Source organism: Spiroplasma endosymbiont of Phycita roborella (genome assembly GCF_964031195.1).
GTDB classification, from domain to species: domain Bacteria; phylum Bacillota_I; class Bacilli_A; order Mycoplasmatales; family VBWQ01; genus Spiroplasma_E; species Spiroplasma_E ixodetis_A.
Window position 1 is genome coordinate 173015 of record NZ_CAXIQJ010000005.1, and the last position, 57671, is coordinate 230685.

52 protein-coding genes, 3 rRNA genes and 4 pseudogenes (2 of these 59 running past the window's edge) are annotated in these 57671 nt (G+C 24.9%); 42 read left to right on the top strand and 17 right to left on the bottom strand.

Going from position 1 to position 57671, the window contains the following annotated elements; all coding sequences use genetic code 4:
• Window positions 1-130 carry the 3' portion of a riboflavin biosynthesis protein RibF gene (gene ribF, locus AAHM95_RS06840; protein WP_342274467.1) on the top strand. Its footprint begins 803 nt before the window's first position, so the window shows 130 of its 933 coding nt (coding positions 804-933); its start codon lies beyond the left edge, outside the window; the stop codon is at window positions 128-130.
• Window positions 131-267: 137 nt separating this feature from the next.
• Window positions 268-597: a hypothetical protein gene (locus AAHM95_RS06845; protein WP_342274468.1), complete on the top strand. Its 330-nt coding sequence runs from the start codon at window positions 268-270 to the stop codon at window positions 595-597.
• A 22-nt stretch (window positions 598-619) separates the two neighbouring features.
• Here the strand turns inward: AAHM95_RS06845 and AAHM95_RS06850 are convergent, their stop codons facing one another.
• Window positions 620-1423 carry a phosphotransferase gene (locus tag AAHM95_RS06850; protein ID WP_342274469.1) on the bottom strand — a complete coding sequence of 268 codons (804 nt, stop codon included), beginning with the start codon at window positions 1421-1423 and terminating at the stop codon, window positions 620-622.
• Between the two features lie 83 nt (window positions 1424-1506).
• Here AAHM95_RS06850 and AAHM95_RS06855 point away from each other — a divergent pair, with 83 nt between their 5' ends.
• Together AAHM95_RS06855 and rdgB are read left to right on the top strand one after the other, a co-directional pair.
• The gene (locus tag AAHM95_RS06855) at window positions 1507-2040 is read left to right on the top strand and encodes a cob(I)yrinic acid a,c-diamide adenosyltransferase (protein ID WP_338976195.1); all 534 of its coding nucleotides are present in this window, start codon (window positions 1507-1509) and stop codon (window positions 2038-2040) included.
• Window positions 2040-2633, top strand: coding sequence for an RdgB/HAM1 family non-canonical purine NTP pyrophosphatase (rdgB, locus tag AAHM95_RS06860; RefSeq protein WP_342274470.1), 594 nt, complete (start codon window positions 2040-2042; stop codon window positions 2631-2633). The genes AAHM95_RS06855 and rdgB overlap by 1 nt, the downstream gene beginning before the upstream one ends.
• 749 nt (window positions 2634-3382) lie before the next feature.
• Here rdgB and AAHM95_RS06865 read toward each other — a convergent pair.
• A complete protein-coding gene (locus AAHM95_RS06865; protein ID WP_342274471.1) occupies window positions 3383-4300 on the bottom strand; it encodes a hypothetical protein in 918 nt (305 codons plus the stop codon).
• 241 nt (window positions 4301-4541) lie between these two features.
• Window positions 4542-5189, bottom strand: a complete 648-nt coding sequence (locus AAHM95_RS06870) for a hypothetical protein (protein WP_342274472.1) — start codon at window positions 5187-5189, stop codon at window positions 4542-4544.
• 136 nt (window positions 5190-5325) lie between these two features.
• Between AAHM95_RS06870 and AAHM95_RS06875 the strand changes: the two genes are divergently transcribed.
• The 4 genes from AAHM95_RS06875 to AAHM95_RS06890 all read left to right on the top strand — a co-directional run bounded on the left by AAHM95_RS06875 (window position 5326) and on the right by AAHM95_RS06890 (window position 8101).
• Window positions 5326-6600, top strand: coding sequence for a hemolysin family protein (locus AAHM95_RS06875; RefSeq protein WP_342274473.1), 1275 nt, complete (start codon window positions 5326-5328; stop codon window positions 6598-6600).
• Between the two features lie 75 nt (window positions 6601-6675).
• Window positions 6676-6867, top strand: coding sequence for a hypothetical protein (locus AAHM95_RS06880; protein ID WP_342274474.1), 192 nt, complete (start codon window positions 6676-6678; stop codon window positions 6865-6867).
• The gene (locus tag AAHM95_RS06885; protein WP_342274475.1) at window positions 6845-7747 is read left to right on the top strand and encodes a hypothetical protein; all 903 of its coding nucleotides are present in this window, start codon (window positions 6845-6847) and stop codon (window positions 7745-7747) included. The genes AAHM95_RS06880 and AAHM95_RS06885 overlap by 23 nt, the downstream gene beginning before the upstream one ends.
• A gap of 93 nt (window positions 7748-7840) precedes the next feature.
• On the top strand, window positions 7841-8101 hold the full coding sequence (locus tag AAHM95_RS06890) for a hypothetical protein (RefSeq protein WP_342274476.1): 261 nt from the start codon (window positions 7841-7843) through the stop codon (window positions 8099-8101).
• A 238-nt stretch (window positions 8102-8339) separates the two neighbouring features.
• Here the strand turns inward: AAHM95_RS06890 and AAHM95_RS06895 are convergent, their stop codons facing one another.
• Together AAHM95_RS06895 and trpS are read right to left on the bottom strand one after the other, a co-directional pair.
• On the bottom strand, window positions 8340-9215 hold the full coding sequence (locus AAHM95_RS06895; RefSeq protein ID WP_338976204.1) for a Cof-type HAD-IIB family hydrolase: 876 nt from the start codon (window positions 9213-9215) through the stop codon (window positions 8340-8342).
• 12 nt (window positions 9216-9227) lie between these two features.
• Complete coding sequence (trpS, locus tag AAHM95_RS06900) at window positions 9228-10253, bottom strand: tryptophan--tRNA ligase (protein WP_342274477.1); 1026 nt, start codon at window positions 10251-10253, stop codon at window positions 9228-9230.
• Between the two features lie 190 nt (window positions 10254-10443).
• Here trpS and AAHM95_RS06905 point away from each other — a divergent pair, with 190 nt between their 5' ends.
• The 3 genes and pseudogenes from AAHM95_RS06905 to AAHM95_RS06915 all read left to right on the top strand — a co-directional run.
• Window positions 10444-10710 (top strand): hypothetical protein, encoded by a 267-nt coding sequence (locus AAHM95_RS06905; RefSeq protein ID WP_342274478.1) that lies wholly within the window; start codon window positions 10444-10446, stop codon window positions 10708-10710.
• Window positions 10711-10714: 4 nt separating this feature from the next.
• Window positions 10715-11737, top strand: coding sequence for a hypothetical protein (locus AAHM95_RS06910; RefSeq protein ID WP_342274479.1), 1023 nt, complete (start codon window positions 10715-10717; stop codon window positions 11735-11737).
• A gap of 248 nt (window positions 11738-11985) precedes the next feature.
• A pseudogene (locus AAHM95_RS06915) lies at window positions 11986-12297 on the top strand (transposase); the annotation flags it as partial.
• Window positions 12298-12340: 43 nt separating this feature from the next.
• Here the strand turns inward: AAHM95_RS06915 and AAHM95_RS06920 are convergent.
• The 3 genes and pseudogenes from AAHM95_RS06920 to AAHM95_RS06930 form a co-directional block, all read right to left on the bottom strand.
• Window positions 12341-13321, bottom strand: a pseudogene (locus AAHM95_RS06920) (IS256 family transposase); the annotation flags it as partial.
• A gap of 101 nt (window positions 13322-13422) precedes the next feature.
• Entirely contained in the window at window positions 13423-14664 is a 1242-nt protein-coding gene (locus AAHM95_RS06925; RefSeq protein ID WP_339041415.1) for a DEAD/DEAH box helicase, read from the bottom strand.
• 458 nt (window positions 14665-15122) lie between these two features.
• Window positions 15123-16730, bottom strand: coding sequence for a hypothetical protein (locus AAHM95_RS06930; RefSeq protein ID WP_342274481.1), 1608 nt, complete (start codon window positions 16728-16730; stop codon window positions 15123-15125).
• 356 nt (window positions 16731-17086) lie between these two features.
• Between AAHM95_RS06930 and AAHM95_RS06935 the strand changes: the two genes are divergently transcribed.
• The 4 genes from AAHM95_RS06935 (at window position 17087) to AAHM95_RS06950 (ending at window position 21389) form a co-directional block, all read left to right on the top strand.
• Window positions 17087-18808 carry an ABC transporter permease gene (locus tag AAHM95_RS06935; RefSeq protein ID WP_342274482.1) on the top strand — a complete coding sequence of 574 codons (1722 nt, stop codon included), beginning with the start codon at window positions 17087-17089 and terminating at the stop codon, window positions 18806-18808.
• A 13-nt stretch (window positions 18809-18821) separates the two neighbouring features.
• Window positions 18822-19730 carry an ATP-binding cassette domain-containing protein gene (locus AAHM95_RS06940; RefSeq protein ID WP_342274483.1) on the top strand — a complete coding sequence of 303 codons (909 nt, stop codon included), beginning with the start codon at window positions 18822-18824 and terminating at the stop codon, window positions 19728-19730.
• Window positions 19731-19858: 128 nt separating this feature from the next.
• Window positions 19859-20068, top strand: a complete 210-nt coding sequence (locus tag AAHM95_RS06945) for a hypothetical protein (protein ID WP_342274484.1) — start codon at window positions 19859-19861, stop codon at window positions 20066-20068.
• Between the two features lie 82 nt (window positions 20069-20150).
• On the top strand, window positions 20151-21389 hold the full coding sequence (locus tag AAHM95_RS06950; RefSeq protein WP_342273942.1) for an IS256 family transposase: 1239 nt from the start codon (window positions 20151-20153) through the stop codon (window positions 21387-21389).
• A gap of 43 nt (window positions 21390-21432) precedes the next feature.
• Here AAHM95_RS06950 and AAHM95_RS06955 read toward each other — a convergent pair.
• Window positions 21433-22365: pseudogene (locus AAHM95_RS06955) on the bottom strand (IS256 family transposase); the annotation flags it as partial.
• Between the two features lie 95 nt (window positions 22366-22460).
• Here AAHM95_RS06955 and AAHM95_RS06960 point away from each other — a divergent pair.
• Window positions 22461-22724 (top strand): annotated as a pseudogene (locus AAHM95_RS06960) (transposase); the annotation flags it as partial.
• Window positions 22725-22779: 55 nt separating this feature from the next.
• Here the strand turns inward: AAHM95_RS06960 and AAHM95_RS06965 are convergent.
• From AAHM95_RS06965 to AAHM95_RS06975, 3 genes are all read right to left on the bottom strand, one after another.
• Complete coding sequence (locus tag AAHM95_RS06965) at window positions 22780-22935, bottom strand: hypothetical protein (protein ID WP_174479916.1); 156 nt, start codon at window positions 22933-22935, stop codon at window positions 22780-22782.
• 159 nt (window positions 22936-23094) lie between these two features.
• On the bottom strand, window positions 23095-25266 hold the full coding sequence (locus AAHM95_RS06970; RefSeq protein WP_342274486.1) for a hypothetical protein: 2172 nt from the start codon (window positions 25264-25266) through the stop codon (window positions 23095-23097).
• A 168-nt stretch (window positions 25267-25434) separates the two neighbouring features.
• A complete protein-coding gene (locus tag AAHM95_RS06975; protein WP_281748449.1) occupies window positions 25435-26295 on the bottom strand; it encodes a ribonuclease HIII in 861 nt (286 codons plus the stop codon).
• Window positions 26296-26426: 131 nt separating this feature from the next.
• On the opposite strand from AAHM95_RS06975, the gene acpS reads away from it, so the two are divergent.
• From acpS to AAHM95_RS07005, 6 genes are all read left to right on the top strand, one after another.
• Window positions 26427-26747 carry a holo-ACP synthase gene (gene acpS, locus AAHM95_RS06980; RefSeq protein WP_338973757.1) on the top strand — a complete coding sequence of 107 codons (321 nt, stop codon included), beginning with the start codon at window positions 26427-26429 and terminating at the stop codon, window positions 26745-26747.
• Between the two features lie 28 nt (window positions 26748-26775).
• Window positions 26776-28083 (top strand): thymidine phosphorylase, encoded by a 1308-nt coding sequence (locus AAHM95_RS06985; RefSeq protein ID WP_342274487.1) that lies wholly within the window; start codon window positions 26776-26778, stop codon window positions 28081-28083.
• A 74-nt stretch (window positions 28084-28157) separates the two neighbouring features.
• On the top strand, window positions 28158-29486 hold the full coding sequence (locus AAHM95_RS06990; RefSeq protein WP_342274488.1) for a hypothetical protein: 1329 nt from the start codon (window positions 28158-28160) through the stop codon (window positions 29484-29486).
• 159 nt (window positions 29487-29645) lie between these two features.
• Entirely contained in the window at window positions 29646-30398 is a 753-nt protein-coding gene (locus tag AAHM95_RS06995; RefSeq protein WP_342274489.1) for a segregation/condensation protein A, read from the top strand.
• Window positions 30391-30972: an SMC-Scp complex subunit ScpB gene (gene scpB, locus AAHM95_RS07000; protein WP_286641535.1), complete on the top strand. Its 582-nt coding sequence runs from the start codon at window positions 30391-30393 to the stop codon at window positions 30970-30972. The genes AAHM95_RS06995 and scpB overlap by 8 nt, the downstream gene beginning before the upstream one ends.
• Complete coding sequence (locus AAHM95_RS07005; RefSeq protein WP_281748443.1) at window positions 30965-31702, top strand: pseudouridine synthase; 738 nt, start codon at window positions 30965-30967, stop codon at window positions 31700-31702. Before scpB ends, AAHM95_RS07005 begins: the two co-directional genes overlap by 8 nt.
• A 21-nt stretch (window positions 31703-31723) precedes the next feature.
• Here AAHM95_RS07005 and AAHM95_RS07010 read toward each other — a convergent pair whose 3' ends face one another.
• Both AAHM95_RS07010 and AAHM95_RS07015 read right to left on the bottom strand, forming a co-directional pair.
• The gene (locus tag AAHM95_RS07010; protein ID WP_342274490.1) at window positions 31724-32068 is read right to left on the bottom strand and encodes a hypothetical protein; all 345 of its coding nucleotides are present in this window, start codon (window positions 32066-32068) and stop codon (window positions 31724-31726) included.
• Window positions 32069-32150: 82 nt separating this feature from the next.
• Complete coding sequence (locus tag AAHM95_RS07015; RefSeq protein ID WP_342274491.1) at window positions 32151-32699, bottom strand: hypothetical protein; 549 nt, start codon at window positions 32697-32699, stop codon at window positions 32151-32153.
• A 280-nt stretch (window positions 32700-32979) separates the two neighbouring features.
• On the opposite strand from AAHM95_RS07015, the gene AAHM95_RS07020 reads away from it, so the two are divergent.
• From AAHM95_RS07020 to AAHM95_RS07035, 4 genes are all read left to right on the top strand, one after another.
• The gene (locus tag AAHM95_RS07020) at window positions 32980-33477 is read left to right on the top strand and encodes a hypothetical protein (RefSeq protein ID WP_281748442.1); all 498 of its coding nucleotides are present in this window, start codon (window positions 32980-32982) and stop codon (window positions 33475-33477) included.
• Window positions 33478-33602: 125 nt separating this feature from the next.
• A complete protein-coding gene (locus AAHM95_RS07025) occupies window positions 33603-35534 on the top strand; it encodes a hypothetical protein (protein ID WP_342274492.1) in 1932 nt (643 codons plus the stop codon).
• A 253-nt stretch (window positions 35535-35787) separates the two neighbouring features.
• Window positions 35788-35991 carry a hypothetical protein gene (locus AAHM95_RS07030; RefSeq protein ID WP_342274493.1) on the top strand — a complete coding sequence of 68 codons (204 nt, stop codon included), beginning with the start codon at window positions 35788-35790 and terminating at the stop codon, window positions 35989-35991.
• A 50-nt stretch (window positions 35992-36041) separates the two neighbouring features.
• Complete coding sequence (locus AAHM95_RS07035) at window positions 36042-36449, top strand: hypothetical protein (protein WP_342273977.1); 408 nt, start codon at window positions 36042-36044, stop codon at window positions 36447-36449.
• A gap of 156 nt (window positions 36450-36605) precedes the next feature.
• On the opposite strand, the gene AAHM95_RS07040 is transcribed toward AAHM95_RS07035, so the two are convergent.
• On the bottom strand, window positions 36606-37853 hold the full coding sequence (locus tag AAHM95_RS07040) for an ISNCY family transposase (RefSeq protein ID WP_342273976.1): 1248 nt from the start codon (window positions 37851-37853) through the stop codon (window positions 36606-36608).
• 1073 nt (window positions 37854-38926) lie between these two features.
• Between AAHM95_RS07040 and AAHM95_RS07045 the strand changes: the two genes are divergently transcribed.
• The 14 genes from AAHM95_RS07045 to AAHM95_RS07110 all read left to right on the top strand — a co-directional run bounded on the left by AAHM95_RS07045 (window position 38927) and on the right by AAHM95_RS07110 (window position 53038).
• Window positions 38927-39238: a hypothetical protein gene (locus tag AAHM95_RS07045; protein WP_342274494.1), complete on the top strand. Its 312-nt coding sequence runs from the start codon at window positions 38927-38929 to the stop codon at window positions 39236-39238.
• Between the two features lie 84 nt (window positions 39239-39322).
• Window positions 39323-39637 (top strand): hypothetical protein, encoded by a 315-nt coding sequence (locus tag AAHM95_RS07050; protein ID WP_342274495.1) that lies wholly within the window; start codon window positions 39323-39325, stop codon window positions 39635-39637.
• 150 nt (window positions 39638-39787) lie between these two features.
• Entirely contained in the window at window positions 39788-40015 is a 228-nt protein-coding gene (locus AAHM95_RS07055) for a hypothetical protein (RefSeq protein ID WP_338979035.1), read from the top strand.
• Between the two features lie 152 nt (window positions 40016-40167).
• Entirely contained in the window at window positions 40168-40890 is a 723-nt protein-coding gene (locus AAHM95_RS07060; RefSeq protein WP_281747884.1) for an RsmE family RNA methyltransferase, read from the top strand.
• Window positions 40891-40901: 11 nt separating this feature from the next.
• Window positions 40902-41885, top strand: a complete 984-nt coding sequence (locus tag AAHM95_RS07065) for a Gfo/Idh/MocA family protein (RefSeq protein WP_342274496.1) — start codon at window positions 40902-40904, stop codon at window positions 41883-41885.
• Window positions 41875-42552 carry a deoxyribose-phosphate aldolase gene (deoC, locus tag AAHM95_RS07070; protein WP_342274497.1) on the top strand — a complete coding sequence of 226 codons (678 nt, stop codon included), beginning with the start codon at window positions 41875-41877 and terminating at the stop codon, window positions 42550-42552. The genes AAHM95_RS07065 and deoC overlap by 11 nt, the downstream gene beginning before the upstream one ends.
• Before the next feature lie 272 nt (window positions 42553-42824).
• Entirely contained in the window at window positions 42825-43727 is a 903-nt protein-coding gene (locus AAHM95_RS07075) for a DUF3800 domain-containing protein (RefSeq protein WP_342274498.1), read from the top strand.
• A gap of 234 nt (window positions 43728-43961) precedes the next feature.
• Window positions 43962-44171 (top strand): 50S ribosomal protein L32, encoded by a 210-nt coding sequence (rpmF, locus tag AAHM95_RS07080; RefSeq protein ID WP_281747878.1) that lies wholly within the window; start codon window positions 43962-43964, stop codon window positions 44169-44171.
• 169 nt (window positions 44172-44340) lie between these two features.
• Window positions 44341-47361: a DEAD/DEAH box helicase family protein gene (locus AAHM95_RS07085; RefSeq protein WP_342274499.1), complete on the top strand. Its 3021-nt coding sequence runs from the start codon at window positions 44341-44343 to the stop codon at window positions 47359-47361.
• 245 nt (window positions 47362-47606) lie between these two features.
• Window positions 47607-49128 (top strand): 16S ribosomal RNA (locus AAHM95_RS07090).
• Window positions 49129-49319: 191 nt separating this feature from the next.
• Window positions 49320-52257 (top strand): 23S ribosomal RNA (locus AAHM95_RS07095).
• A gap of 82 nt (window positions 52258-52339) precedes the next feature.
• Window positions 52340-52446, top strand: a 5S ribosomal RNA gene (gene rrf, locus AAHM95_RS07100).
• The 16S, 23S and 5S rRNA genes sit together here, the layout of an rRNA operon.
• Window positions 52447-52549: 103 nt before the next feature.
• Window positions 52550-52723, top strand: coding sequence for a hypothetical protein (locus AAHM95_RS07105; RefSeq protein ID WP_342274500.1), 174 nt, complete (start codon window positions 52550-52552; stop codon window positions 52721-52723).
• A gap of 27 nt (window positions 52724-52750) precedes the next feature.
• Window positions 52751-53038, top strand: a complete 288-nt coding sequence (locus tag AAHM95_RS07110) for a hypothetical protein (protein WP_342274501.1) — start codon at window positions 52751-52753, stop codon at window positions 53036-53038.
• Window positions 53039-53100: 62 nt separating this feature from the next.
• Here AAHM95_RS07110 and AAHM95_RS07115 read toward each other — a convergent pair whose 3' ends face one another.
• Window positions 53101-53898 (bottom strand): Pr6Pr family membrane protein, encoded by a 798-nt coding sequence (locus tag AAHM95_RS07115; RefSeq protein ID WP_342274502.1) that lies wholly within the window; start codon window positions 53896-53898, stop codon window positions 53101-53103.
• A gap of 438 nt (window positions 53899-54336) precedes the next feature.
• Here AAHM95_RS07115 and AAHM95_RS07120 point away from each other — a divergent pair, with 438 nt between their 5' ends.
• A complete protein-coding gene (locus AAHM95_RS07120) occupies window positions 54337-55962 on the top strand; it encodes a hypothetical protein (protein WP_342274503.1) in 1626 nt (541 codons plus the stop codon).
• A 432-nt stretch (window positions 55963-56394) separates the two neighbouring features.
• Here the strand turns inward: AAHM95_RS07120 and AAHM95_RS07125 are convergent, their stop codons facing one another.
• On the bottom strand, window positions 56395-57108 hold the full coding sequence (locus tag AAHM95_RS07125) for a hypothetical protein (RefSeq protein ID WP_342274504.1): 714 nt from the start codon (window positions 57106-57108) through the stop codon (window positions 56395-56397).
• Window positions 57109-57320: 212 nt separating this feature from the next.
• Between AAHM95_RS07125 and tsaB the strand changes: the two genes are divergently transcribed.
• Window positions 57321-57671: the 5' portion of a tRNA (adenosine(37)-N6)-threonylcarbamoyltransferase complex dimerization subunit type 1 TsaB gene (gene tsaB / locus AAHM95_RS07130; protein WP_342274505.1), read on the top strand. 231 nt of this gene lie beyond the right edge of the window; the window shows 351 of its 582 coding nt (coding positions 1-351); its start codon is at window positions 57321-57323; the stop codon falls past the right edge of the window.

A 57671-nucleotide genomic window follows, 5' to 3' on the forward strand; every position in this document is an offset into this window, starting at 1 on the left:
ATTTTTAGATTTTCTTCGTGATAATTTAAAATTTACTAATTTAGATGATTTAAAAAAACAAGTGGATAAAGATTTAATAGAAACAATTAAATATTTTGCTAATTCTAGTAGTAAATTATTAAAGCCATAATAATTGTGATATTCTTTATATTTACAATAATTATTAAACATTATAAATACTATTTATTAAAAACTATTTCCAGTAAAATTAAATTTTATGGTATATGCTAATGAAAAATAAAAAAGAAAAAAGGGAGTAAATAAATAATGAAATATTGAGTAAAAGAATTTATAAATCAAATAAAAGATAATAATGAAATTTGTGCAAACTGTGATTATAAAGAAAATTTACATAAAAATATTACTTCAAATGATAATTGTCAAATTGTAAATGATGAAAGAATGCCATTGTTACAAGAACACACTTCAAATAATAAATGTATAGTTATTGAAATAGAATCAAACATTTCAGCTGTTAATAATATAGTAGAAATAAATTTACAAGGAAAACAAATTGAACAAAAAAACAGACTACTAATAAATTACCTAATTATGGTTCAATTTGTTAAGAAGTTAAAACTACATAATCAGACTTAAAATGATGAATTATTTAAATAACTTATTTTAATAGATTAGTTAATTTACTTTCACTAATTTCTTTATATATGTTTAAATTAGTTTGTTCGTATAAATAACAAGCTCAATAATATCAAATTAAATTTTGATAATTCATTCATTTTTTAGCAATAATTGTTTGTTCATTATTTAAATTAAAACAATTAAATCAAGTATTAATTTCGGTTTCAGAAGTTAAACTTTCAGAAGCAAAAGAGGCAATATCAAATAATTCATCATTTCAATAGGCAAAATCTCAATCAATTAAATATCAGCAATTATTTTTTTTAACAAAATTATTTAATGTTAAATCATTATGAGATAAAACAATTGTTGTTGGTTGATAAGTAGCAATTCATTTGATTACCTCACTGGTTATTTTTTCTAAGCAAGGATTACTAGTAGTTAAATTACAGTATAAATTAAGTTGTTCTAAGCCTTTTCAAGTTTTAATTAATGATTTATTATCAAATTTAATATTATGTAGTTGTTTTACCAATGATGAAATTTGTTCTAATATTTGTTTATTAATTATTTGTTCGCTTAAATTAATTAAATTATGATAATATGGCATTAAGGTTAATAGTTTATTATTATTAATATTGACTTCATTAATAGGTAATGTAAATTTTTTTGATTTAATTAATTTAATAACATTAATTTGATTTGTAAAATTCAAAAAAGGTTGCAAAATATCTTTAGATTGTTTTAAAAAAAAATGTTTATTTACTAAAAATAAGTCATTAGTTAAACCTTTTGTTTTTAATAGTTCTAATTGATATGGTGGTTTAATAGTTTTAAATTTCAAAATGACACCTCTATTTTGCTTGTATTGTCCGTAATAAAATTATACAATTTATTAAATAAAAATTATTGAAAGTAAGTGATAGTATGTTAAAAAAAGGTTATATTCATATTTATAAAGGTGAAGGAAGAGGTAAAACCTCAATTCTTAATGGTATGGTAATTAGAGCATTGGGTAATAATCTTAATGTTAGTTACTTACGTTTTTTAAAAAATCGTCCTTCTGGTGAAATTAATTTTTTAAAACAAAATACTAAACTTAAAATTGAAAGTTTTTATGAATCTTCGCAAAAATTTTTTTGAGAAATGGATGAAGAAGAAAAAAATAAATTAAAACAAGAAACTAATTATGGTCTTACTAGATTAAAACTGTTAAGTCAAAGTGATAATACTGATCTTATTGTTGTTGATGAAATTTTAGGGTGTATTCAAAATAATTTGATTAAAGAACAAGACTTAATTGAAATTTTAAAAAATAAAAAAAGACATATTGAAATTGCATTATCTGGTAGATATGCATCTTTTGCCTTAGAACAATGTGCTAATTTAATTAGTGAAGTTAAATCAATTAAACATTATTTTGAACAAGGTCAAATTGCTCGTGAAGGGATTGATTATTAATGATTGCTAAAACCTTATGGTTTGCATCTAATAATATCGGTAAAATTAATGAATTAAAGAGTATATTACAAACAAAGGGATATAATGTCAAATCAATGTTAGATCTTAATTCTCCTCTTGAAATTAATGAAACAGGTACATCATTTATTGAAAATACAATTTTAAAAGCAACAACACTTGCAAAATTAGTGAATGGTCCTGTTATTGCTGATGATTCAGGATTAGAAATATTGGCTTTAAATAATTTTCCTGGTATTAACTCAGCACGATGAAAGGGAGAAATGTCCTATCATGATGCAATGTTAGACATTTTAGAACAAATGGAAGGTGAAACTAATCGTGCAGCAGTATTTATTTCTGCTATTGCTTATGTTGATTTTGATCATAAGATTACTAAAGCATTTATTGGTAAACTTGAAGGTGAAATCACTACTGAGATAAAAGGTAATGATGGTTTTGGTTACGATCAAATATTTTATGTTCCAGTAGTACATGCTACTTTAGGTGAATTGTCATTAGCAGATAAAAATAAAATTTCTCATCATAATTCAGCAATTGAGCAATTATTAACATTTTTACAAGAACAAAATTAGATAGTTAAAATGAAAATAAAAAGGATGATTTAATTTTGTCATAATCATTAACAGATTCATAATTACCATTATTAACTGGTAATAACAATAATATTAAAACTACCACTACTCCTATTTGAAAATCAAGAATAAAACCATTTAGTTTAATTAGTTTATCATGAACAGTTTCAATAATTATGTCACCAATTGTGGCAATAACTAACTATTGAAAAAATACTACCAAATTTGAATTTGTAAATGGATGAAATGACTTTATTATGAGACCCACTACTTTTATTAGTAGTGAATTAATTAATTCTTTTTTATAGTTTTTCTTTTTTAAAGATTAATTTTTGTTTAGAAACTATTTTAAATAATAGTTTAAGTAAAATAGATAAATTAAAAAAATTTAGTAAAGATACTATGTTAGTTATATCATTTTAGTAATAGTTTACTTGCTTATTTTTTAGTGATATTTTTAAAAAATGAAAGAATGGTTTTATATAAAAAAATAACGCAAAATGAAGTTGATTCATTATAAGAAGTAGTTGTTATTGGATTTACTAGAACATATAATACTTTTGGTAGTGCTGAACTTTAATATTAAAACATAGTATTAGTTATGATAGTTTTTTTAATATTCAAGAAATAATAGAAAATGCTGAACGAGAGGCTACTATTAATAGTAGTCAAAAATTTAATTTTATTTCAATATAAGTTATTTTAAATTGATTTTAAAAAGATTGTAACTTTTAAGTTACAATCTTTTTTTACATTTTTGGTAAATTTGGCTTAAATTCAGTTGTTGTTGATTGATTTTGCGAATCCATGGTGTTAATTTTTGTGATTACTTGTTTTGGTCAAAATACTTCTTTTTGTTCTTTTGTAAAGAGTTCAATTTGTTTTATTGTGAATGCAGGTATTTGTTCACTTGTAAAACTTTGTATTTGTTTTGTTGTGAGTGCTTGTATTTGTTGAATTGTAAAACTTTGTATTTGTTCTGCTGTAAATGATTGTATTTGCGTTTGAATTTGATGTGGTATTAATGCTTGAATTTGTTCTATTGTGAATGCAGGTATTTGTTCACTTGTAAAACTTTGTATTTGTTTTGTTGTGAGTGCTTGTATTTGTTGAATTGTAAAACTTTGTATTTGTTCTGCTGTAAATGATTGTATTTGCTCAGGTAATAATGCTTGTATTTGTTTTTCTGTTAGTACTTGTATTTGTTCTGTTGTAAAAGCAGAGATTTGTCAAAATGTAAATTGTTCAATTTGATGTGGCATTAATGCGGGTATTTGTTCGCTTGTGAGTGCTTGTATTTGTTGAAGTGTAAAACTTTTTATTTGTTCTGCTGTAAATGTTTTAATTTGTCAATTTGTTAATCATTTTATTTGTTTTGTTGATAATCTTTGTATTTGTTCAGTTGTGAGTGTTGAAACCAATATATTTGTGCTTCTTTTTTTATGTCTATTTTTGTTTTTAGTTGTTGTTAATGGCGTTGTTATTTGTTGTCTTAACTTTTTTCCTCATTCTTGTGATTTTAAAAAATTTTGATATGTTTGTTCAACTTTATTTTTGTATTCTTGAATAGAATTTTTTCAAGTAATATTTTTTATATTAGTAGGATCTGTACTGTTAGTATTAAAAGTTACCAATTCACTGGTATTATTAATAAGTAAATCATTCATTTTAGATACCTCTTTTTAACTATAAAACTCATTACTTTTTTTAAAGTAATGAGTTAGAAATGTTTAGAATTATTGTTATTTTTACTAAATCTGCTTATCTACTAAAATTTTAGCACCTTATAAATAAAATACAATAAAAAATAAACACGTATTTTAGTTATATAAATTTATAAAAAATGGAATAAAAAATATTAAGAAATAAAAAAGTAAAAGAAGATATATAATTATCTTCTTTTAAAAATTATATAGTTTTTTTAGCAGCAGTTTTTAATAGATTACCTGTGATTAAAGCTGTTAGTTGATCAAAAAACTGATTTGGACCATCAATAGTTCCTCATTCTTGACCAACAGTTATTAGTTTACCTTTATTAACAATAAAAACAATTGGTAAAGCTTTAAATGCTCTTTCTTTATCAACAGGATTTTGAATTTCCTTGACACCTGAATCAGCAACAGGTGCTGAACTATTATCAGAAATTTTATGGTCAAGTAGTCAATGATAAATTTGTTGTTGTCAACTAATTTTTTTATCATTTCAAAATTGGTTAACAATATCACTACTAGGGTTGGCATAAGGAGATTTTTCATAAATTTTAATATCAATAGTTCCATTAGTAGTAACACTGTTTATTTCAGTTTTCTTTTCTGTTAATCAGTTATCTCATTTACTTGGTACATTATTATTTTTGATTTGCATTGTGTGTAAACCGTCAATAATTTGCTTAGAAAGTGGATTATCAGCAGCACCAAGTATACCAAAAAAAGCATGCCCACTATTAACATCACTAATAAATTCTTGATATTTTGAATCATCTGTACAAGCACTAACTTGTAAACTAGTTGTTGTGCCTATTATTAAGACTGCTATTAGTCCAAATTTTTTACGCATTTATTTTCATCACCTTCAATATAATATCATAAAGTTATATGAGTAATAAATTAATAATTAAATATAACGTACTAAGTATACTATGTTATAATCTTAATAACAATATAAAAATCAAAAGGAGTAGTTTTTTTTCTATATGGACAGTAATTGGTATATTTATTTAATAATATTGCTAGTTTTATTATTTTTAAGTGGTTTTTATTCATCTGCTGAAACATCATTAACTTCTTTAAATGTTATAAGAATTAAATCTATTGGTAAATTACGTAGTAAGAAAAGTCGTCGTGCTAATATTGTATTTAAGTTAGTTAAAAATTATAATGTAACTTTAACAACAATTTTACTTGGTAACACAGTAATTAATGTTGGAATTGGTACTTTAAGTACCATATTATTTATTGATTCTTTTCATGTTTCTCCTACTTATGGTCCTTTAATATCAACTTTAGTTTCGGCGATTGTTGTTTTAATTATTGGTGAAATTATACCTAAAAGTGTTGCAAAATTACATCCTGAGACAATAGCTTTAAATTATGCATATATTTTGTATATTCTTAATATTATTTTTTATCCAATAACTTTTATTGTTACTTTATTTCAATTTAAAAGTAAAAAATCAACAAGTTCTGAACAAGAACTTATTGAACTGATTTCAATAATTGAAAGAGAAGGAGTTCTTGAAAAAGCAGAACGTGATTTAATTGAATCTGCAATTAAATTTGATGAAAAATCAGTTTTTCAAGCTATGCATCCCAAAAGTAAAATTAAATATATTTATGATGATACGCCACCTAAAGTTATTAAACATCTATATTTAGAAGAAAAATATAGTAGAATTCCTGTTTTAGATCATGTTAATCAAAATGTAATTGGTATTTTAAATATTAAAGAATTTATTATTAATATGTTAGAAAATGAAAATCCAGATTTATTACAATTAATGTTACCAGCAATTTTTATTTCTAAGCGTACTAAGTTAAATGAAGCATTGGAAATTTTACAAACCGAAAGAATGCATATGGCTATTGTCTGCAATAATAAAGATAAAAAAGATTTTAATGGTATTATTACACTTGAAGATATTCTTGAAGAATTAGTTGGTAAAATTTATGATGAAACTGATGAAATTGGATTGATACAAGAAATAGGAACACATAAGTTTCGTGTTGATGGTTCTTCAAAACTTGAAGTATTATTTAAACGTTATTTAAAAAGAAAACCTCCAAATTATAATAAACAAACTGTCCAAGAATGATATATGTTTAAAACAAAAGTAAAGAAAGTAAGGAAAAATAGCCCACTTTTAAAATTTCGAAATTTTTCATTTAAAGTTATAAAGGTTCGCAAAGAATTTGCTGTTTTTGAAGTTGAAATTTTTACTAATAAAAAAATTAAAAATAAATGAGAATAGTTAGTGCAGTATTTTTATTTAAATGCTACAATGTAAAATCATAATTATAATTATGATATAAAGGGGAGGTTAATTATGAAAAAAGGTATTAAATTAGTAACTATGATTACAGCATTAAATCTTGTAACAGTTAATGGTTTAATGTTAACGTTTTCTCCAGACAGTGATCATTATGTCTATTTAAATAAGCATGATGCTAATGCTAGTTTATTAAAATGAAAACTTTCACCAGAAAGATGCAAAGATGGTAAAAAAATATGAATATAAAATACATCAAATGGTAAGTAAAGAAAGTATTGATGAATTTAATAACTTGTATGATAATAATAAAAGTGATGTAATTTGAAGTAATTATGATAGTTTACAATATGATTTAACTCATACTAAAATTGGTGGTAAAACCATTGATGTTAATTGAGTTGAAATGTATAAAAAAGCTGGTTTAAATAATGAACAATTACAATTAGCAGAGCAACAACAATTACGTTTTTATAATATTTTTGCTAAAGTTTTTCATAAAAACACTGTTATTAAACTAATTCAAAAAGTAGCACCAGTTGCTGTAAGTGATAGCACAGTAGCATGAACTGCTTTTAATTCAAAAGCTGATAATCAACGTATGGGTTATGGTCCTGAATTTGCAAATATTAATTTAATTGATCAACAATTTCAAGAGGGATTTTGATCTTCAGATCAAATAATTAGTGTTACAACTCACGAATATGGTCATGCTTTAAGTAATTTTATTGGTTTAAGTGCTGATGAAAGAAATTCATTTAATGCTAATTGAAAGTGACCAGATAGCAGTTATAGTGATATTAATACTAATATGACATCAGTTTCTCATAAACTAACCGTTAACAATGATAACAAACAAATTTATGATCGTACTTGATATTTAATTGATTATTTAGGTCAACAAGCAAAATTAACTAATATTAAGCAAAAATTATTATTTGGTTTAATAACAGTTAATAGTAATTATGGTCGTAGTGCCTGATTTAATGGTAAATATAATATAAATCTTGATGATGAATTTTTTGCCGAAAGTTTTGCTAGGTGAATTTTAACGCCCCAGAATCAGCGTGATTGAGGATGAGAATTAGAAAATAGTTTTTTCTTACATTATTTACCAACGGTTTTATAGCATTTTACTAGTTAAAAAGGAGAAATAATTCTCCTTTTTTATTATTTGGTATAATAAATTTAAATAAAAGAATTGAGGAAAGTAGGTAATTTTATGTTTGGCAAAAATATCCATGATCATGAATCACAGCAAAAAAGTTGTTTAAAATGTCAGTATGAAAAACTTTTTAAAACAGGTAAAATATTATTTGATGAATGAGATAAACAACCACCAGCATCTGCTCAATTACTTAAAATAAAAAAGCAATTAAATGAATTAAAAATTAAAATTGAAGAACAAAAAAATGATTCGGAATTAAAGTTTTGTGCCAATCACCGAGAAATTTTTGACTTCTTGCCTTTAGAAGTTTTATAGTTTTTTTGTATTAATAGTATTAAAATATTTATATTTAGTAGAAATTAATGCCCTATTGTTTTAAAAAATAAAACAATAGGTTTTTTTATTTTAGTATATTAAATTTATAAAAAACTTTTTTAAATAAAAACCTATTTACTTTAAAAATAAAGTAAATAGGTTAAAAACTTATATTAATTTTTAAAAACTATATCATATTACAAATATAGAAATAATAGTTAATATATTTTCATTCCTATTAAATATAAATTTCACTTTCTTCATAAAGATTTAATAATTTTGCTAAATGATCACCAACTCCACCCTCATCATTAGTTTTAGTAGTAATATCATTGGCAATACTTTTAATAACAATATTACCATTTTTCATTGCTACACCATAGCCAACTTCCATCAACATTTCTTTATCATTAATTTCATCACCATAAGCAATAACATCTCTAATATCAACATTATAATATTGAGCCAAAATGCGAGCTGTCATTCCTTTATCAATAAATTTACTTGAAATTTCAAAGATTAGTTTATTATTATCATAGCGATTTCAAGTATTTACCTTAATTGAGTTTGAATATTTTTCTAAGTCACGATATACTTGATCAAGATTAGTATTTTCTTTAAATTCAATTAAAATGGCATTAGCGCTCCCTTTTCAATCACGAATTAATTTACTAATTGTAAAAGTATCATTCTCAATAGTATCTAAATGAAAATAAGTTTCAAAGAAATCATCTTTTTTTCAACATACTGCTTTGTTGTAATATTCAATAACCGCGTTTTCAATTTGTTGAAAAATATAGTCTTCATTTAAAATATGTTTAACAATTGTTTCAGAAATTGGAAAAACTAATCGTTTGAATTTTTTGATTTTTGGATCATGAATATGGCCACCATTAAAATTGCATAGTAATGTATTAAGACCTAATTCACGATAAAATTTAATTGATCCACGATAAGGTCGACCAGTGACAATACAAACAATATGACCTTGTTTTTGAGCATCAATTAGTGCTTTTTTAGTATTAATATGAATTTCTCGACCACCACTTTTTAATAGAGTACCATCTAAATCAACTAGGATTAAATGTTTTTGTTTTTTATTGTATAAAGACATTATCTCTTCCTCCTATCTTTCTTTCTCGATAAAATTAATACCCATTGTGTCTTGAACAAAGTTTAATTTTTTAGTAGCAATATTATTAGCAAAATTTGCACCTTCTTCTAAATATTTTGCTAATTGTGATGATTTTTCGTTAATAAATTCTTGGTATTTTTTTTGCATTGGTTCTAATAAATCATTTATTACTTTAATTACTTCTTCTTTTAAAAAACCATAATTGTGATTGCTGAAGTATTGTTCACAAGTTTTGATATCTTTTTTAGTAATGCTAGCATAAATAGTTAATAAATTACTAACTCCAGGCTTATGTTCTGGATCAAATTTAATAATATTTTCTGAATCAGTAACTGCTTTTTTAATTTTATTGGCAACTTCTTGTTTGCTATCGCTTAAAAAAATAGTATTTTTTAGATTAGTATCAGATTTTGACATTTTTTTTTCAGGTTCTTGTAAACTCATAATTTTCTGTGCTTGTTTATCAATAATGATTTTAGGAATTTTGAATAAATCAGTTTTATAATTGTTATTCATTCTTGTTGCTAAAGTTTTTGTCAATTCTAAATGTTGAGTTTGATCAACACCAACTGGCACAAAATCAGCGTCATATAGTAAAATATCAGCAGCCATTAATGCTGGATATGTAAGAATACCTGTTGGAATACTAATCGTTTTATTTTGTTGATTTGTCATTTTTTGACTTTTATCTTTAAATTGTGTCATTCGTTCTAATTCACCGACATAACTATTACATAATAATATATATCCTAATTGACTATGGGCTAAAACATCAGATTGAATAAAAATATGAGATTTATTTGGTATAATACCAGCAGCAAAATATCAAGCGGCAATATCTTTAATATTATCTCTTAATTCTTGTGCTTTTATTGGTAGTGTTAATCCATGTAAATTTGCAACAAATATTAAGAGTTCATGTTCTTCTTGCAATTTTAAAAAATTATTAATTGCTCCCAAGTAGTTACCAAGAGTTAATTTTCCAGTGCTAGTTATTCCGGATATAATACGAGCCATATATTTTGCTTCCTCCAAATTATTTTTTTAATATAATTAATTATCAATGATAAAGTTAAATAATTCAATTAATTATATTAAAATTTGTTTGATTTTGATATAATAAAAACATAAATTAAAAATAGTTTTTGACCCATAGCTTTTATTTTTTAAGAGTAATGGGTTTTTTACTTTATAAAGGAGTTTTTTTATGTTATTTGGAGAAGAAAAATATAAGGATGATTTACAAAAATATTTAAAGAAAATAAAAGATCGAAACAATGTGAAAGAATATCTTCAAACTCTTGGGTTAAAACTCGAGGAATTAGAAATCAAGAAACAAAATATTGCTGAAAAACAAGCAAGTTTTGAATTTGAAAGAAAACAACTAGAAGATATATTGAAGAAAGCTGAAAGTCAATTAAGAAATATCAAAGATAGTGAAGATAAAAAAAACATTTATTGAACAATATGTTAATCAGATGACTGATAAATTAAAAGCAGTTAATGAATATATATATACTTTAGAAGTTGAAAGTAAAGAAACTAGTAAAGATATAAAAAACAGAAATCTAGACAGAGTAGATAACAGAAGAACCTTAGAAAGAATTAGAAATGAATTATTTAATTTAAAAAAAATAATTCAAGAATCATCTTTTTTTAATGGTAGTTTAAAAGCATTAAAAGAAAATATGACAAAATTACAAGAAGAAAAAACTAAAATATTAAATTTAAAAAAAGAAATTTTAAAAAAAGAAGAATTGAAAGTGGAATTACAAAGTTTAGAAAAGTTAATTGCATTAATAAAACAAAAATCAGAAATTGAATTAGAAATTGAAAGATTAGAAAAAAACAAGGAACAATTAACAACAGAGATTGATGTAAATAACGGTCAAATACAATCTATTTTTAATGATAATGAAACTTCTAAAGAACAATTAATCACAAAAATAGATGAAATAAATTTAAATATTAAAACATTAAATGACAAGATAGATGCAAAAACTAATTCAATTTCTCGTTTAGAAGAAGAAATTGAAAGTAATGATAAAGATATTAATTTAAAAGTAAAAGATTCAGAAAATATTTTTCAGAATCTTTTACTTTTACAAGATTGAAGAGATAGTAATTGACGTCGTGTTATTGCAATATTAACTTTTGGCATTTTTTGTAGTTACAAAAGTGTTCAAAAAAAATTAGATAAAGAATTTGTTAATCGAAGTAATATAAATAAAGAAATTGCTGATTTACGAATGACAAATGAAAGTAAAATAAAACAAAAAAAAGATTTGTCTGATGAAATATTAAAACATAAAAAAGAGACAAATATATTAAAGGAAAATTGACTAGTATTAAAAGCACAATTAAGCAAAAAGAATAATACTAAAGAAATAGAAGATTTAAAAGTAACTAATAGTCAAAAACAATTTTTATTAGAAAATACAATACTAAAAATTAAACAACAAAGAGAAAAATTAAAAAATATTTCAATTGAAAATACGTAACCATTAACTGATTTAGAAATACTTCAAAAAGAAAAAAGTGATAAATTAAATTCATTAAATGCCATTAGTTTAGATAAACTTGATAAAAATATAGAAACAGTAATAGTAAGAGAAAGTGAATTAAAAATAAAAATTAATGAAAATGAATCATCTATTTCAGATTCTAGTTTAGATAATTTTAAGATAGAAGTAGAAATTGAAACAAAAAAACAACTTTTAGAAATAGAACCATTTACTAAACATTTCCTAAATGAAATAAACAATATCCTCAAATTACTAAATCTTGATATAAAAATTGAGATAATTTAATGGTTTTTATTAGTTATCCAGTAGAAATCAAAAGAGTGATTTATACTACAAATGCTATTGAATCTGTTAATAGTCAATTACGAAAAATCATCAGAAATAAAAAAGTTTTTCCTAATGATATGGCAGTTTTCAAAATATTTTACTTGGCAATTGAAAATATAACAAAAAAATGAACATTGCCTATTCAAAATTGAAATACAGCAATTGCTCATTTTATGATAAAATTTGAAGACAGAATTAATCTAAATTAGTAACTTTGTAAAACAAAGATACACAGATTATTAAAAAGCCTCTATCTCAATTTTTATATCAAGATTTAGTAATTTGAGGATATTGTTTATTTCATTTACTTTCAAACGATTCTAAAGCTTGCATTGCTTGTTCTTCACTACATGCACTATAAATTGGTTTTAAATCTGCAACTAGACCTTTTCGATGTTTGTATGAAACATATTTTAAACTATTTCTAATTTGATGAACAATGCATAATTGATGTTCTGTTTTAGGATAAACTGATTGTATTGCTTCTGACATGCCTGTTAAATTATCACTACAAGCAATAAGAATATCATTTAAGCCACGATTTTTCATTTCTGTGAAATTAGATAATCAAAACTTAGAACCTTCATTTTCACTAATTCATAATCCTAAAACATCTTTTTTGCCTTCTAAATTAACTCCTAATGCTATATAAACTGATTTGTTAATAATCCGTTTATCTTGTCGTACTTTAACTACTATACAATCAAAATAAACAATAGGATAAATACTTTCTAATGGTCGATTTTGTCATGCTTTAACATCATCAATAACATCATCAGTAATTTGACTAATAACACTTTCACTAATATCAGCACCATGATATAACTCTTGCAACTGCATTCTAATGTCAGATAATGTCATTCCTTTTGCATACAAGGAAAGAACTTGTTGATCAAAACCATCAAATCTTCTTTGCCTTTTAGGAACTATTACAGGAGTAAAATTACTATTGCGATCTCTTGGTACATCAATTTCAATTTTACCTTGTTGAGTTATTAATTTTTTTGAACTTGTACCATTACGAGCATTTTCAGTAGTACTATGTTGATTTTTTTCATATCCTAAATAATTTTGCATCTCAGAATTCAACATTTTTTCTACTAATCTTTTTGTTAATTCTTTATATAAACCGCCAGGTTTAAAAACTGTTGTTAAATCTTCAGTATTTTCTAGTAATAAATCTACTGCTTTTGATATTGGATCATTATTATTAAAGTTATCTTTTTTAGCCATCTGTAACTCACTCTTTCTAGTCATTTAATTATATTTACTAGAATTAATTAAACATAGTTATTTTTGTAAGTTACACAGATTACTAAACATTTCCAATAATTTTAATATTTTGGTTTTCTTTTTCATTTTGAATTATTATCAACATTACGTTTAAAATCATTTCTATTGTTATGAGATGAAAAATTTAATTTAGTCGGTACTTTAACAACATTTTTAGGTAAATCTCAACCTGTAGTATCTAGTAAAGTAATTTCGTGATTTTGATAATATTGAATTTCTTGAATTTCATTATATTGAACTCTATTACTTACTAAAGTAATAGCAGTGCCTTGTGCTCCAGCACGAGCTGTTCTACCAATACGATGAGTATAGTACTCATATTCGCGTGGAATATCATAATTAAAAACATAATCAATACCATTAATGTCAATTCCTCTAGCAACAACATCAGTAGCAATTAGTACTTTAACCTTACCATTTTTAAATTGTCTCATTGCTTCCATACGTTCTCTTTGACTTTTATCACCGTTAATAACAGCACATTTAATATTATTTTGTTCTAATAATTGTGCGATTTTGTTAGTAAAATCTTTTGTATTTGAAAAAACAATACTTAATTGTGGTTGTAATTTTTGATATAAAGCAACTAATGCAGTTTCTTTTGTTATATTACGACAATCAAAATAATATTGTTTAATATTTGCTTGTTGTAATTTTTGACTTTCATCTTCAACACTAATACTAACTGGATTATTTTGATAATCATCAGCAATTTTTAAAACTGGTTTTGACATTGTCGCTGAAAAAAGAACAGTTTGAATATTTTGAGGTGAATTTTCAAATAAGAAATCAATATCTTTTTTAAATCCCATTTTTAACATTTCATCTGCTTCATCTAAAACTAATGTTTTAATTGAATTTAATCTTAAACTGCCACGATTAATATGATCAGTAATTCTTCCTGGTGTTCCAACAACTATGTTACTAGTTCTTAAATCATATAATTGATTTCTAATATTAACACCACCGCATAATAAAGCAACATTAACGCCATTTAAAAAATAAGCATATTTTTTTACTTGTTTAGCAACTTGGATTGCCAATTCTCTAGTTGGACAAACAATAATGGCTTGATTACGATATAATTTTATATCTAAATTATGTAATATAGGTAAGACAAAGGCAGCAGTTTTTCCGGTTCCGGTATGACTTTTTCCAATAATATCTTTTTTTTGTAAAGAAACTGGAATTGTCTTCTTTTGAATTGGTGTTGGGGTAGTATAACCCCATTTAGCAATAGCAGCAGTTAATTCTTGTTTTAAATTTAGTTCTGTAAAACTCATATATTTCTCCTTAAAAATAAATTTTGAATAAATTTAGAAAAAATGATAATTATAACCTGAAAAATAACCTCTAAAAGAGGATTATTTTAAAAAAGGATTAGTTTTATTTATTATTTATATATAATATACTTACTTACATTTTAAAGTATTAATTCATCTAATTTTTCTAAAATTAAAAGTTGTCAAATAATTTCATGATATTATTTATTTCTTTGACATCATTAACAACTTTTTTGATATTTTTTTATCAATCATATCTTAAAAGAAAATTGCGAATTAATCAACAACTTAAATATAATACACTATTTTTAATTAAATGTAAAGATAAATTTATAGAAATGAAAATATAAAAATAATAATTAAAATACTATACAAATTTTTAAATTTATTAAAATTAAAAATTTAAATTATATTAGAAATTTTTTATCATAACAAAAAATTTTGAAAAATAATATAAATTATCAAACATCAGTATCTGCTTTTTTAATAATTCAATTATCAAATAAAATATGATTATTTTTATGATTCTTAATCATTCCAGTTAAAAAATTAGTGTTTGCATAACGAATAGTTAAATAATTATAACCATGCATACCACCCGCATTTCTTTTAACTTTAAATGTATTATCATCTACTTTTTCCACACTAGTTCTATCACTTAAAGTTGGATTTTTTGCTCCTTTTCAAAGACCATTTAAAGTAACTGAAATATTACCTTTAATAAGATTTTCGGTTGTAGCTTTAGAACTTATTTTTGAACTAATATAGTCACTAATATCACTCATTGTTTTATTATTTTGAACAAAATTATCAAAATCTCCGGGATTCATATATATTGTTAAATTATTATCAGTAGTGATATCAATACGCCCTTTAGCAAATTCACTTTTTGTATAAAATATTTTACCTAATGCTGTTGCTGTTTGCTCTGCTCATTCACCTTGCGTTTGATTAGGGCTAATATTAATAAAATCTAAAGTCATTGGCGTTAATCTTAATCCTGAAATGCTTCAATCACTAATAGTGATTTTTCCAAAAGCATTAATTTTATTTTTACTTTCTTCAGGCACTCCTTGTTTTCCAACAAGTCACTTAGTAATCTCATCTGAAAAAGTTGTTGCTGTTGGTGATAAATAATTTTTCAAAGAATCAATTGCTTCATCAATTGTAGATTTAGTAAGCGCTTCATACATATGATCACCACTAGCATAAACATCATTTTTTTGAAGAACTTCTGATTGAGCATTAATATCAACTTTAGTAATATTAACTTTATCGTTATTAAGTTTTCTAGTAATTAATTCTTTTGCTTTTTGTAATAAACTTTCACTATCAGTAGTGGTGCTTTCTATTTGTATCATAAAATCTTTTAATACTTTTGTTACATTACCAGTTGAAGCTTCAATTAAAGACTTTAAATTAGCGCCAGTATTAGCGTAATTAAAATCAAAAATATTAGATACTTCAATTTCTGTCTTTTTGTTACTTTCATCTTTATAAGATAATTTTAATTTTAAGTCTGCAGCAAGTTTATATCACATTGTTATGTTATACGTTGCTGGATCATAATTTTCAATATCAAAATCAGCTTTTTCCTTAGTTCAATTGAATTGTTTATTTGTCATTTTTGTTCCATTAAAATCAATTTTTAAAATTTCACTAGTAGTTATATTATTAAATAATGGTTTTAAATCAGATGGTTGTAATAAATAATCCTCAATAATAAGATTTGTAATATCTTTTTGAAGCCTAGTTAAAAATATATCCTTTATTTTACTATCAACCAGAGTGTCACTATCTTTAGGTAAACTATTTAAATTAGTAGTAATATCTTTTCCAGATTCACCAAATTCATCTTCAAAAGTTAAATTCTTATATTCACTAATTAAATTTGCAAGTCCTAAACTAATTTGCTCTTTAGCTTTTTTTAATAATTCTTGTACATCAGCATTTTCCGATACTTCATCATCAGTATCAGAACTATTACCATTTCCACATGCCACTACATTTACTGCTAATGGTGCTGTTAATCCAAAAATTGCTAATAATTTTAATATTCCCTTCACTCTAGTACCCTCCTAAAATTTCTTTTAATATATTTTATTAAAGTTTTAGTATATTCTATAATATTTATAATTAAAATGTTGTGAATATATTAACTTTAATATTTCAGTAAACTAATAAGTTTATAAAAAATCAAGTTTAATTTAATAATTAAAAAATAAGCATTGTAATCATAATTATTAGATTATCTTTTATATCAAAATTTGTTAAATTTTATTACTTATAATTAAAATGTTTAAATAATTTTTCTTTTTTTATGCAGTTTAATAAAAAATAATTTTTCTTTTTCATTAAATTATATTTTATAAACAAAAAAAATAATTGATTATAATTGATAATATGTAAAGGAGAAAAAATAATGGACAGATTACTAGAAACCACAACGAAAACTATAGAAAAAACTAAAACCAAAAAGGCAAGTTGATTTAAGTTATTTAGATTAATTATAATTAAAATTAGTTACAGTTTTATTACGGCATTTTTATTTTTATTTTCAATAGTAATTTCGGTATTGAGCATTAGTGTTTTGTTTTTTTTAAATTTATCAATAGAAGATTTTATTATTGATTTACAATATTATATTATGATTTTTTATAGTATATTTTTATTTATTTTTATTTTATTAAATGCTATAAGAATTTTTGGTACTCAATTTGAAGATAGTTCTTTCTTATTATTACTTACTAAACCTTATACAAGAAATGTTATTATTTTAACTCAATACGCTACTTTATTTTTTATGAGTTTAACTTTTATTTTCATAAATATTATTGCTTTATTAATATTTGGCGGGATTTGTGGAATTATTATAAAAGTTTCTTATTTAGCTTTTTACGTATTAACTATCCTAAAGTTTTTTGGCTTTTGCTCTTTATTTGCTGTTTTAGTTACTGTTGGTGTAGTAACAATGTTAGTTTTTACTCCATCACAAACAGTTTTTTTAATTTTTGTTATTTTCTGTAGTCTATTTTTATTAGGTGGTTTGCCTTACTCATTAACCAAAATAAATAGTGACATTATTAAAATTAATTTTGAAAATAATATCCAATATACTGTTAGTGAAATCAAAGAAGCAATTTTATTTAAACAAAATTTAGAAAAAGGATTAATTAAATATCCAAATTTAACAAAAGCTATTTTTGATTTTTATTCTAATCTTAGTGATCAAGAATTAAAGGATATTAAAAAAAATAATGTTATTAATAAGCGTATTGATTTTTATCAAAAATTAGGATTTATTAAAACAAATCCTACTGTTAAAACTCTTAGTGGTAAAACAACCACTTGAAAACCAATTGAATTTCAAAATAAAGATATATTTATGAAAATTACTTTTAATAGTTATTTTAAAAACTTAGATGAATTAAAAAATAATGTTGATAATAATCAAATTACAGAAGACTTAATTAATATAATTAATGATTATGATAAAAAGTATAATATTGATTCATTTATGGATCTGCAAAGTGGTAAAGCACCTTCACTATTAACATACGATACTGATATTAATAATACTTATATACAAATTACAGGTCCAATATTAGAAAAACCCGTTCCACTATCACCCAAGGAAATTAAAAATATTTTTATTGATACATATGCATATAAATTTGATTTTCGTAATGAATTTAATAAAATTTTTTATAATCCTGTTTATTTTTTAGTTAGAACAACCGAAGAATATATTTATAATCAAATTCATACTTATCGTCAGATTACTAATAATTCTGTTACTAATGATAAAAATTATAAAAATTACATTAGTATTGCAAATAGTTATCAATTTATCAATGCAATAAATTTTATTGAACATTGAAATCAAATTTGAACTTATTTTATGGACTACTATGGTGATTTTTGATTTGAACCTTATGCAACATCTAGTATCGATTTTGATACACAAAAAAATACTTTATTTAGTTATCCTGATTTTAAACTAACACTAAATAATAAAAAAATAAAAACTGATAACATTGATTATTTTCAAAATAATCAATCAGTTCTTGAAATATATTGTGGATTTTCTATCTTTTTATTCTTACTTTCTTATTTAATGTATAATCGAAAAATTGTTAGTTAGGAGAAAACTTATTATGGGAACTACAGAAGACATTATGATTAGTGTCAGAAACTATAACAAAAAATTTAAAAAGTTTAATATTAGTAATATAAATTTTACTGTATTTAAAGGAACTATTCATGCTTTGGTTGGTCAATCTGGTAGCGGAAAATCTGTTTTATTAAAGTCTATCATTGGTGCAATCCCTAGTAACAGATACAGTGGTACAATTAAGGTTAATGATTACAAAGCAGGAAGTGCAAAATCAAAATTAAGTTTAGGTTATTCCTTAAATTTAGAAAACTTTCCACAAGGTTTAACAGCTTATAATTTTCTAAAATATTTAGGACAAACAACCACTATTACCGATAGTGCTCTAGAAGTTAATTTACAAAAATTATTAAATAATTTTAATTTATGAGAACATCGTAATAAGGGTTTAAATTCTTTCTCTTCAGGAATGAAAAATAGAATTATGCTAATTCAAGCCTTAGCACATGATCCAGAACTAGTAATTCTTGATGAACCTGGTGCAAACTTAGATTCAGAGTCACGAAAATATTTTACAAATGTATTAAAAAGATTAAAAGCAGAAGGTAAAACTATTTTCTTAACAACTCATATGATTAACGAGGTTAAAGATATTATTGATGATTGTACTATTATTGATTTGGGAAAAATGCTTTATAGTGGACCAATAGCAAAATTTGATGTTGGCAAAATTTTTATTTTGACTACTAACAATTTACCATTAACAGCCACTATATTAACAAAATATCAATATCAATTTAAATATCTTAAAGATTTAAATGAAATCTTAATTCGCTTAGATACACAAGAAAAAATTGATAATCTTAGTTCAATTTTAAATAAATATAAAATTGGTATTCAAAATCTTTATGAAAAAGAAATAGATTTATCACATTTAAAAAATTTTTTATAAAATAAAAAACAAAAATTTAACTATAAAATTTCTAATCTTTTTAATTTCTTATAGTATAATTATTTATAAACTTAATATAAGTTTAATTATTTTAAATAAATACCTTTTCATTTTAATAAGGAGAAAAAATGCAAAAAGTTAATGAATGAATAAATAAACATCAACATGAATTTAAGAAAACACTTGAAGAAAAAAATCAAATAAAAATAAATTGAGAACAAGAATACAAAATAATGGGCGGTTGTCAAAGTTACGAAATAATTAATTATCATATTAGTAACTTATTTCCGAAATTACCATTTAAAAATGATGATAGACAAATTAAAGGAAATGTTTAGTAATCTGTGTAACTTACAAAAATAACTATGTTTAATTAATTCTAGTAAATATAATTAAATGACTAGAAAGAGTGAGTTACAGATGGCTAAAAAAGATAACTTTAATAATAATGATCCAATATCAAAAGCAGTAGATTTATTACTAGAAAATACTGAAGATTTAACAACAGTTTTTAAACCTGGCGGTTTATATAAAGAATTAACAAAAAGATTAGTTGAAAAAATGTTGAATTCTGAAATGCAAAATTATTTAGGATATGAAAAAAATCAACATAGTACTACTGAAAATGCTCGTAATGGTACAAGTTCAAAAAAATTAATAACTCAACAAGGTAAAATTGAAATTGATGTACCAAGAGATCGCAATAGTAATTTTACTCCTGTAATAGTTCCTAAAAGGCAAAGAAGATTTGATGGTTTTGATCAACAAGTTCTTTCCTTGTATGCAAAAGGAATGACATTATCTGACATTAGAATGCAGTTGCAAGAGTTATATCATGGTGCTGATATTAGTGAAAGTGTTATTAGTCAAATTACTGATGATGTTATTGATGATGTTAAAGCATGACAAAATCGACCATTAGAAAGTATTTATCCTATTGTTTATTTTGATTGTATAGTAGTTAAAGTACGACAAGATAAACGGATTATTAACAAATCAGTTTATATAGCATTAGGAGTTGATTTAGAAGGCAAAAAAGATGTTTTAGGATTATGAATTAGTGAAAATGAAGGTTCTAAGTTTTGATTATCTAATTTCACAGAAATGAAAAATCGTGGCTTAAATGATATTCTTATTGCTTGTAGTGATAATTTAACAGGCATGTCAGAAGCAATACAATCAGTTTATCCTAAAACAGAACATCAATTATGCATTGTTCATCAAATTAGAAATAGTTTAAAATATGTTTCATACAAACATCGAAAAGGTCTAGTTGCAGATTTAAAACCAATTTATAGTGCATGTAGTGAAGAACAAGCAATGCAATCTTTAGAATCGTTTGAAAGTAAATGAAATAAACAATATCCTCAAATTACTAAATCTTGATATAAAAATTGAGATAATTTAATGGTTTTTATTAGTTATCCAGTAGAAATCAAAAGAGTAATTTATACTACAAATGCTATTGAATCTGTTAATAGTCAATTACGAAAAATCATCAGAAATAAAAAAGTTTTTCCTAATGATATGGCAGTTTTCAAAATATTTTACTTGGCAATTGAAAATATAACAAAAAAATGAACATTGCCTATTCAAAATTGAAATACAGCAATTGCTCATTTTATGATAAAATTTGAAGACAGAATTAATCTAAATTAGTAACTTTGTAAAACAAAGATACACAGATTATTAAAAAGCCTCTTCATTTACTTTCAAACGATTCTAAAGCTTGCATTGCTTGTTCTTCACTACATGCACTATAAATTGGTTTTAAATCTGCAACTAGACCTTTTCGATGTTTGTATGAAACATATTTTAAACTATTTCTAATTTGATGAACAATGCATAATTGATGTTCTGTTTTAGGATAAACTGATTGTATTGCTTCTGACATGCCTGTTAAATTATCACTACAAGCAATAAGAATATCATTTAAGCCACGATTTTTCATTTCTGTGAAATTAGATAATCAAAACTTAGAACCTTCATTTTCACTAATTCATAATCCTAAAACATCTTTTTTGCCTTCTAAATCAACTCCTAATGCTATATAAACTGATTTGTTAATAATCCGTTTATCTTGTCGTACTTTAACTACTATACAATCAAAATAAACAATAGGATAAATACTTTCTAATGGTCGATTTTGTCATGCTTTAACATCATCAATAACATCATCAGTAATTTGACTAATAACACTTTCACTAATATCAGCACCATGATATAACTCTTGCAACTGCATTCTAATGTCAGATAATGTCATTCCTTTTGCATACAAGGAAAGAACTTGTTGATCAAAACCATCAAATCTTCTTTGCCTTTTAGGAACTATTACAGGAGTAAAATTACTATTGCGATCTCTTGGTACATCAATTTCAATTTTACCTTGTTGAGTTATTAATTTTTTTGAACTTGTACCATTACGAGCATTTTCAGTAGTACTATGTTGATTTTTTTCATATCCTAAATAATTTTGCATTTCAGAATTCAACATTTTTTCAACTAATCTTTTTGTTAATTCTTTATATAAACCGCCAGGTTTAAAAACTGTTGTTAAATCTTCAGTATTTTCTAGTAATAAATCTACTGCTTTTGATATTGGATCATTATTATTAAAGTTATCTTTTTTAGCCATCTGTAACTCACTCTTTCTAGTCATTTAATTATATTTACTAGAATTAATTAAACATAGTTATTTTTGTAAGTTACACAGATTACTAAACATTTCCTTGAGATAATTTAATGGTTTTTATTAGTTATCCAGTAGAAATCAAAAGAGTGATTTATACTACAAATGCTATTGAATCTGTTAATAGTCAATTACGAAAAATCATCAGAAATAAAAAAGTTTTTCCTAATGATATGGCAGTTTTCAAAATATTTTACTTGGCAATTGAAAATATAACAAAAAAATGAACATTGCCTATTCAAAATTGAAATACAGCAATTGCTCATTTTATGATAAAATTTGAAGACAGAATTAATCTAAATTAGTAACTTTGTAAAACAAAGATACACAGATTATTAAAAAGCCTCAAATTATTCATTTTTATAAAGTTTTTTTATTTTCATTTTTTTTCTTATTTTCGATTTCTTGTTGTTGTCTTTCTTTTTCAGCTTTTTCGGATTCTTTTTTTAATTTATTAGCTGCAATTTTTTCTTTTATTCTTGCTATTTCTTTTTCTCTTTTATTTTTTTCATCCATAAAAATCCCTTTCTCACTATTTTTTTTGGCATATTTATTCTTATACATCTAAAATACCCAAAATCAGTGTACATTTTTTAGAAAAAAAAATAAATATAAAATATTAAAAAAGTCACTCTTTTAAAAAGAGTGACTAAAAATTAAATTTAAATAGTGCTTTTAATTGAATGACATTGGATGGTATATTCCTGTACTTGTTGATGGTTGGTTATTTATATCATTTGCAAATTGATATGGATTGTCAATAGGAAATTCTTCTATTGATGTTTCGTCATCAGTTTCTTTTTCATTTGATGATTTTTCTGATTCTATTTGTTGTGATAAAACTTCTTCAATAGCAGAATCTTCAAATTCTTCTTCCTGATATTTTTTAAACAATTCATCAAGAGTTGTGAATTTCCCATTGTTTTCTAATTTTTCTAAATGTTTTTCAAGAAAAACTGCTTCTTTTTTAGTAAATCCACAACAACTAGTTAATATTTCTGTGATTTTTTTTATAGTTATTGGTTGATTAAATACATCTTTATAAAAATCAGAAATAGCAAAAGCAATCATATCAATTGCTGTTACACCAATTGAAAATCCTAATGTTGTTCATCTAACAAATTTTTCATAAAATAATTTTGTGGCTTTTTGAAATCCATATTCAGTAACTAATGCAGCTTCTGTTTTAACAGCATTAACAGTACAAGTGACTGATAAAAATAAAGGGATTGCCATTAATATTTTTTTATATCTAGTTTGTTTTTCAACTCATTTTGAAAGTTTTTCAGGACAAAGATTAGTTGGAATTCCTAAGTTTGTTAAACCCGATTTAAAAATATTATTAATTGGTCTCATAACGAAATAACGACTTATATTTGCTGCTAAAGCACCTGTAGTAAAAATGTCTTTCGTGATTCAATCATGTAAATTAAAATCTTCTTTAGAAGTATTTTCTGATGAACCAGTTAGAATAATATGACTACCTGCCCATGTTAGTGTTTCTAAAGTTAAATTAACTAAAAGATTACGTCCTCAATTAGTTACTAATGCTATTGGTTTATTATTTTGTTGTTCCATAGTTTTAATTGTTTTATTTGCTAAAGATATTACTTGTTTAATTTCAATATCATTATTAGCATTATTATTTTCTATTTGTGAATTAATAATTAGTTTTTTAATTCGTTCAATTTCTTTTTTAAAATTTGGATGATATTCAAATTCTGTTTCTACACAATTTTCAATTTGATTAAATTTCTGTATTAAATCATTAAGTATGGAAATATTTGAAAAATATTTCATTAATTTTTGATGGTCTTCTTCAAATAAAAGTGTTTCAAATATTTCTTTATATTTTTCAAAGTCACTGGTATTAAATTGGTTGATTTCAATGGGATTTGTTTTGTTTTTTTTATTAAAAAAAACATCTCGTGATCAACTTGAAGCTGCTGAAGTGAAAAATGTGCCAAGTGCAGTATCAAGTAATACCATAACATAATTTTGTCAATTTCAAAATATAGCATCAATATAATCTTGGGATGTGTGTTCTTTACCATCAATGGGAAAATTAGAAACTACTCTTTGTAAATTTTTACCAGTAAGTCCAATATAAATTTCTAATAATCCTAAAAATTTATATGCAATATTTCTTATTATTCCTGGTTTTGTTTGATCAATAAAATTTTGTATTATTGTTAAATATTTATATAATTTTAATAAAATATTTAAATCTCTATTATTAGAATTTTCTTTAAATAATTTTAATTGTTCATTAAGTGCGTTGGTATTTGTTATAAATTTATTAAGATTATTAATAGTTTTTATAGTAATACCTTCTAAGAATTGATTTTCGGGTGATAATTTTCTTTCTTTTTTTTGAAAAGTTTTTAAATCTAAATTATCATCAATATATTTATCAATATCATTGTATTCTTTTTTATATATTTCTATTGTATTTCTATTAAAGTTTATTTTTAATAATTCTAAAATCACTATAATTACTGTTCCATTTTTTTCAACAAATGTTAGTTTTTGTCAGTATTGATTGTTATTAATGGTAATAGTGCTTTCATTAAAAAAAGTTAAACTATCAAAGTTATTTTTAATTTGGGTTTCATATTTTCAATTTCCATTATCATCGAGTTTTTTTTGTGTTGTTCCTCCATAACGACTACTACAATTTATTCAATTATTTTCTTCACTATCTTCTATTTCGATAATTGTACTTGAACTATTAAGACTTTCAGTACTACTTGAATTACTATCATTTATAGAAGGTTGTTGATGAGTAACTCCATAATTACTATGTTTATTTTTTTCTAATAAAGGCTTTTTTTCTTCATTTGGCATTTTATTTTCTCCTTTAAGTATAAAAGTCCTATTTTGTTTATAAAAACAAAATAGGACTTAAAAATATATTTAAACATATATCTGATTTGGATTATATCATTTATTTAATAGTTTTTAAATAAAAAATATCTTTTTATATATAGTTAATAAAAATTAAGTTTTAATTATTTATTTAAAAAATTCAGTAAATGATTTTTTGCTATGACGTTCAAGAAATTTATTAAATTCAATTGTTTTTTCATTTTTAATTTTTTCTAAAAATACATTAACTTCTTTTCCAGTACCTAATGGAATTGTATTAGTGTCAATACCTTTTATTTTTTTAATTTCTTCTAAAAATAAATAACGACTAATAATAGTACTACAAGCGATAGCTAAATACTTACTTTCTGCATTAGTAACAAATTGAACTTTATCTTTAATAATTTTATTACGATTATCTTTCATATTTTCAATGTATTTGTAATATGTATCTTCATTAATATATTGATCAATAACTATAGTATCATATTGAATTCTATGTTGTAACATACGAACTAATGCTTGATTTTCTCCTCAAGTTTTAATAATATTGGGGCTATAACCCGCATCAATTCATTGATTATATTTACGATTGTTAATGATTACTGACTCAAAAATAATTGTTTTCATAATATCTTGTGCTAATTCAATAAATTTACTTTGTGATAAGTCTTTATAATCGCGAATGTTAAGTAAACGTAATTTTTCTAAATTACCTGAACCAATATAAGAACTAATAATAACAAGTGGACCAAAAAAATTATTAATACCAAATTCAGCATTGCCAATGACTGGTGATTGATTTTCATCAAGTTGATTTCAAATACTGCGATATTCTGCAATAATATCTTCTTTAGTACCTTTAAAAATAACTTTTTCTTGATAAATTTCAATTGTTATATTATGATATTGAAATAATTCATAACTACTATTTTTATTATCAACTTTATAGTTTTGGTAGTGTTCTTTAATTAATGATTTTTGTTTTTGATTTAAGTAAAATGTCATTAATATACCACCATCTTTTCAAAATTTATTTGATTTATTGAAATTAATATCACACTTTCTTTCATATTAATTATATAATAAAAACAAGGATTTTAGGGTTTTAACCTTTTATTTTATATAAGGAGTTAACAATGCGTAGTGTAGGTATAGATATTATTGAAGTAAATCGAATAGAAAATATTGAAGAACTTGCTAAAAGAATTTTAAGTAAAAAAGAAATTATACTTTTTAATCAATATTCTTTACAACGTCAACAGGAATTTTTGGCAGGAAGATGAGCATTAAAAGAAGCAATTTTTAAGGCATTACCACAAGAAAAGTTAACATTTAAAAATATTGATATTAGCTATAATCAATATAATCAACCAATAACTATTATTAAGAATTATCAATTACTTTTATCTTTATCACATAATGAAACTAATGCAATTGCAATTGCAATTGTTATTTAATAAAAAGAAAGTAAGGTGTTTTATTAAAATGTATATGATTGATTTAATTTCTAAAAAGAAATTAGGACAAAGTTTAAATAAAGAAGAACTAAAATTTTTAACAGAAGGTATTGCCAATGAAACAATACCAGACTATCAAATTAGTGCTTGAGCAATGGCTGTTTATTTTCAGGGAATGACTAATGATGAATTAGTAGAATATACAAAAGCTATTATTAATAGTGGTGAAACCATGGATTTATCACAAATTACTGGTTTTAGTATTGATAAACATTCAACTGGTGGTGTTGGTGATAAAACTAGTTTAGTATTTGGTCCAATAGCTGCTGCTTGTGGATTAAAGGTTGCAAAAATTTCTGGAAGAGGATTGGGTATTACTGGTGGTACTATTGATAAACTGGAAATAATTCCAAATTTTAAATGTGATTTAGCAATATCAGATTTTATTAAAGTTGTTAATAAAGTTGGTATGAGTATTATTAGTCAAACTAGTAATTTAGTGCCTGCTGATAAAAAATTATATGCATTACGTGATGTTTCAGGAACAGTTGATTCATTACCATTAATTGCTGCTAGTGTTATGTCTAAAAAAATAGCAATGGGCGCTGATTTAATTTTACTAGACATTAAATGCGGAAAAGGTGCCTTTGTTCAGGATATAGTAACTGCAAGAGAGTTAGCAAAATTAATGGTACATATTGGTAAAGCTTTTAATAAAAAAATTTATGCTATTATTAGTGATATGAATAAGCCTTTAGGACGAACAATTGGTAATGCACTAGAATTACAAGAAGTTATTTTAAGTTTAAAAAATAAAGGACCAGAAGATTTGAAGATCCTTGTTAGTAATTTAGTAGCTTTAGCCTTATTGGGAGCTAAAAAGGTAAAAACCTTAAAAGAGGGTATTGATAAAGTTAATGCTATGTTTACTAGTGAAAAACCACTACAAATTTTTTATGATTTTGTTAAAAGTCAAGGTGGAGATACTAAATATCTTGATAATATTGATAAATTACCACCAGCTAAATATATTATTAAAGTTAAGGCGCAATTATTGGGCTATTTAGATTTTACTAATAATTATGCTTTAGGTGAATTATCAGTAATATTAGGAGCAGGAAGAACTACGAAAACTGATATCATTGATCCGGTGGCAGGAATTTATTTAAAACAAATTCATGGTCAAAAAGTTGAAAAAAATAGTGTAATTATGGAACTCCATACTAATAAAGATCAACATTTCCATCAACAATTTTTAGATTTGGCAATTTCTACATTTCAGATTACTAATAAAAAATACGATATTAAACCAATAATTTTAGAAATAATAATGTAATTTAGTTTAAAATTGTTTATAATGTTACAGTATTTTAAAAATATTAATTAAATGAAATGATAAGGAGCGTTTTTGTGAAATCTTTATTAAAATTACTGGGCACACTTGCTTTAGCAACAACACCAGTTGTAACAGTTGTTGCTTGTGGTAGTGAAAATAATCAAATGACTCCAAGGGATATTCTTAATTTTGCTGCCTCTTTTGTTACTGATAGTAGTGTGCAAATTAAGGCTGATCTTAATTTATCAGATGATACCAATATAGGAGAAATGAAAGGTAAAATTTTTAGCAAATTAGATACTTCTGTGCAAACAGCTATTGGTAACTTTTTCTCTAGTAAACTTAAAGAAAGTACCAATGAACATCCAACAAATTGATATCACCCTGATGCACATGTCAAAATTATGGACTATGTTCCAAAAAAAGATAATGATAATGATGAAAAAGAAAAACCTAAGTTTGTTTTACCAACTGGTAGTGAATTAGTCAATGGTTATTTATGAGTAAAAGCGGAAATCTCTTATTTAAATTTACCATCAGTTACTAAAGATATTAAAATTACAATTAATAATGATACAAGTCATACTAGTGATCAAAAAAAAGCTGATGCAATTAAAGATTTTATTGAGAAACTTATTAATGGAGAAATTAAAGATAATGTTTTAAATGTTAATGTTGAAAACTTACCAATTAGTGGAAAAATTGATGCACCTTCAAAAGAAGATATTGCTAGAACTCAGTTATCATATATTAAACAAAATTTAAATGTTGCCATTAAAGATAAAGTTCAATATTCTGGTTTAAGTTTAAGTTTTGAATTTTCAGGTGATTTTTCAGATGATGCTAAATCAACTTTATTTAAAATGGCAGATCCAACGGTGACCAATAATGATGATAAATCAATTGTATTTAATGATAATGTTAGTAATATTACTATTGATTTCTTAGTTGGTAATGATGGTAAATCTACTTTTAATACTGCTGATATTGAAAGTAAGTCTGCTATTCAGATTAACCAAACTTTTGTTGATGCAACAACACAAATTTCAAAAATATTTTCTGAATGAACAGTTGATGCAGTAAAGGAATTACCAAATGCTTCAGAAAGTTTTTCAGATTATAAGGAAATGAATAATATAAAAGAACAAGTTATAACAAAGGGTTATTTTGCTAATATTAATAAAATTTATAGTATTCTTGTTCCCAAATGAAATGATAGTGTAATAACTATTACTAATCCCGAAAGTGGATTTAATCTTAATCCTAACGAAAAAAATGGTTATTTTAATTTAAACTTTAAATTAGAATATGACCTAAGTAAAGACTTTCCAGATATAAAGACATCTTCAAAATTTGAAATAAATGTTGAAAATATTCATATTACGTTACGTGAAGTTAAATAATAATATTTAAATATATAATAACTTTTAAAACTTATTTTAATCATTAAAAAATTAAAAATAAGTTTTTTTATTTATTAAAGATTAATCAAGTACTATACTATTAAATTAAGTTATAATTAATATTAATAAGTATAAAATGATATTGAGGGAACGAGAATAATGTTACAACCAGTAATTACAATTGAATCTTTTCAAGGACCAATGGATTTGCTTTTGCATTTAATTAAAGAAAAAAATATTGATATTTTAGATTTAAATCTAAATGATGTTACTAACCAATATGTTCATTTTATTAATAAAGAATTAATTAAAAACATTGATTTAGTAAGTGAATATTTACCGATTGCTGCTTATTTATTAGAATTGCAATCAAAACAATTATTACCAAAACAAGAACTAGTGGTAGATAGTGCTTATGAAAATGAAGTTAATCGTCAAAAATTAATTGCTCGTTTATTAGAATATAAAAAATTCAAAGAAATAAGTAATTATTTTAAAGAACAGGCTTTATATAGAACCCAATTATTAACAAAAACACCTAGTGATTTAAAAACATATTTAGTTGATGAAATTACACCAATTTTGGTAAAAAATAATATTAATAAATTAACACAAGCAATGTTAAACTTATTTAATAGACTACAAAATGAAAATAAATTACCAGTTAATTTAGCATTAAACTTAATTTCAGCTGAAGATCGAGCTAAAGAAATTAAACAGTTACTGAAGAAAAACCCCAAGCAACACTTTACTTTAGAACAATTATTTTTTACTAAAGCATTAACTTTACATTATTTTATTATTACTTTTATTGCAATTTTAGATCTTGCAAATCATCAAATTTTACATATTATACAAACTAATACTTTTACTGAAATTACAGTAATTTATCGAGGTGAGAAAAATGAATAATAGCAATTGAAAAACAAACGAAAGATTAGCAGTTTTACAAGGTTTATTATTTATTGCTGGCAATGAAGGCCTTGATTTATTAACACTTGCTGAATATTTAGAATTAACAAAAAAACCAAAGACTGTTGAAAATTTAATTGCGTCTTTACAAATGAAATTAAATGATGATGATACCAGTGGTTTAAGTTTAATTAAAGTTGGTAATATTTATAAATTAACAACAAAACCTATTCATTATAATCGCTATCAAGTATTAAAACAACAACCTTTAATACGTTTATCACAAGCAGCTTTAGAAACACTAGCTATTATTGCTTATAATCATCCAGTTACTAAACCACAAATTGAAGATATTCGTGGTGTAAATTGTGATTCTATTATTTTTAAACTAAAAAGTTTAAATTTAATTACTGAGATTGGTCGTAGTGAATTACCAGGAAAACCAATTTTATATGATTTAACTGATGAATTTATGGATCATTTTAATATCGAATCTTTAACTCAATTACCAACTTTGCCTCAATTTAATAACCAAAATGATGAACAAGAAATCTACAACTTTACTAATGAATAATGATTTAGAACGCTTGCAAAAAGCTATTGCTAATTCTGGAGTATGTTCACGACGAAAAGCAGAATTACTAATTATTAATGGGCAAGTAACAGTTAATGGGCAAATTATTACAACGTTAGGTTTTAAAGTTACAAGTAGTGATGTTATTAAAGTTAATAATCAAATTATTAAGCAATCTAATCATATTTATTTAGCATTTTATAAACCACCTAATTGTTTAACAACAGTCAGTGATCCTAAAAATCGACCAACGGTAATGAATTATTTTACTAATATTAATAGTAGAATTTACCCAGTCGGTCGTTTAGATTTTGATACTTCAGGTTTGTTGTTAATGACTAATGATGGTGAATTTACTAATGCTATTATTCATCCTCGTTATAAAATAGATAAGGTATATGAAGTATTGGCAAGTGGTATTTTGTCATCAAATGCTATTAAAAAACTACAAGACGGTATTATTTTATCAACTTCATTTACAACTTCTCCTGCTATTGTTAAAATAATTTATAAAAATATAAAAAAAGAAAATACTTTACTACATCTAACCATTCATGAGGGACAAAATCAACAAGTTAAACGTATGATTAAAGCAATAGGAAGTAGAGTAATTACTTTAAAACGTTTACAAGTTGCTAATATTACTTTAAAAGGTTTAACAATGGGTGAATATCGTTATTTGACAGAAGAAGAAGTAACAACATTGATGAAATTGAGTCAAAAGAGTTAAAATAAAAGAATAATTTATTTTTTAAATATAACAACTTTTTATACTTTCTGGGTTTGTCTTTATATCAAAAACCTTATTTATTTCAATAATATTATCAGCAAAAACGTTTGCTGTTTTTATTTCCTCTTGTAATTTTTTATTTGTAATAATATCATTTTTAAAATTTTTCAGTATTTCAATAAGATTATTTAAGTTTTGAAATTTATTGGCTTCTTTAGCAATAGTGTATTTTTGTTTTTCACAGATTTTAATACTGGTATCTATTCAATTTTGTAATTTTTTTATTTTTCATTTTTGATTTGAAGTTATTAATGGTGGATTTTGATAATTGTTAATTGCATGATACATGCTTGTGCTAAAAACCATTATTCTTAATCCATTATTACTTAATTCTTGGTGAAAATATTTATTTAAGCTACCTTTATTATTTAAAAGATAATTAATAGCATTATGTGTTCCGCGATCTCAATTTTTTATAATTTGTTAACAATAAAAAATCATTATGTATTGTTTGTCAAGAATAATTATTATGTGCTTGGAGTCCATTACTTGCTACATAACTTCCTACAAAAGGTAAAGATTGGCAAATAATATTTTCTATATTAGGATTTATTAATGTGCTATCTTCAAAATAATAATAAGTTATTTCAAAAGTAAATCCTTGTAGGTATAAAGTTTTTGAACAAAAAAATAATTTTAACGTTTTTTGTTCAATATTTACAGTAATTGAAAAGTAATCATATTGTGCTTTTTGATTTATATAATAAAACTCTGAGTTAGCATTTGAACCATATGTATTTGGCATTTTTAATAAAATAGTTTCTATATATAGTTCTTTAATAATATGATTTAATTTTTTAAAAAATATTATAGGATTATCATTTAAAATTTCTAAAATTGTTATTGTATGAAAAATACTTGAGTAGATTATTTTTTCTTCATCAAATTTTTCTTTTTCTTTTCGATCTTTTTTTTCAAAATTTGATTTTTTTGGCATATTCAATTTTCCTTTCAAAATAAAAACCCATTTACTTTCATAAAAAGTAAATGGATTAAAAACTAATATTTAGTTATATACAGTATAGAAAATAAAAAAAATTTGTCAACTTTAGAATCTCTTATATTATTTCAAAATAAGTCAAATTTCAAAAAAGTAATAATAAAAACTTTAATAGTGTTAAAAGCATTTTTTATGTTTTTTAGATAATCATTTATTATTATTATTTATAGTTTATTTTAAAAATTAAAATAAATGAATTTTTTTGAAAGGAAAAAAAATGAGAGAAGAAGATTTAAAAGAGATAAATGAAAAAATATTAAATATAAAAGAATTATATAAACGTAATAATGAAATTTTAAATGAAATCATATTTAATAAAAATAACTATTGTGAAGAAAATATAGATATGATAAAAGATTCAATTTTAGAAAAAAATTATAATTTTCAAGAAATAAAAATTCAACTTTTAGATCATCAAAACTTTTTATTAAGTAAAAATATAAATAATGAATTCTTATTTAATAATCTTGAGTTAGAATTATCAATAAATAAATTCTGATATAAATTTTCTATTAAACTTTATAAAAAAGAAAAAGAAATAGTTAAATATTGAAAAGAACAGTATTTTGAATGTTATAAAAAACAATTTTTTATAAAGAAAAACTTAGAAAATGATAATAAAATATCAAATTTTGTTATTAATAAAATTAATAAAGATGTACAAAATATTTCCGTTTCGACTCCTTCATTAAAAGTACATACATTAAAAATGTAAAATATATAAAACGCTATTTTTTAATAAAATCATTTAAAAATCTAGAATTTAATTTTTTTTAAATTATGATATAATCACTTTAAAATAATTATTAATTTTTTACAATATTTAAATGAGGTATATATATGAAAAAACCATTATTATTTATGGGTGCATTATTATCAAGTGCAGTCACTGCTAGTACAACGGCATGTAATAATCTAACTATATTTAAAAAAGATTTAAAAAAAGATTTAACACAAACAGATTTAAAAATTGTACCAGAGGAACATCGAGGAACAATACCTACAGATTATGAATTAAAATCACAACTATTTATTTTAAATCATGAACTTCATACTGATAATATTATAATTATTAATAAAACAACTAATTATGCTTTTGTTGTTGGTGATGGTATTTTTTATAATCAAGATAAAATTAAAATTACTTATCAAATCCAAACTATTGATATTAGAACAATAATTGTTGATGGAGCATCCATTGGTAATTTTAGTACTAATGGTCAAAAACCTACTGTGGAAACCGTTTACAGTCGTATTCAAGAAAAATATTCTAATTTAGAAATGGATCGCCTTAAAATTGATGTTATTTCTAATAAAGAAGCAACTATTACAGGTATTACGGGCGCTGATGTTATTCCTCTTTATACTGGTAAGGTAACAGTTACATTTAGTACTAATGATAGTGTTGATTTAAGTACTATTATTAATAAAAAAGATTTAATGGTTAAGACTAATGGTCATGATATACCATCAAATAATGATGTAATGAGAGCATTACGTGATACTTACCAAGAAAAGTTAGATACTTCTTTTATTGCAATAGAAATTACTGCTACTAATAGTGCCACTATTACTAGTACAAATCAAAAAAAATATACCGGTAAAGTAATACTAAATTTAAATCTTGATATTAGAATTGCTCTTAAAGACGTTATTAATAAGGGATTAGATAAAATTGCTATTATAGGAAAAGTAATAACTTTAGAAGATGTTAGTAGTGCATTGAAAAAACAATATTCAAGGTTAAATATGAATGCTATTCAAGTAACGTTGCAAAATAATAATGTTACTATTAAATCTATTAATCAATATGTATACACTGGTGCTGATGTAGTAATTAATAATTTACTTATTGATTTAAATAGTGTTTTAAATAATAAATTACCAACTTTGAATATTCCTGGACAAAATACACCAAGTAAAGAGCAATTAATTTTAGCACTTAAAACCGCTAACTATAATCTTGATGTAAGCAAAATTATAGTTGATAAAATTACTGATAATAGTGCAGTTATTAATGGTGATGGTAAATTTTATAGCAATGATAGTATTGTTGTTACTTATGATTGTGATAAAACAGAGCTTTTAAGTGATGTTTTTAAAAATTTAAATTTAGGAACAATTAAAACTAATGGATTATCAAAACCAAATATTGAAGAAATTAAAACTGCGATTAGCAAAAGTAATCCAAATGTAAAGCTAGATGCAATTAAATTTAGTGAAGATGATATTACTAATCAACAAGTAACTATTAGTGGTGATGAAACTATTTATAAAGGAAAGATAGTTGCTGATTTTACTGTTGATAGTAGTAGTATTAATAATGATCAACTAAATTATAATTATAATGAAACTAATAGTGTTGGTTCGTTAAAAAGTACTTGAACCAGCTCTGATATTCCTCTATTATCTAATTGAACAAATTATGCACCAGATTGAGATAGTTTTTCTAATAAGTTTAGTAAATTAAGTTTTGGTGATAATTCGTATTTTAGTCTTTATTGTAATACTTATACTGATCAAAAATTAAAAGGTTCGCAATTAAGTATTAGTACTAATGATATTAGTAATGATAGAAACAAAAATATATTTGAGCTTAGTTACTATTATGATGGTGGATTTTGAGGAGCCTTTCTTGAATTACATGGTTATATTCATATTTGACATGATGAAGAAAATGTTTATGTAAGCATTAATTGAAGCGTTGATACAGTTAAATGTTTCCGTGATCGAGTATGGAATATTAACTTGCAAGGTGTAACCTTTAGTTAGAATTTAACAGATTATATTTATTTAGTTTTACTGTTAATCATATAATTTTGAAATATTAATTTTATTAAAAAGATAAATGAGAGATAATACTCTCATTTTTAATATTTTTTTATATAAATTAAGTAAATAATTAAAAAAGGATATACAAAGTAAGTTAAAAAATTAAAATTAAAAATTATTAATTTATAATTATTATAAACTTAATATAGTTTTTATTTTAAAATAAATGAGTTTAGATTGAAAGGAAAAAAAGATGAATAGAGAGCAAGAAATAAATATATTAAATGTAGAAATAAATTTAATTGAACAAAAAATGGCTATTATTAAAAGTAATTTAGAAACTTGTATCAAAAATATAAGTGATAATCAAAGACAAGTATCTAATTTTTTAGAAGAACTTAAAAGAGAAGATTCAGAACATAAAAAATTATATAAGTTTTTAACTCATTTATTTTAAGATAAAATAAATGAGTTTTTTTATTATTTATTCAAAAGAGAAAATAAAAAATGTTTAAAGTTAAACCTAATTCACCAGTTTATGAATTTTATTATTCTGAAATAAAAAAATTAGAGGGTAAAATTAAAGATAATAAAGAATTAGATAATATAATAAATACTGAAAAAAATCTTAAAGAAGAAATAGAAAAACTAGAAATATATCTAAAAACATTAAATGAAAATTTAAAAAAGAAATATAAAATAATTCCATATATTGAAAAATTAAATATATATGATTTAGAAGATAAAATCGAATCAAAAGGACAAAAAAGGGTTGATAATGTAGGAAAATATTTAAAATTAAAATCAAGTTTAGATTATGATTTTGATTCAATTTTTGAACAATGAAAACGCAGTGCAAACAGTGAAAATCAACCTTTAACAAGTGGATATAAACCAAGCTCACCACAGATGTAAAAGGGGAAGATATTGCATTTGCAATATCTTTATATCTTTAAAATTGATTTTAAGACACCAAATTTGCTCATATACAAATGTTTTAAAATTTTATATGGTTTAGTATTAATAAAATAAATCTCTTCTAAAATATGTTTTTTTACTTTTAATTAAAAATTATTGATATCCATATCTTCAAGGATGGTCTTTATTTGGTATATAAACTTTTTTAGTTTTTATCAAATCTTCTTTAATAATTGGTTTTAATGCTATTTCTTTTAGTTCATATATTTTATTATTATAACTAAGATAGAATTCATTAATAAATGATTTAAGTACAATTACATCAGTTCTAGGTTGTATATATTGAACTTTGTTATTTTTATAAGGAAAATATTTTTTACCATAATATGTTATAGTTGAACCACTATCTGTTTTTCTTTTACAAAATCTTGAAAGATAAACATTTATTTCATTTTGTGTAGGAGCTTTAACCATAGCAGATTTATTATCATCAATAGGAAAAGCAAACTGATTATTAAAAATGTTTATATATGTTTTAAGAAATTTATTACCATCTTCTAAATTTTTAATTTTATTAAGTCGTAATTCACTAATTAAACGACTTTGAAGTGTTCCAAATAATCGTTCAATTCTGCCTTTAGCTTGTGGAATTGAGGTTCTAATTACTTCAACACCTAAATCATTACAGCATTTTTGAAATTGAGTATAAGTGTCATTTTCTGTGTTTATTTTACCTGAATCAATTTTTTTCTTATATCCAAAAACTGTTCTATTATCAGTATAAAATATCTTTGGTATGCCATATTTAGTTAAAATTTGATAAAAAACATTATAATAACCATCTAATGTCTCTTGGTGATCAAATCATAGTCCAACAATATTTCCTGTAGCATCATCAATTGCAGCATGTAAAAATGCTTTTGGTTTATCGTTACCAAATCAATGATGATTACTTGCATCCATTTGAATTAATTCACCAAAATTTGTTCTACGATTTCTTGTGGGATGCAAGTTATTTTTTTTATTCTTATGTCTTTTTGGTGAAGTGATTTTTTCTTGAATTAATAGATTATAAACTGTACTATATGCAATTTTAGTGTTTTCTTCATTAATTAATTTTTCCTGAAAATGTTGAAAATTAAAATTATAATATTTTGTTTTATATAAGTTTATAATTTTATTTTTAATTTCTATTTTTGTTGCCTTATTAGAAATTTTATTGCGAGATTTATGAATAAAACCAACTTTACCTTCTTTATTAAAAATTTGAATTAATTGGTTAATTCTTCTAATAGTTAGGTTAAGTTTATTTTTGGCTTGATGTTTAGATAATTTATTAATAACAATGTCATTTATAATTTTGTATTTATATTTTTCTTTCATAGTCATGCTTCTTTCCATTTTTATCACCAAGTATATTTAACTTCACTTTTTGAGAAATTTTCACTCGATAACTAATAGGAAATTATCACTAAATAATGACAAATTATGGAAATTTGTTGTAAAAAAGACAAAATTTGATAACATATAATTATTATTGAGTTTATATCACCCATTTACTTTAAATTAAAGTAAATGGGTTTTTGTTTAAAAAAAGGAGAAAAAAGAATGGCTGATAAAACAAATTTGCAAACATTTCATCAAATCATTAAACAACAAATAATAAATGATATTTTAAATAAGTCAGAAATTGCTATAAAAGCAAGACATGGGGCTTAACAATAAGATTTGAAAAAAATAAAAAAAATATAAATAATACTGAATTTACTAGTTCTTTTAATTCAAGTCAAATATCACAAACTAAAATAATTGAAAATGGATCACAAAAGTATAGATATAATTCTGTAACAATTTTAGATCTTGATAAACAAATAGCAAAGAAAATAATAATTGAAGAAGCAAGAGCACATAGAATATTAAATTTACAAAAAGAAAATAATGATGAAACTTTAAAAATTGAATTTGAATTAAAAAAAGCAAAGGAAAATTTAGAAAAAATTAAAAATGCAATAGTTAGTGGTCAATTATTTGGTAAAAAAACGTTAAAAAAAAGAAAAAGAGAATTAGCCAAATATGAACATGAAATTAAAGAAAAAACAACTCGGTTAAGGAAATTAAAACAAAGAAAAGAACAATTAAATGAATATCAAAAGATAAATAGTAATATCCAAAATGAATTAAAAAATGATATTAAACAATTTTTAAATAATGACGAAAAGAACAAAACCAAAATATTAACAAAAAATAGAAAAAAAATAAAAAAACTAAAAATTAAACTTAATAAAATTAACATTTTACAAAAAGAATTAAAATATGAAAATAAAATATTAAAATTAGAAAATGAAATTAAACAAGAAAAAATTGAAAATGGTAAAAAAGTTGAACAAATATATGAAGAAATTTTGACAATAAATAATAATTGTTATTATATAACAACTTTTATACATAATAATCAATCAATTTCAGAAAAAATAATGTTTTTTCATAACTTTGATAATGATAATATACAAATATTAACGCAAACAAAACAATATAAAAATTTAAGTCAATACAAAAATGATCTTTTATTAATAAATAATAATAATAATTTTGATAGAATACCAATTAAAGAGTTTATAAAAGAACAAACAAAATATAAAGAAAAACCATCTATAGTTGAATTCACAATGTGGGGTGTTATTTCAGTACTTTCTGTTGGTGTTCCAATATTGATTTCTTGTTTACCCTTTGTAAGGAGGGAAATTGCAACAGAATTAAAAGACAAACTTATAGTTGGTTTAATTTAAATTACACTTGGCTTATTTATTAAAACTGCTGCAACAACAGTTTCAACTGCAATAAAAAAAGTTGATTCATGAATTTATAATAAAATGTTTAAAAATCAAGAAAAAATTGAAAAAGATAAAAAAGAATTTAAAACAATAATTAGAGACTTGACAAGTGATAAAGTAGAAACTCAATTAGAAAGACAATTTAATATTTTAAAACAAGAATTAGATAATAGGAAAAAGCAAAAAATAAATAAACTATTAAGTAGTAAAATAACGTGAGAAAACCCAGATAAAGCAAAACCAACAGTTACTAATCCTGTTGCTAAAAATTTTGATTTAAGTGTTATAGTTAATTCTACTGATATACAACCCCCAATTAGCCCAGTAACAAAACAACGAAGTTATTCAATATAAAATATTGTTTTAAAAATAATTTTAATAGTTTTGTTAAAAAGAGTAAAATTATATATTTTTTATATTTACGTTTATAAAAAATATATAATTTTACTGAGTATTTAAAGGGTAGAAAAAATATTCAAAGAATAATAAAGGAAGTAAAAAAATATGCCATGAGAACCACATGAAAAATGAAGTACAAAAGATAAAGATTCACTTGCAAAAAAAATAGATGAAGTAAATAATAGTTTTGGAAAAGAAAAAGAAAGAGAAAGACGAGGAAAAGTTGCTGATACATTTGAAAGTAATAAAAATAAGAACATAATAAATGATAAACCTTTAGTAAACATAGATAATAATGCTATTACTAAAGTTGCAAAATGTATTATTTTATAAATAATTAAAAACTACTTAATTAATTAAGTAGTTTTTAATTTAGTTTCATGATAAAAGAAAAAAGAAATTTTATATTTTATAAATTAAAGATGATAGTTAAAACTTGTTAATTTGAGTTTTACCTTATGTTATAATCAAATTAGAGGTGGACTATGGAATGCTACTTTACTAACCATAAAACTAATAATATTTTAATATTGGATGAAGAAGATAGTAAACATCTAATTAAAGTATTACGTCATAAAATTAATGATGAAATAGTTATTATTCATCAAGAACAAAAATATTTAACAAAAATTATTGAAATTACATCAGTTATTAAATGCGAAATTATAAAAACAGTGCCAAATAGTAATTCAGAATTAAGATGTAAAATCACATTAGTAATATCTTTATTAAAAGAACAAAAATTTGATTTAGTCATTCAAAAAGCAGTAGAATTGGGAGTTTATCAAATTGTGCCATTGCAGTTAAAACGATGTGTTAGTGTTTTAACAAGAACAAAAGCAGAACAGAAAGTTTTACGTTGACAAAATATTGCAAAAGCTGCTGCCAAACAATCAAATCGCAATTTAATTCCGATTGTTACACCCGTTGTTTTTGATTTAAAACAATTAGAGCGATATCGGTCTCATCTTAATTTGGTTGCATATGAAAATTCATCAGAAACTAGTTGAATTAGTCAAATAAATAATAAATTATCATCAATAACAATTATAGTTGGACCCGAAGGAGGAATCACTAAAGAAGAAATTGCAACTTTAACACAACTTAATTTTAGTAATATTAGTTTAGGAAAATTAATTTTACGTGCTGAAACTGCACCTTTATTTTTAATGTCAATCATTAATTATGAAACAAGTTTAAAAAGTTAGAGGAGTACAAGATGATTAGAATTGGTATTATTGGAACTGGAAAAATTGTTCAAAGATTTATAAAGCAAGCGTTAACTAATAAAAAAGTTAAAATAACTTGTATATATTCAAGAAGTTTAGATAAAGCAGAAACATGAGCAAAAAAATATAATATTGCCCATAGTACTGATGATTTAAATAAAATGATAGAACATATTGATGCTATTTATATTGCTTCACCAAATGGTTTGCATTACAAACAAAGTAAATTATTTTTAAAAAATAATATTCATGTTTTGGTAGAAAAAACTATTACTTTTACAGTTGAAGAAGTTAAAAACCTAATTTCTTTAGCAAGAAGTAAAAAAATAATTTTATTAGAAGCTTATGTTACTGTTCATTTACCTATTTTTTCTAAATTAAAAAAATTAGTGCATGAAATAAATCCAGAAGTAGTTAACCTTAATTTTAATCGTATTTCTTCAAGAATGCCATCAGTTGAAAAAGGAATATATGATTCTGTTTTTGATAAAGATTTTGGTAAAGGTTCAACTTATGATAGTTTAGTATATCCATTACAATTAGTATTGTATTTATTAGGTAAAGTAAAAACAGTTAAAGCGATGTCAATTAAATTACCTAATGGTGTTAATTTAAGTAATCATGTTATTTTGAAGCATGAAAATGGAACTATTACTACTATTACTTGTAGTAAAGGAGTAACCTCTTATGCACAAAGTGAATTTATAGGTCATAATAGTAGTCTTGTTTTATCACAAGTTCATCCATTAAGTGGAATTAAGGTTTATACTAAAAACGGAATAAAAGAAATCGCAGATAATACCAATGAAGAAAGTTTAATGACATATGAATTAAATGACTTTGTAAAAATGATTAAAAATAAAGATTATTTAAGTCGAGATTATTGATTAAATCATAGTTTAATGAATCTTGAAGTTATTGAAGCAATTATTAAAAGTGAAAATGAATTAGGAGTTGAAGTTTATGAAAAGTAATATTAATTTAAATGAATATATTGATCATACATTATTAAAACCAGAAGCAACATTATCAATGATTGATACATTATGTAAAGAAGCTAAAACTTATTATTTTAAAGCAGTTTGTATTAATCCATTTTATGTTAATCGTGCTGTTACTTTATTAAAAAATAGTAATGTTAAAGTATGTACAGTGGTTGGTTTTCCATTGGGTGCCAATACTACACAAACTAAAGTAGCAGAAACAATTAATGCGATTAAAGATGGTGTTCAAGAAATTGACGTTGTTATTAACATTGGGGCACTAAAGGATAATGATCAAAAACTTGTATTGCAAGATCTACAAGCAGTTCGTAATGCATGTCCGTCAAATATTATTTTAAAAGTAATAATTGAGTGTAGTTTATTAACAACAGAACAAAAAATTATTGCTTGTCAGTTAGTAACTAAAGTAAAAGCAGATTTTATTAAAACTTCAACTGGTTTTGCTAATGGTGGTGCAACGGTTGCTGATATTAAATTAATGAAAGCAAATATTGGTCCTCATGTTGCAATTAAAGCTTCTGGTGGTATTAAAAATGAAGATGATGCAATGGCGATGATTAATGCTGGTGCTACTAGAATTGGTACTAGTAATGGTGTTGCTATTATTTCAGGGCATGAAGCTAAGGGTGGTTATTAAATAGATATATTGATAATTATAATAAATAAAAAAAAGAAATTAAGATATTTAAAAATATTAATTATATGTAAAAAATAAAAGTTACCTAGGTAACTTTTATTAATAAAAAATCCCTAATTAAAGGGATTTTGCCTAAGAAACCACGTACTTAACATACGCTTAGTAATCAAGTGGTATACGGTTTATCTTAAAGGACTTTATTATATTTTACTATACTTTTATATATGATTCAAGTATAATAAATTTGATAACTTATGAAAGTGTAGTATATAATGGTATTTATAATATTAGATGAATCCGGGACTTTATCAATAAATAATAGACATAAATATTTTGTCATAGCAGGCTATATATGTAAAGATATAAGAAAAGTAAAATTTATATATAACAAAGTAAAAAATAATTTAAAAGAAAGTTTAAAAAATAAAATTGAAATAAAAGCTACAGATTTAAATGTTACAGAAAAAGCAATTTTTATAAATCAATTATTAACCTTAAATGATGTTAAATTAATAGGAATTTATATTAATGCAAAAAATCCAAAACTTTTAAAAAATATAAAACATATTGCAGATAAATATAATTTTTTAACTAAAGTTATGTTAAATAAAATTTTTGAAAATATTAAAGAATATTTTGAAGATGAAAGTGAAATTAATTTTAGGATTGATGAAAGACAAGATAAAGGATTATTTCCAAATGGTTTAGAACAATATTTAAAACAAAATTGAAAACTATGTAATGTTAATGAAAATATAAAATTAAATGTAAAATATTTAGATTCTAAAACAAATTTAGATATTCAAATGGCAGATTATATTGCTAATATAATTTTTGTAAAAAAAAATTATCCTGAACATTCACAACCTATAAATTTTATTAATGACTGGGAATTAAATAATAAACTAATATGAGATTATGAAGATTATCATAATAAAAAAATAATTGAAAAAGATGAAGTAAAAACAACAAAGAATACACATGTTACACATATAAATCTAGTAAATGTTAAAAAAATAGATAAAATTAAAGAGTTTAAAAAAGTAAATAATAATGTTTTGATAGAAAATATATATCAAAAGGTGAATTTTTGAACATTAACGCACTATAAAAATGGAAGAATATTAATTCAAGGTAAAGAAATTATTGAATTAATAAAAATTTTCTATTTCTAAAATTTTTAGAAAAAACTGTTTAAAATGGTAATTTTTTATAGTAAAAAATAAGCAGTTTCTCATAATTACATTCTATTTTTAAATATTTCACCAATCTTTTTATCATTCCAAATAAAATATTTGATTTATTAGTATTTTATTTCCAAAAATTTGAAAAACTTATCAAAAAAAATAGATTTTTCTGATAAATCAATATATAATTTATGAGATACGAAAGTAAGGAGGCAACAGACTATGGCAGTACCAGCAAGAAGAACGTCAAAAATGCGTAAAAATACACGTCGTGCCCATGATAGTTTATCTGCAACAACTACAACTAACTGTTTAAATTGTGGAGCAATTACTAAACCACATCATGCCTGTATGAAATGCAAGACATACAAAGGTGTAAGTATTACTAATCCATTACAAGCAGAAAAAACATCATCAACAGAAAAAAAATAAAATATGAATATATCTTATCTTAGATTACCTTCCTCTTATTTATTTAAAATATTATTTTAAATATTAGAGGTTTTTTACTTTACAAAATTATTTTATAATAGTTAATAATATATTAAAATATAGATTATAATTTATTAAAATAGACACTATTTATTAGGAAGTGTAGAGTATGAAAAATAAGGGTTATTATGATTTATTATTAAAGATTAGTGATGATATTAGCAATAACTTCCAAACATCACATATTAATGATGAAAAAGAATTAATTAAAGACATTGATCATTATTTAGTTAAACAACTAAATAATACTTTAATTGAAAAATTAAAAACGATTAAATCACCAGAAGCAAAAATTGATTTTTTAAATCAAATCATAAGTAATTTTACTACTAATAAATTTAGTAATAACATTTTATTACAAGTAAATGATAATATCATAGATAATCCTTTAACTTCTAATATTAGATTAAGTGATAATTATCTATTTACTAATGAAAACCAACAAGTATTAATTAATCATTTAAATCAGGAAATTAGAACTTGTGATGAAGTATACTTCATTTATCCTTTTATATCAAATTCAATTATTAATAAGTTACGTTCATCATTTACTTACGCTTTAAATCATAATATTACTATTAATTTTATTACTACTACTTTTGATGATATGGCTTTATTTGTTAATTTATATGCATTAGTTAAAATAATAAAAAAGTATCCTAATATTAAAGTTAAAGTTGAAAATAATTTAGAAAAACGTAGTGAAAGAATTCATATTAAAGCTGCTATCTTTAAACGAAATTCAGGTTTTTCTTCAGCAATAATTGGTTCATCAAATTTAACGCAAAAAGGTTTAGCTAGTGGTCGTGAATGAAATATTAAAATTAATGAATTTGATAATAAGCAACTATATCAAAACATTTTAAATCAGTATTATAAATTATGAAATGATAATTTAGTTGATTTAAATGATGAACAACAACGATTACAATTACTATCACGAATTGAATATAATCGATTGCTTGTAAATAAAAAAGATGAACAATGATTAGCAACTAATTATTTTCTTTATGATTTTCAAATTGCCTTAATTAATAAATTAAAGTTAAGAAGAAAACTTAAAAAAACAAAACATTTAATTGTCATGGCAACAGGTGTTGGTAAAACAGTAGTATCTGCTTTTGACTATTTAAATCAAATCAAAGAAAATAATAATCAAAAACCTTCAATTTTATTTTTAGCACATCAAAGAGAAATTATTGAACAAGCAATTATTACTTTTCGAAAAGTAATAAATGATAAAAAATTTGCAACTATTTTAAATAGTAAACAAAATAATTTTCAAGAACAATATTTATTTGCAACAGTACAAACTGTACATAGACATCTAAATAAGTTTAAACGTCAACAATTTGATATTATTATTTTTGATGAAGCTCATCATTTGGCTGCCAAAACTTTTCAGACAATTTTAAATTATTTTTATCCTAAACAAATTATTGGTTTAACAGCAACACCAGAACGAGAAGATAATAAAAACATTATTAATTATTTTGATAATGAGTTTGCACATGAATTACGATTGTGAGATGCAATTAATGAAAAACTTTTATCACCATTTGATTATTATTGTATTGATGACATTACTGCTGATTTAACTGGTATTGATTTAAATAATGATCAACAATTATTTAAAAAATTAAATACTGAAGCAAGAAATAAGTTATTATTAGATGTAATTAATGACTATATTGGATTTTATAGTAATCGGATTTGTTTAATTTTTTGTATTAACATTACTCATGCACAAATTGTTGCTAGATTTTTGCAAAATCAGGGCTTAAAAGCAGATTTTTTAACAAGTAAAAATCAAACTAATCGTAGTAAAATAATTAATGATTTTAAAAATAGAATTATTAATTATTTATGTGTAGTAAATATTTTTAATGAGGGAATTGATATTCCTGAAATTGATACTATTATTTTATTACGACCAACTAATTCAAAAACAGTATATTTACAGCAATTAGGAAGAGGATTGAGAAAAACAGAAACTAAACATTGTTTAGAGGTTTATGATTTAATTGCTAATATTGATAAAAAATATGACATAACCATTGGTATTAAAAATCTTTCGAACTCACATATTATAAATGTTAATAAACAATTAACTAATAGTTTTAATTTACCTTATGGATGTACTATTACTTTAGAACCAAGAAGTCAAAACGTCATTTTAACTAATTTAAAGCAATGATATCAATCACGAAAAAAAATTTATTTGGTAATTCAATCATATTATCAACTTTATAATGATAATGCTATTTTTAAAATATTAATTGATTATGATTTGACAATTCAAGAATTTTATAATTTTTTAAATGATTTTTATTTACGAATAGCAAAAAAAATAAAAAATTATCAAACCCATGATAATGATACTAATCGTAATCAAAATATCTTAAAACAATTCTTATTTTTAAATGATTATCAAATAGTTAATTATTTTTATTTAAGATTAAGTCAAGAATTAGATACTGAATTAATTAATTATCATTATGACAATTTATTAATAGTATCATTATTATATGAGGTTACAAGTAATAAAGTATTTAATCATATTTTTCCAAATTTTAATGAAATACCATGTTTAGTTACAAATTTCATTGAAAATAACAAATTGGTTGTTAATGAACTAAAAATTATTCTTAAATATAAACTAGATTATGAAACATTGTTACTTAATGAACATTTTAATCAAGATTATCCTTTATTATCTTATCATTCAACATTTACTGTGCATCAGGCACTATGTACAATTAATCGTGTTAATTTTAATAAAAAACTTGGACCTTTAAAAATTATTGCCTTTCAAGCGGGTCATTTGACATTTAATGAAAATAAATCAGTAATTTTTGCAGATATTGATGGAACAAATTATGGTAAATTAACTAGTTATAATAAATTAACAAAAGAATATTACTGATCAATACCAGAAAATAAAACGATTAATTCAAAATTAGTGAAAGATTTACAAAATAATAATATTGAAAAAATATTATTTTTAAATAATGATTGTAATAAAAAATTTAAAAATCTTGCTTTAAAGTTGTATGACTTTATTGGTATTGGTCAATATCAATTAACAATTAAGAGTGATTATATTACTATTAAATTTTTAGTAGAATAAATAATATTTTATTTTTTTAATTTTATAAAAAATTTTAATGATTTTAATTTTAAAAAAATAATGTTTTTTTATGATAATTAGGTTGACAATAATTATGGCATGTTGTACTATTGTTATTGTCCCAAAAATAAATGGGTTACAAACTAGAAAAAACGATCTTTGAAAACTAAATAGAACAAGAATTAATCCGTCAATTTTTTATTAAAAATTAAATAAGTCAGACATCATCTTTTAACAAAAACAATTTTATTGAGAGTTTGATCCTGGCTCAGGATTAACGCTGGCGGCATGCCTAATACATGCAAGTCGAACGAAAGTAGCAATACTTTAGTGGCGAACGGGTGAGTAACACGTATCTAACCTACCATTTAGTGGGGAATAACTGTTGGAAACGACAGCTAATACCGCATATGTTATTTATTTGCAATGATAAATAATGAAAGGAGCATTTGCTTCGCTAATTGATGGGGATGCGGCGCATTAACTAGTTGGTAAGGTAATGGCTTACCAAGGTAACGATGCGTAGCCGATCTGAGAGGATGAACGGCCACATTGGGACTGAGACACGGCCCAAACTTCTACGGAAGGCAGCAGTAGGGAATTTTTCACAATGGGCGAAAGCCTGATGGAGCAATGCCGCGTGACTGATGAAGGTCTTCGGATTGTAAAGGTCTGTTGTAAGAGAAGAAGTGCTAGAATAGGAAATGATTTTAGTATCGACCATACCTTACCAGAAAGCCACGGCTAACTATGTGCCAGCAGCCGCGGTAATACATAGGTGGCAAGCGTTATCCGGATTTATTGGGCGTAAAGCGTGCGTAGACGGTTTTGCAAGTCTGAGGTTAAATTTAGGGGCTCAACCCCTAACCGCCTTGGAAACTACATTACTAGAGTATAGGAGAGGTTAGTGGAATTTCATGTGTAGCGGTGGAATGCGTAGATATATGAAGGAACACCAGTGGCGAAGGCGGCTAACTGGTCTATTACTGACGTTGTGGCACGAAAGCGTGGGGAGCAAATAGGATTAGATACCCTAGTAGTCCACGCCGTAAACGATGAGTACTAAGTGTTGCCATGAGGCAGTGCTGTAGCTAACGCATTAAGTACTCCGCCTGAGTAGTATGCTCGCAAGAGTGAAACTCAAAGGAATTGACGGGGACCCGCACAAGCGGTGGAGCATGTGGTTTAATTCGAAGCAACGCGAAGAACCTTACCAAGTCTTGACATACCTTGCGAAGCTATAGAGATATAGTAGAGGTTAACAAGGATACAGGTGGTGCATGGTTGTCGTCAGTTCGTGTCGTGAGATGTTTGGTTAAGTTCAGCAACGAACGCAACCCTTGTCCTTAGTTGCCAGCATTAAGTTGGGGACTCTAAGGAGACTGCTAGTGTAAGCTAGAGGAAGGTGGGGACGACGTCAAATCATCATGCCCCTTATGACCTGGGCTACACACGTGCTACAATGGCTGATACAAAGAGTCGCTAAACCGCGAGGTCAAGCAAATCTCAAAAAGTCAGTCTCAGTCCGGATTGAAGTCTGCAACTCGACTTCATGAAGTCGGAATCGCTAGTAATCGCGAATCAGCAATGTCGCGGTGAATACGTTCTCGGGTCTTGTACACACCGCCCGTCAAACCAGGAGAGTTGGCAATGCCAGAAGTCGGTGTCCTAACCGCAAGGAGGGAGCTGCCAAAGGCAGGGTTGATGATTGGGGTTAAGTCGTAACAAGGTATCCCTACCGGAAGGTGGGGATGGATCACCTCCTTTCTATGGAGTTTAGTTTCTAATAAGAAACCAAGACAACAAGAAAAATTAGATGGATGATTTATTGGATTACTTCTTTTGTTCTGTTTAGTTTTCAGGGATTGTTTTCTCTGAACAATTGTTCTTTAAAAACTGGATAATAGACATCTTTTAAAAAAATAAGATAATTTTTATCTTGCAATAGGATATTCTAAAAATAAATTATTAAGAGCGTATGGTGGATGCCTTGGAATTGGAAGACGATGAAGGACGCGATTACCTGCGATAAGCTTCGGGGAGCTGGAAATAAGCTTTGATCCGGAGATGTCCGAATGGGGAAACCCACTATCTTTAATCAGATAGTACTGTACAATGAATTCATAGTTGTGCAGAGTGATACCTAGAGAATTGAAACATCTTAGTACCTAGAGGAAAAGAAAGCGAATGCGATTCCCTTAGTAGCGGCGAGCGAAAAGGGAGCAGTCTAAACCAGTCGTCAGACTGGGGTTATAGGACTGTCTATTAGGTTCGACCTATGAAGAGTTACAAAATTTATATATAGCAGAAGTTGTTGGGAAGCAACGCCATAGATGGTGAAAGCCCAGTATGCGAAATGTATAAATCTCTTGACAGTATCCTGAGTACGGCGAGGCACGTGGAACCTTGTCGGAATTTGCGCAGACCACTGCGTAAGGCTAAATACTAACCAATTACCGATAGTGAACCAGTACCGTGAGGGAAAGGTGAAAAGTACCCCGAGAGGGGAGTGAAATAGTTTCTGAAACCATATGCTTACAACAAGTCGGAGCCCGTTAATGGGTGACGGCGTGCCTTTTGTAGAATGAGCCGGCGAGTTACGATTACATGCAAGGTTAAGTTGAAAAGACGGAGCCGAAGTGAAAGCGAGCCTGAATAGGGCGTTTAGTATGTGGTCGTAGACCCGAAACCAGGTGATCTAGCCATGAGCAGGTTGAAGTTAATGTAACAGTTAATGGAGGACCGAACCAACGTTCGTTGAAAAGACCGTGGATGACTTGTGGCTAGCGGTGAAATTCCAATCGAACCTGGAGATAGCTGGTTCTCCCCGATATAGTTTTAGGACTAGCGTCAGAATTAGTGCAATGGAGGTAAAGCTCTGAATGTATGATGGCCCCACCTCGGGGTACTGAATGCAATTAAACTGCGAATGCCATTGTTACATATCTGGCAGTCAGTCTATGGGTGATAAGGTCCATGGACGTGAGGGAAACAGCCCAGATCATCAGCTAAGGTCCCCAAATCAATGCTAAGTGGAAAACGATGTGGAATTGTTCAGACAGCTAGGAGGTTGGCTTAGAAGCAGCCATCCTTTAAAGAGTGCGTAACAGCTCACTAGTCGAATGATTCTGTGCGGAAAATGTACCGGGGCTAAGCATTGTACCGAAGCTATGGGTCTATATATATGTTTACATATATTGTGGGCGGTAGGGGAGCGTTCTAATCTGCGACGAAGTTAGACCGGAAGGACTAGTGGAGCGTTTAGAAGTGAGAATGCCGGCGTGAGTAACGATTGAAGGTGAGAATCCTTCATGCCGATTGACCAAGGTTTCCTGGGCTAGGTTCGTCCACCCAGGGTTAGTCAGGACCTAAGGCGAGGTCGAAAGGCGTAGTCGATGGATAACAGGTTGATATTCCTGTACCACCATGGTGACTGATGGAATGACGGAGAAGGCTAAAATGTCCCAGTGGTTGGTAGTGCTGGGCTAAGTACAAAAAGGGTTGTGTAGGCAAATCCGCACAGCGTTAACCTTGAAGTACGATGGGGAGTGAACGGTTCGCTTAGTAACGAAGCATTTGATGCCATACTTCCAAGAAAAGTTTCTAAAGACATCACCATGGTGCCTGTACCGAGAACGGACACACGTGGTCAAGGAGAATATCCTAAGGCAAGCGAGATAACTATAGCTAAGGAACTCTGCAAAATAACCCCGTAAGTTAGCGAGAAGGGGAGCTCATAGCAATATGAGTCGCAGTGAAGAGGTCCGGGCGACTGTTTAGCAAAAACACAGCTCTCTGCTAAGTCGTAAGACGATGTATAGGGGGTGACGCCTGCCCAGTGCTGGAAGGTTAAAGAGATTTGTTAGCGTAAGCGAAGCTTTGAACTGAAGCCCCAGTGAACGGCGGCCGTAACTATAACGGTCCTAAGGTAGCGAAATTCCTTGTCAGGTAAGTTCTGACCCGCACGAAAGGCGTAACGATCCGGACGCTGTCTCGGCTATAGACTCGGTGAAATCTTAGTACCTGTGAAGATGCAGGTTACCCGCGATTAGACGGAAAGACCCCGTGGAGCTTTACTACAACTTGATATTGAATTTTGGTGTAGTTTGTACAGCATAGGTGGGAGACGTTGATATGCAGACGCTAGTAGGCATGGAGTCACCATTGGGATACCACCCTTGCTATATTGAAATTCTAACTTGAGACCATAATCTGGTCTAAGGACAGTGTCTGGTGGGTAGTTTGACTGGGGCGGTCGCCTCCTAAAAAGTAACGGAGGCGCCCAAAGGTACCCTCAATATGAATGGAAATCATATGTAGAGCGCAAAGGTAAAAGGGTGTTTGACTGCGAGACATACAAGTCGAGCAGGAACGAAAGTTGGGCTTAGTGATCCGGCGGTGCTGTGTGGAAAGGCCGTCGCTCAACGGATAAAAGTTACCCCGGGGATAACAGGCTAATCTCTCCCAATAGTTCATATAGACGGGGAGGTTTGGCACCTCGATGTCGGCTCATCGCATCCTGGAGGTGTAGTCGCTTCCAAGGGTTGGGCTGTTCGCCCATTAAAGCGGTACGCGAGCTGGGTTCAGAACGTCGTGAGACAGTTTGGTCCCTATCTGTCGTGGGCGCAAGAAATTTGAGGAAAGCTGTTCCTAGTACGAGAGGACCGGAATGGACCTACCTCTGGTGCACCAGTTGTCACGCCAGTGGCACAGCTGGGTAGCTATGTAGAGCATGAATAAGCGCTGAAAGCATCTAAGCGCGAAGTCAGTTCCAAGATGAGATTTCTCATTCGAAAGAAGTAAGATCCCTTGAATACTACAAGGTTGATAGGTTAGGTGTGTAAGCATAGTGATATGTTCAGCTTACTGATACTAATAGATCGAGCATTTATTGAAGAATATATTCTCTATTGCAAATCAAAAGTAATCAAATTTAAAGATGTCTGTTTCTAGTTTTTAGGGAGCAATTGCTAAACTATTTGGTGTCCATGGCGGAGTAGTCACACCTGTTCTCATCTCGAACACAGCAGTTAAGCACTCCAGCAGCGAAAATACCAGCAATGGGAAAATAGCACGATGCCAAATTTTTTTGTTTGTGTTAGTATTTAATTTAAAATTTTAATTTTTTTTTATGTTAAGATTGAGAGTATTAAAATGTAAAAAAGATTTTAAGAAAAAAGGAGAAAAAATGGATAAGGTTGAAAAGAAATTAGATAAAAAATTATATATTGGAACTAAAATTGGATTCATAACAAATATTATAAATATTATTTGAAGTGTAATTATTACAATTATTTTAGCAACAGCAAGTAGTGTCATTTTTAAAAGTTTTACAAAATATGATCACACTTCATTAACATAAGGAGTTAGTACAATATTTATTGTTGGATTGATTTTTGGACTTTTAATTGCTATTGGATTTTCAATTGTAATAATTATTATGTGCAATAATATTTTAAAAGGAAATGCTAATAGTGGTTTAGCTGTTGGAATTGTAACTTTGGTTTTAGCAGGTTTTTCTTTAATAGTTATGTTTTCATCAAATTTTAATTTTATTAGTGGTATTAATATTATTTTTTTAGGACTTAATATTGCTTCAGGTGTATTATTAATTATTGGTAAATATCTTCCAGTTACTAATAAACCAGAAGAAGTAGTTTCTATGGTAAATGAATAATTAAAAATATTTAATAAATTATATAAATAAGGCTTTAGAAATTAAAAGCCTTATTTTATTTTTTATAATTTAAAACCATAAGGATAAGTAATGATTGGAAAATTTGGTTTATCATCATCATGCTTTTTTTTATATTGTATGTTATTAATTCATAAATAAAGGTATTGTAAACCAATACTAATAATTAACAGAAAAATAATAGCAGTAACTAATACTCCTACACCATATTTTTGGTAGTTGAAAAAAAAGTAAGGATAACAAGTATTAATATTTTCTCCTTGTTTAACACGTAGTACACCACGAACCATTACCATTACTACATAAAAACAAGGATAAAATAAAATAAATCACATATAAAGTTTATGATGATTTTTTAGTGAATAAAAATCACGTCCACATGATAAAGCAAAATTTAAAATCATAACAATTGGCATAATTAGATTTAGAATTATTGTTTTAAATCATAAATAAATATCAGTTCCATATTTACTTCTTTCTTGGCTATTACTAATGATACCTATTCAAAATACTAACATTGTAATTGTAATATAAATAGTAATGCTTAATAAAATATAAAAACTTGGTTTTGAATTTTCTTTAAATTTACTTTCAAATAAAAAAGCAAATAAATAAATGAGTACTAAATAATTAGTTTGAGTTGTAAAATAAAAATAATAAATTGCCAATCTTTCAGTTGGTTTATCAACATTAGGAACAATGAAAGCATTGGGATAATTAATAGTAATTATTAAATCAAAAATTAAGAATAAAGAAATAATAAGTAGACCAAATAAACGTCAAATAAATTTAATAAGATTTCTTTTTTTTAATCGGTATTCACTATTATTTTTTCAATTCATATTTTTTCTCCTATTTATATTAGAATTAAATTTAATTAAATTTTTGATAGGAAATTTAATTTTTTATTATGATTGAATATGCTACTTATTTAGTATATCAAGTTTTTTCTTATCACTATTAATATTTACTAACTGATTATTTAAAACACTTAATAAGTTAAAAAAATTAACTTATTAATTATTTAATCTTGATTTTTTGGTAATAAAGTTTATTATTAATGTTAAGGATATAATTTTATCCTTATAATTTTAATGAATATATAAGTAATTATATAAGTATTAAAATTATATATGTTGATTTAACAAAAAGTTTAATAATTGATTATATATCCTTAGTTTTATTTTATTAAAACTAAGATTTTAAGTATTTAATTAAATATACTTAATTTAATATTATAATTATAAACACAAATAATAGGTAAAAAAGGAGTAATCATAATGACAAATTTCTTATCTTTTAGTTTTAAAAAAACTAAAAGTTTTAAAACAATAAGTTTGGCTTTGGCATTATCTCTTACTAGTAGTTTAATGATAGTTACTAATCATCAATCTAATATTAGTACTGTTAATGACAGTAACAAACTTTCTGGGTTTCATATTACTGTTAAGGAAAATAATAAAAATTTAATTAGTGAAGCCAATACTTGAAATTCAATTAATAATAAGTATGAAGATTTTATTAGATTGCATAAAGAAGTAATAACAGAACAATTTAATGATTGATCAGACCTTATTAATAAGGTTAATAATAATTCAAATGATGATATTAGTAAAGAAGTTAATAAGAAATTTAAGGAACAAATCGAAAACAAAGCTAATAATATCTTACCAGATAATGGTATTAAATATTTTACTGATAAAGTTATTGGTCGTAGTGTTGCTAAACAAAGTTTTAATGATATTGCTAGTTTTGGTTATGTTTATGTTGGTTACCATGATAATAGTTTACCAGCACAGATTAACAATGGTATTTTTGCAACGGTAAATCCTAGGGCAGATTTTAATAATTATTTTAGTATTCCTTATATGATTAAACCAAGCGATGATTTTTTAAATAGTCATAAAATCGTTCAAGATCGGTTAGCAATTTTACCACTTAATAATGGTAATCCCAATGATACTAATCAACCAATGTTAGCTATTTTAGCAAAAAATAAAAATGATAAGAATGAACAATTATTAATAAATGATAAAAATGATGAAGTTTTTGATAATGGTTCAATTAGTTATGCAATATTAAATCATAAACCAGACGATCATTTAAAATCAACTAGTTTTAATGTTAGTGTTAAAGATAGTGGCTATAGTAAAACTATTAAGTTAACAAATAATAGTTCAAATATTCAATTTAGTACTATTAGTGATGAAAAAGTTAAAGAAAATCCTGTAATTACACCTCAATATTTAGTTCAAAATAATTCACAAGATAATAAAAATACATTAATAGTTATGAATAAAGCTATTGAGAAAGCTAAAGTAAATATTAGTGATTCACAACAACATTGACTAAAATGAAAAGTTGATTCACAAACTTTACAAAAAGCAAAAAATGATTCAGGAACACCTATTAAAGATGGTGATAATTTAACTCTTAATCAAGGAAGTAATTTTCAAGTTTATTGTATAGGTTTAGATACATCTGACTTACAACGTCAAGCTGCTTCTGAACAATATATTACTGTTTATAGAAGCAATACAAAAATACCTAATTTTGCAAATTGTACTGATTTTTTTGAAAAAACTAATAATTTATTAGCAGGTTTTCAACAATATTTAAATAGTACTACTAATAATAGTATTAAAATTGAAGATTTAAAAAATAATGCTGCTGGTGAGTTTTTATCATGATTTATTCAATATCAAGGTGATATTACTAAACAAAATTATGTTAATTATTTACAAAGTAATAATTCAGATCGTCCCTGAGATGTTAATATACCATTAACAACTAAAATGTTAGTTAATAATTGAAATATTATTATCATTTGTGGCTTCATTATTAGTTTTTTAACTATAATTCCAATAGTTGTTGTTATTATTCGTAAAAAGAAATATTTAAAATAAAGTTTATTATTTTTAAGTAGTACTTGTTAAAATGCAATATATTATATAAAAATATAAAATGATAAGTGTAAAAAATGTTATTACTTGTTTTTTTTTTTTTAGTGAGTTACAATAAAAATGGCAGTTATAAATGTTTAGAAAATATTTAAGTAATGCCGGTTTTAATTTTATATTTGACTTTAAGTCCTTGTATGCTATATATGCTATACAAGGAGTTTTTATATAATTTTAAAATAAAATATATTAAGAAAAAGGAGGGAAAAAATAACAAAATAATATTTAAAAAAATAATACAATTTCAAATTTTACTTTTCACAAATATATATTCCTCCCTACAATCAATTATTTTTCAATATTTTTTAAATAATAAATAATAGTAATAAAGTGTACTAGTTTATAAACTAGTACACTTTATTTATAAATTATTTTACATTAAAAATTTGTATCTCTTAAAGCTGCTATTGGTTTATTATTTTTCTTATAAAGAATATTATTATAAAGAGTAAAAAGTAACATCAAAATTATGTATAAGATTAAAATTGCAAAGATATAAATAAAGAAAGTAGTTAAACTTTTATGAAAATCTAAAAATGGATATGGAAATGAATAATCAATTTCTGTCGTTCCTTTTCTTAAAAAACCAACAAAATTTCCTTTAGCAAGTGCATAACCTAAATATGCAAACATGTAAATAGAAATAATTGGTATTCAAAGATATGTTTGTTTTCCGAGTTTTCAGTAGTATTTACCAGCAGAAAACATAAAATATAAAATCACTATCACTGGTACTATTAAATGTAATAAAAATGTATTTATAAAATTTAATATGCTAATACTATTACTACTATCTAAATTATTTATCATTGGTTTAAATAATACAGCAAAAAATACGATAAGAGTTACGGTAATATAAACAGTAATTGCTAATGAAAATCGCCCAAAAACAAATTGTGCGCGATTGTCATGAAAACGATTTGTTAATACAAAACAAAAGAAAAGAAAAACTAAAAAATTTGATTGAATAGTAAAGGTAGAAATCATTGTTCAAATACCAACTCATGGGCCATCTGGAGTTCATAAATTATGAGGATTAGGTGTTCCAACTGTTATTGGTTTATACTCAATTAAAACTATTGCAAATTGCATTATTAGACCTATAACAGCAATAATTAGCCCAGATCAAAGTAAAAAATCAGAAAATTTACTTTTAAATCCTATATTTTTTCTTATTCCCATATGGATCAACTCACAATTCTATATTTTTTCTATTTTAATTACATTATACATGATATTATAATAAGTATGTAAGATATTAGAAAATTATTAATAGCAACTAAATGAAATAATAAGGTGATGTTATGTATCAATTATATTTAGATACAACAAATAACAAATTAACAGTGGTGATTTTGCAAGGTAATAAAATTTTAGCAAGTTCATCATTTATTGCTTGACAAAAACAAACAGAATTGGCAATTCCAACTATTACTAATTTACTTGTAAAATGTAAAATAAAATTAAAAGATATTTCAAAAGTAGTTATTGCAAATGGTCCTGGCAGTTATACTGGAATTAGAGTAGCAATTACTTTTGTCAAAACACTTAAAGTTTTGAATAGTTTTTTAACGGTTTTTACTATTAATAGTTTATTATTACAGGCAGGATTAATAAAATCAATAAGTGTTTTGTCAGCATACAATAATAAAAGT